Annotated in this window: 26 protein-coding genes (2 of these 26 only partly in view); 19 read left to right on the forward strand and 7 right to left on the reverse strand. The window is 68.2% G+C overall.

Annotated elements, in window-relative coordinates:
- The 6 genes from BLV92_RS29520 to BLV92_RS29545 form a co-directional block, all read left to right on the forward strand.
- On the forward strand, positions 1–10,155 hold the 3' portion of the coding sequence (locus tag BLV92_RS29520; protein WP_208862152.1) for a non-ribosomal peptide synthase/polyketide synthase. 8,085 nt of this gene lie to the left of the window's left edge; the window shows 10,155 of its 18,240 coding nt (coding positions 8,086–18,240); its start codon lies off the left edge, out of view; its stop codon occupies positions 10,153–10,155.
- Between the two features lie 32 nt (positions 10,156–10,187).
- A complete protein-coding gene (locus tag BLV92_RS29525) occupies positions 10,188–13,382 on the forward strand; it encodes a non-ribosomal peptide synthetase (protein WP_167627164.1) in 3,195 nt (1,064 codons plus the stop codon).
- 123 nt (positions 13,383–13,505) lie between these two features.
- Complete coding sequence (locus tag BLV92_RS29530; protein ID WP_167627165.1) at positions 13,506–28,370, forward strand: non-ribosomal peptide synthase/polyketide synthase; 14,865 nt, start codon at positions 13,506–13,508, stop codon at positions 28,368–28,370.
- A gap of 227 nt (positions 28,371–28,597) precedes the next feature.
- Positions 28,598–30,814, forward strand: coding sequence for a TonB-dependent siderophore receptor (locus BLV92_RS29535; protein WP_166676613.1), 2,217 nt, complete (start codon positions 28,598–28,600; stop codon positions 30,812–30,814).
- Positions 30,815–30,863: 49 nt separating this feature from the next.
- A complete protein-coding gene (locus tag BLV92_RS29540) occupies positions 30,864–31,691 on the forward strand; it encodes an ABC transporter ATP-binding protein (protein ID WP_373681870.1) in 828 nt (275 codons plus the stop codon).
- An 89-nt stretch (positions 31,692–31,780) separates the two neighbouring features.
- Positions 31,781–33,511, forward strand: a complete 1,731-nt coding sequence (locus BLV92_RS29545) for a cyclic peptide export ABC transporter (protein ID WP_090552555.1) — start codon at positions 31,781–31,783, stop codon at positions 33,509–33,511.
- A 137-nt stretch (positions 33,512–33,648) separates the two neighbouring features.
- Here the strand turns inward: BLV92_RS29545 and katG are convergent, their stop codons facing one another.
- The gene (katG, locus tag BLV92_RS29550) at positions 33,649–35,844 is read right to left on the reverse strand and encodes a catalase/peroxidase HPI (RefSeq protein WP_090552557.1); all 2,196 of its coding nucleotides are present in this window, start codon (positions 35,842–35,844) and stop codon (positions 33,649–33,651) included.
- A gap of 409 nt (positions 35,845–36,253) precedes the next feature.
- Positions 36,254–38,023 carry a methyl-accepting chemotaxis protein gene (locus tag BLV92_RS32990; protein WP_090552558.1) on the reverse strand — a complete coding sequence of 590 codons (1,770 nt, stop codon included), beginning with the start codon at positions 38,021–38,023 and terminating at the stop codon, positions 36,254–36,256.
- A 617-nt stretch (positions 38,024–38,640) separates the two neighbouring features.
- On the opposite strand from BLV92_RS32990, the gene BLV92_RS29560 reads away from it, so the two are divergent.
- The 5 genes from BLV92_RS29560 (at position 38,641) to siaD (ending at position 44,557) form a co-directional block, all read left to right on the forward strand.
- Positions 38,641–40,722 (forward strand): EAL domain-containing protein, encoded by a 2,082-nt coding sequence (locus BLV92_RS29560; protein WP_090552561.1) that lies wholly within the window; start codon positions 38,641–38,643, stop codon positions 40,720–40,722.
- Positions 40,723–40,868: 146 nt separating this feature from the next.
- Positions 40,869–42,809: a SpoIIE family protein phosphatase gene (locus BLV92_RS29565; protein WP_090552563.1), complete on the forward strand. Its 1,941-nt coding sequence runs from the start codon at positions 40,869–40,871 to the stop codon at positions 42,807–42,809.
- Positions 42,810–42,822: 13 nt separating this feature from the next.
- Positions 42,823–43,365: a biofilm regulation protein kinase SiaB gene (gene siaB / locus BLV92_RS29570; protein ID WP_090552566.1), complete on the forward strand. Its 543-nt coding sequence runs from the start codon at positions 42,823–42,825 to the stop codon at positions 43,363–43,365.
- A gap of 14 nt (positions 43,366–43,379) precedes the next feature.
- Complete coding sequence (siaC, locus tag BLV92_RS29575) at positions 43,380–43,772, forward strand: biofilm regulation phosphoprotein SiaC (protein WP_090552568.1); 393 nt, start codon at positions 43,380–43,382, stop codon at positions 43,770–43,772.
- On the forward strand, positions 43,769–44,557 hold the full coding sequence (gene siaD / locus BLV92_RS29580) for a biofilm regulation diguanylate cyclase SiaD (RefSeq protein WP_090552571.1): 789 nt from the start codon (positions 43,769–43,771) through the stop codon (positions 44,555–44,557). Before siaC ends, siaD begins: the two co-directional genes overlap by 4 nt.
- Positions 44,558–44,635: 78 nt before the next feature.
- Here siaD and BLV92_RS29585 read toward each other — a convergent pair whose 3' ends face one another.
- From BLV92_RS29585 to BLV92_RS29605, 5 genes are all read right to left on the reverse strand, one after another.
- Positions 44,636–46,036 (reverse strand): DHA2 family efflux MFS transporter permease subunit, encoded by a 1,401-nt coding sequence (locus BLV92_RS29585; RefSeq protein WP_090552574.1) that lies wholly within the window; start codon positions 46,034–46,036, stop codon positions 44,636–44,638.
- 12 nt (positions 46,037–46,048) lie between these two features.
- A complete protein-coding gene (locus BLV92_RS29590; protein ID WP_090552577.1) occupies positions 46,049–46,612 on the reverse strand; it encodes an isochorismatase family protein in 564 nt (187 codons plus the stop codon).
- A gap of 89 nt (positions 46,613–46,701) precedes the next feature.
- Positions 46,702–47,145: a MarR family winged helix-turn-helix transcriptional regulator gene (locus tag BLV92_RS29595; protein ID WP_090552580.1), complete on the reverse strand. Its 444-nt coding sequence runs from the start codon at positions 47,143–47,145 to the stop codon at positions 46,702–46,704.
- 219 nt (positions 47,146–47,364) lie between these two features.
- On the reverse strand, positions 47,365–48,228 hold the full coding sequence (locus tag BLV92_RS29600; protein WP_090552583.1) for an AraC family transcriptional regulator: 864 nt from the start codon (positions 48,226–48,228) through the stop codon (positions 47,365–47,367).
- Positions 48,229–48,263: 35 nt separating this feature from the next.
- Complete coding sequence (locus BLV92_RS29605; RefSeq protein WP_090552586.1) at positions 48,264–48,899, reverse strand: YbhB/YbcL family Raf kinase inhibitor-like protein; 636 nt, start codon at positions 48,897–48,899, stop codon at positions 48,264–48,266.
- Positions 48,900–49,235: 336 nt separating this feature from the next.
- Here BLV92_RS29605 and BLV92_RS31895 point away from each other — a divergent pair, with 336 nt between their 5' ends.
- The 8 genes from BLV92_RS31895 to BLV92_RS29640 all read left to right on the forward strand — a co-directional run.
- Positions 49,236–49,487, forward strand: coding sequence for a hypothetical protein (locus BLV92_RS31895; protein ID WP_143040753.1), 252 nt, complete (start codon positions 49,236–49,238; stop codon positions 49,485–49,487).
- A 32-nt stretch (positions 49,488–49,519) separates the two neighbouring features.
- A complete protein-coding gene (locus BLV92_RS29610) occupies positions 49,520–49,819 on the forward strand; it encodes an ArsR/SmtB family transcription factor (RefSeq protein ID WP_090553163.1) in 300 nt (99 codons plus the stop codon).
- Between the two features lie 12 nt (positions 49,820–49,831).
- Positions 49,832–51,184: a pyridoxal phosphate-dependent decarboxylase family protein gene (locus BLV92_RS29615; protein WP_090552588.1), complete on the forward strand. Its 1,353-nt coding sequence runs from the start codon at positions 49,832–49,834 to the stop codon at positions 51,182–51,184.
- A gap of 353 nt (positions 51,185–51,537) precedes the next feature.
- A complete protein-coding gene (locus tag BLV92_RS29620; protein WP_090552591.1) occupies positions 51,538–52,800 on the forward strand; it encodes an acyl-CoA dehydrogenase family protein in 1,263 nt (420 codons plus the stop codon).
- Entirely contained in the window at positions 52,797–54,209 is a 1,413-nt protein-coding gene (locus BLV92_RS29625) for an LLM class flavin-dependent oxidoreductase (protein ID WP_090552593.1), read from the forward strand. The genes BLV92_RS29620 and BLV92_RS29625 overlap by 4 nt, the downstream gene beginning before the upstream one ends.
- Before the next feature lie 181 nt (positions 54,210–54,390).
- Positions 54,391–55,821, forward strand: a complete 1,431-nt coding sequence (locus tag BLV92_RS29630; RefSeq protein ID WP_090552596.1) for an MFS transporter — start codon at positions 54,391–54,393, stop codon at positions 55,819–55,821.
- The gene (locus BLV92_RS29635; protein ID WP_090552598.1) at positions 55,818–57,308 is read left to right on the forward strand and encodes a sugar ABC transporter ATP-binding protein; all 1,491 of its coding nucleotides are present in this window, start codon (positions 55,818–55,820) and stop codon (positions 57,306–57,308) included. The genes BLV92_RS29630 and BLV92_RS29635 overlap by 4 nt, the downstream gene beginning before the upstream one ends.
- A gap of 21 nt (positions 57,309–57,329) precedes the next feature.
- Positions 57,330–57,671, forward strand: the 5' portion of a protein-coding gene (locus tag BLV92_RS29640) for an ABC transporter permease (RefSeq protein WP_090552601.1). Its footprint extends 699 nt past the window's final position; 342 of the gene's 1,041 nt are visible here — the first part of the coding sequence; its start codon is at positions 57,330–57,332; its stop codon lies off the right edge, out of view.

The raw sequence follows: 57,671 nt of genomic DNA on the forward strand, positions 1-57,671 counted from the left end.
CCGGCCGCGTCGGTACACGCGCTGACGTCCGCCGCGCGCCGCGCGCACGTGACGCTGAACACGCTGCTGCAAGGCGCATGGGCGATCCTGCTCGCGCGCTACAGCGGCCGTCGTCAGGTCGCGTTCGGCGTGACGGTGTCCGGGCGGCCCCCCGAGTTGCCCGGCATCGAAACGATGATCGGACTGTTCATCAACAGCCTGCCGGTGTGGGTGGACGTGCGCAACGATGCGCCGCTCGACGCGTGGCTCGGCCGCCTGCAACAGTACAACGCGGAGCTTAGGCTGCGCGAGCACACGCCGCTCGACGCGCTGAAGCGCCATCTCGGCGGCGCGGGCGCGGAGCCGTTCGACAGCCTGCTGATCTTCGAGAACTATCCGGTCGAAACCGGGCTGCGCCGCTTCGGCGACCGGCTGACGCTCGGCGCGTGGCAGTCGTTCGAGCGCACGCATTACCCGCTGTCGCTGACGATCACGGCGGACGGCGAATCGATCCGGCTGGCGTGGATCGCGGACCCGGCGCACGTCGATGCGGCGACGCTCGAACGCATCGCGAATGCCTATGTGCGGATCGCGTCCGCGCTGGCCGGCGGCGACACCGCCCGCGTGGGCGACGTCGGCGTGCCGAGCGAGCCGTCGCGGCCGGTGCCGCTCGAATCGCATCATGGGCTCCCGCTGCTCGCGCGTTTTGCTGCCGAAGCCCGCCGCCGCCCCGCCGCGCGCGCGGTGTCGTGCGACGGCCGGCATCTGACCTATGACGGACTCGACCGTCTGTCGAACCGGATCGCCAACGTGTTGCTGCGCGCCGGCGTGCCGCGCGAGGCGCGTGTCGCGCTGTGCACCGCGCGTTCGGCCGACATGGTGGGCGGGCTGCTCGGCGTCCTGAAGGCCGGCGCGGCCTACGTGCCGCTCGATCCCGCGTATCCGGCCGCGCGGCTGAGCGACATGCTCGACGATTCGCGCGTCGAATGGATCGTCACCGATGCGCGAAACGCCGCATCCGGTCATCCGTGCTTCGAAGGGCGAAGGATCGTCGTGATCGAGGCCGTGCGCGACGCAGCCGACGGCGCGGACGAAGCGCCGGACGTCGCGATCGAATCCGCGCAACTGGCGTACGTGATCTATACGTCCGGCTCGACCGGGCGGCCGAAGGGCGTCGGCATCAGTCACGACGCGCTCGGCCGGTTTCTCGCGGGCGTCGGCGCGCGCATCGGCTTGCGACCCGGCGACCGGATGCTGGCCGCGACGACGTTGTCGTTCGACATCGCGGGACTGGAGCTTTATCTGCCGCTCGTGTGCGGCGCGCAGGTCGAGATCGCGCCGCGCGACGTCGTGCAGGACGGCCACCGTTTCGCGCGCTGGGTCGAGCGCGCGGACGGCACGGTGTTGCAGGCGACGCCGAGCGGCTGGCGCAACCTGCTCGAAGGCGGCTGGGCCGGCCAGCGCGGGATGACCGCGCTGTGCGGCGGCGAGGCGCTGCCGCGCGATCTCGCCGATGCGCTGCTCGCGCGCGGCGTGACGCTGTGGAACCTGTACGGCCCGACCGAAACGACGATCTGGTCCACCGTGGGCCTGATTCGCGCGGGCGAGCCGGTGACGCTCGGCGAGCCGCTGCACGACACCGTGCTGCGCGTGTTGGGCGCGGATGGCGCGGAGGCGCCGCCGGGCGGGATGGGCGAGTTGTGCATCGGCGGCGCGATGCTCGCGCGCGGGTACGTCGGGCGTCCCGCGCTGACCGCGGAGCGTTTCGTTCCCGATCCGCATGGCGACGGCGCGCGGCTGTACCGCACCGGCGACCTCGTGCGCCGGCACGCGGACGGTTCGCTCGCGTATCTCGGCCGCGCCGATCAGCAGGTGAAACTGCACGGCTACCGGATCGAGCCGGGCGAGGTCGAAGCGGTGCTGCGCCGGATGCCGGGCGTGCGCGACGCGGTGGTGGTCGTGCGCGGCCATGCGATCGACGCGCGGCTGACCGGTTACGTCGCCGTCGGACCCGACGCAGGCGACGCGGCGATGACCGCCGACACGCTGCGTGCGTTCGCGTCCGCGCGGCTGCCGGCGCATATGGTGCCGGGCGCATGGGGCTTGCTCGATGCGCTGCCGCTGACGCCGAACGGCAAGGTCGATCGCCGTCGCCTGCCGGACCCGGATGCCGCCGCCGCGACGTGGGAAGCGCCGCGCGGCGAAGCGGAGACGACACTGGCGGCGTTGTGGTCTCAGGTGCTCGGCGTAGAGCGCGTCGGCCGCCGCGATGACTTCTTCGCGCTCGGCGGCCATTCGCTGCTGGCGGTGCGGATGACGTCGCGGGTGCGGCAGGCGCTGGCGCGCGACGTCACGTTGCAGACGGTCTTCCGCCATCCGTCGCTCGCGGCGTTTGCCGACGCGGTGCGCGCGCTTGCGCCGATCGACGGCGAAGCCGCTGGGTCGACGACGACGCGCGAGGCTCCGCGCGACGATCGCGGTTATCCGCTGTCGCACGCGCAGGAGCGGTTGTGGTTCCTGTGGAAACTCGCGCCGCAGAGCGCCGCGTACCACATGGCGGGCGCGCTGCGCTTGACCGGACCGCTCGACCGCGCCGCGCTCAAACACGCGCTCGACACGCTGGTCGAGCGCCATGCGAGCCTGCGCACGCGCTTCGCGAGCGACGACGGCGTCGCCACGCAAGCCATCGTCGCCGCTGCGGCGTATGGCTGGTCCGAACACGATCTCGGTGGAATCGGCCTCGGAATCGGGGAAGCGGCGCGCGATGCGCGGCTGCAAACGCTGCTGGAAGCCGCCGCGTCCGAGCCGTTCGATCTCGAACGCGGCCCGGTGTTTCGCGCGTCGCTGGTCGAACTGACGCCGGACGCACACGTGCTCCAGTTCGCGATGCATCACATCGTGTCGGACGGCTGGTCGCAGACCATCCTGCTGCGCGAGTTCGGCGAGCTTTACGCGGCGGCGGTCGAAGCGAGGCCGCCGCAACTGCCGCCGCTGCCTCGCCAGTATGCGGAGTACGCACGCGATGAACGCGAGCGTGCGGACGACGCGCGTATTGCATCGGACCTCGACTGGTGGCGCGAGCAACTCGGCGCCACGCATCCGGTGCTCGTTTTGCCGTCCACGCGCAAGGCCGCCGATGAGCGCCACGAGCGCAGCGATCGCGGCGGCCGGCAGCTGGCCGAACTGACGCCCGCGCAATGGGACCGCGTGAAGGCGCTCGCGAACCGCCATCACGCGACGCCGTTCATGGTGCTGCTCGCCGCGTATGCGTTGCTGCTGCAACGGCTCGGCGGGCAGGACGACGTGCGGATCGGCTTCCCGGTCGCGGGCCGCGATCGCGCGGACGTCGAGCGCGTGGTCGGTTTTTTCGTGAACACGCTGGTCGCGCGGGTCCGGGTGTCGCCCCGGCAGCCGTTCGCCGCGCTGCTTGCAGGCGTGCGCGACACCGTGATCGACGCGCAGTCGCACGGCAACGTGCCGTTCGCGACGCTGATCGACGCGCTTCAGCCGACACGCAGCCTCGGTCAGACGCCGCTGTTCCAGGCAATGTTCAACTTCGAGCCGGGTCTGGACGCGTCCGCGCTGCGGTTGCCGGGCCTGACGGTCGAGCCGGTCGAGACGGACCGCGCGTTCGCGCAGTTCGACCTGTCGCTGCACGTGCGCGAGCACGCGGACGGCGCGCGGCTGTCGATGGTCTATGCGAGCGATCGGTTCGACGCCGCGACCGTCGAACGCTGGCTCGGCTACTACGTGCGCGTGCTCGAAACGGCGGTGGACGACGCGCCGCGCGCGACCGGCAACGTCGCGCTGCTGTCCGGCGACGAGCATGCGAGTCATGTCGCGCTGGGCCGCTGCGATGCGGATTACGGCACGCCGGAACCCGTGCATCGGCTGATCGCGAAGCAGGCGCGGACGCGGCCGCACGCGCAGGCCGTGGTCTATCGCGACAGCGTGTTGACGTACGCCGAACTCGACGCCGCGGCGAACCGCGTCGCGCACCGGCTCGCGGCGCTCGGCGTCGGGCCGGACGTGTGCGTCGGCATCGCGGCGGAGCGTTCGACGGAGATGGTCGTCGGGCTGCTCGGCATCCTGAAGGCCGGCGGCGCGTATGTGCCGCTCGATCCGGACTATCCGCGCGAGCGCCTGTCGTACATGCTGGACGACAGCGGCGTCCGGCTGCTGCTCACGCAGTCGCGGCTTCGTTCGCGGCTGCCGGTGCCGGCCGGCGTCGACGTGCTGGAACTGGACGCCGCCGATCTGTCCGGCGAGCCGCCGACCGATCCCGGCGTGACGGTGCACGGCGACAATCTTGCATACGTGATCTACACGTCCGGTTCGACCGGCAAGCCGAAGGGCGCGGCGAACCGGCATGACGCGCTGTACAACCGGCTTGCGTGGATGCAGTCCGCGTATCGCCTCGACGATACCGACACCGTGTTGCAGAAGACGCCGTTCAGCTTCGACGTGTCGGTGTGGGAGTTCTTCTGGCCGCTGATGGTCGGCGCGCGGCTCGCGATGGCCGAGCCGGGCGCGCATCGCGAGCCGCGCCGGCTGGTCGAACTGATCGGCCGGCATCGCGTGACGACGCTGCATTTCGTGCCGTCGATGCTGCAGGCGTTCGTCGAGCACGAAGGCGCAGGCGCGTGCGACGGGCTCAAGCGGGTGATCTGCAGCGGCGAGGCATTGCCGGCGGAACTGGCGAACCGCGCGCAACGTACGCTGCCGCGCGCCGCGCTCTACAACCTGTACGGGCCGACCGAGGCCGCGATCGACGTCACGCACTGGACCTGCCGCGCCGGCGACGACAGCGTGCCGATCGGCCGCCCGATCGGCAACGTGACGACCTATGTGCTGGACGGCGCGATGAACGTCGTGCCGCCGGGCGCCGCGGGCGAACTGTATCTCGGCGGCGCGGGCCTCGCGCGCGGTTATCTGCATCGTGCGGTATTGACCGCCGAACGGTTCGTGCCGGACCCGTTCGACACCGAAGGCGGCCGGCTGTACCGCACCGGCGACCTCGCGCGGTGGAACGGCGAAGGCGCGCTCGAATACCTCGGGCGGATCGATCATCAGGTGAAGGTGCGGGGCTTTCGCATCGAGCCTGGCGAGATCGAAGCGCAACTGCTCGCGCAGGCCGGCGTGCGCGACGCGGTCGTGACCGCGCATGCGGGACCGGGCGGCACGCGGCTGGTCGCGTACGTGACGGCTCAGGCAGGCGGCACGCTCGCCGCGCAGCCGCTGCGCGAGAGGCTTGCCGTGGTGCTGCCGGACTACATGGTGCCGGGAGCGATCGTCGTGCTCGATGCGCTGCCGCTGAATCCGAACGGCAAGGTGGACCGTCGCGCGCTGCCGGCGCCGGACGCCGTGGCGCGCGAATACGAAGCGCCGGCCGGCGACGTCGAGACCGCGCTCGCGCGGATCTGGCAACAGGTGCTCGGCGTGGAGCAGGTCGGCCGTCACGACAACTTCTTCGAACTGGGTGGCGATTCGATTCTCAGCCTGAAGGTCGTGGAGCGCGCGGCGCGCGCCGGTTTCGCGCTCGCGCCGCGCGACCTGTTCGAGCAGCAGACTGTCGCGGCGCTGGCGGCACGCGTGTCCGTCGTGTCCGTTGCGGGGCAGCCCGGCGTCGAGGCGCGCATCGAGCCGGTGCCGGCGGACCGCAGAGCAACGCTGCCGTTATCCCATGCGCAGCAGCGGCAATGGTTCCTGTGGAATCTTCAGCCGGACAGCAGCGCGTATCACATCGCCGGCGGCCTGCGGGTCCGTGGGCCGCTCGACGCCGATGCGGCGCGCGCGGCGTTCGACGCGATCTGCGCGCGCCACGACGTGCTGCGCACGACGTTCGGTCAGACGGAGAACGGACTGCCGGCGCAGACCGTCCATGCGTCGATGCCGGTGGACTGGCGTGTCGCTCGCGTGGACGCGGCCGATGCGCAGACCGTCGCGCAGGCGTTCGCGGCCGGGCCGTTCGATCTCGCGAGCGGTCCGCTGATGCGGGTCGCGCTGCTCGAACTCGCGGACGACGAACATCTGCTCGTGCTCGTGATGCATCACATCGTGTCCGACGCATGGTCGATCGAACTGATCGTCGATGAGTTCGTTGCGCACTACGCGGCCGTTCAGGAGAGTCGTGCGGTGAATGCCGAGCCGTTGCCGCTGCAATACGGCGACTATGCCGCGTGGCAGCGCGCGCGGCTCGACGGCGGCGAAGCGGCGCGGCAGCTCGCGTACTGGCGCGGGTTACTCGGCGGCGAGCATCCGGTGCTGGCGCTTCCCGCGGATGGACCGCGCCGGCCGCTGGCCGAACGGCGCGCGGCCCGGCACGAAATCGCGCTGCCGGCCGCGCTGACCGATGCGGTGCGCGCTCAAGCGCGCGCGCGCAATACGACGCCGTTCGTCGTGTTCCTTGCCGCGCTGCACGCGCTGCTGCATCGCTACACCGGGCAGCGGCGGGTGCGCACCGGCGTGCCGGTCGCGAACCGGCATCATCCGGACACGCAGCGGCTGATCGGCTTTTTCGTGAACACGCAGGTGTTGCAGGCGGATATCGAGCCGGCGACGACGCTCGCCCAACTGATGCGCGAGCTGGGCGAGCGCGCGGCGGATGCGCAGACGCATCAGGACCTGCCGTTCGACGTGCTGGTCGATGCGCTCGGCGTCGAGCGCAGTTTGACCCACACGCCGCTGTTCCAGGTGATGTACAACCACGTGCGGCGCGAATGGCGGTCGCTGCGCGCGATTCGCGGATTGGACGTCGAGCCTTATGTCGTCGCGGGCGGCACCGCGCAGTTCGAACTGATGCTGGAGACGCGCGAAGAGGCCGATGGGGCGCTGGTCGCGAGTCTGCGTTATGCGCGCGATCTGTTTCATGAAGAGACGATTGCGCGGATGGGGCGGCACTATCGGGCGTTGCTGGAGGCGGTGGTTTGTGATCCGGCGACGGCGATCGGTGAAGTCGGGTTGCTCGATGACGGCGAGCGGGGAACGTTGCTGGAGTGGGGTTCGGCTTGTTCGGTTGATGAGGCGACGCTGCCGCTGCACGGGCAGATCGCGCGGCAGGCGGCGCGGCGGGCCGATGCGGTGGCGGTTGTTTGCGAAGGCCATGCGCTGGGCTATGGCGAACTGAATGCGCGCGCTAACCGGCTTGCGCATCGGTTGATCGCGCTCGGCGTTGGACCGGAAGTGCGCGTCGGGCTCGCGATGGAGCGGTCGCTGGAACTGGTTGTCGGCTTGCTGGCGATACTGAAGGCAGGCGGCGCGTATGTGCCGCTCGACCCTTCCTATCCGCAGGACCGGCTGGCGTACATGATCCGGGACAGCGGGATTGCGTTGCTGCTGGCGCAGTCGTCGGTGGTTGAGCGGTTGCCTTCGTCGTCGAATGTGCAGACGTTGCTCGTCGATGCGCTGGACGTGGCGGATGAACCGGCAACGGACCCGGTTGTAGCCGTGCACGAATCGAACCTTGCGTATGTGATCTACACGTCAGGCTCGACCGGACGGCCGAAGGGCGCTCAACTGACGCATCGCAACGTCGCGCGGCTGCTGACCTCGACGCAGCACGGGTTCGATTTCAACGAGAACGACGTATGGACGCTGTTCCACTCGTATGCGTTCGACTTCTCGGTGTGGGAGATATTCGGCGCGCTATGCCATGGCGGCCGTCTTGTAGTCGTGCCGTATCTGGTGAGTCGTTCGCCGGAAGAGTTCGTCGAACTGCTGCATCGAGAACAGGTGACGGTGCTGAACCAGACACCCTCCGCGTTCCGGCAATTGATGGCGGTGCCTGGGCTGTACGACGGAAAAAACCTGTCACTGAGATTGGTGATCTTCGGCGGCGAAGCACTGGAGCCACAGACGCTGCGGCCATGGTTCGATCACTTCGGCGATGCGAAGCCGCGTCTGGTGAACATGTACGGGATCACCGAGACGACGGTGCACGTGACGTACCGGCCGATAACGCAGGCGGACCTGAACGGCCAACGCAGCCCGGTCGGTGAGCGTATCCAGGATCTCGGCGTGTATGTGCTGGATGCGCAGATGAACCTGTCGCCGGTTGGTGTGGAAGGGGAACTGTACGTATCGGGCGAAGGACTGGCGCGAGGATATCTGAACCGTGCGGGCCTGACGGCGGAGCGGTTCGTGCCGAATCCGTTCGCCGAGGACGGTAGCCGGCTGTATCGCACGGGTGACCTGGCGCGTTGGAACGCGCAAGGCGAACTCGAATACGCGGGCCGTCTGGATCATCAGGTGAAGGTGCGGGGTTTCCGTATCGAACTGGGGGAAATCGAGGCGCAGTTGCTGAAGCAGTCAGGCGTATCGGAAGCGGTGGTGCTCACGCAGGAGAGCGCATCGGGCACGCGGTTAATAGGCTACGTGACGGCGCACAACGATGCTCTACTGGATGGCCAGAGCTTACGCAGCCAACTCGCGCAGACGTTGCCAGACTACATGGTGCCATCGGTGGTGATGGTGCTGGATTCGCTGCCATTGACCCCGAACGGCAAACTCGACCGCCGCGCATTGCCGGAGCCGGAACATGCGGTTGCCGAAGCCCATATCGAAGCGCGCAACGACGTTGAACGCACGCTGCTGTCGATCTGGCATGGCGTGCTGGGGCGCACCGATCATGGCGTCACGGAAAACTTCTTCGAACTCGGCGGCGACTCGATCCTGAGCTTGCAGATCGTCGCGCGAGCGCGTCAGGCCGGGTTGAAGCTGGGCGCGCGCCAGGTGTTCGAGCATCCGACCGTGGAAGGACTGGCGCGTGTGGCTCGGGCTGCACACGGCGAAACCCGGCGCGCGGAGATTCGCACGCCGCTGCCGCTGACGCCGATCCAGCAGATGTTCTTCGAACGTTTCCCGCACGGCGAATCGCACTGGAACCAGACGGTGCTTTTGAGCGTAACCGGCGCGCTGGACGTGGCGGCACTCGAACAGGTGTTAGCCGCGCAGGTCGACGCACACGATGCATTGCGCCTGCGCTTCAGTCGCGATGAAGAAGGGCGGTGGCATCAGCAGGTGACGGAGCGCGAGACGCAACCGGTGCTGGCGTTGTTCGACCTGCGCGGCCACGCGGACTGGAAGGCCGAACTGGAAGCACAGTGCGCACGTCTGCAAGGCGGCCTCGATATCGAACGGGGTCCACTGATCCGGGCAGGTTACTTCACGCTGGAGAACGAAGCGCGATTGCTGCTGACCGTGCATCACCTGGCGGTCGATGGCGTGTCGTGGCGTGTGCTGCTCGAAGAGCTTCGACAGGGAATCGAGCGGGCGGCGCGGGGCGAACCCGTGAACTGGCTCGCCAGCACGCCGTGGAGCGCGTGGGTGGAATCGCAGGCGCAGTACGCGCAGCGCGACGCAGTAAAGCAGGAGGCGAAGTGGTGGCGGGAGTCACTGCAAGCAGCATCGGTTGCATGGACTGAAGCGCATGAAAAAATGACCGGAAAAACCGAACCCGTCCTGCTGAAACTGGACCCCATCCGCACCCGCGAACTGCTGCAAGACGTGCCGGGCACGTCGCGCATGAGCGTGGAGGAAGTGCTGCTGGCATCGTTGGCCCGAACGCTGGGCGAGTCGTATGGCCCGAACGGCGTACTGATCTCGCTGGAAGGCCACGGCCGCGAGATTCCTGACGACGCACTCGCAACCGAACTGGACCTGAGCCGCACGGTGGGCTGGTTCACGACGCGTTATCCGGTGTGGCTGAAAAGAAGCGACGACACGGGCGCGATCCTGCGCGAAACGAAGTCGCGAATCCGCGCGGTGCCGCATCGCGGGCTGCACTTCGGCCTGCTGCGAGAGGAGTTGAAGGATCTGCCGCAGCCGCAGGTGAGTTTCAACTACCTGGGCCAGTTCGACCAGAGCATCGGCGGCGACAACCGGTTCGCATTCGCCGGAGAGCCGCACGGCGAATCAATGGCGCACACCGGCGAATCGCCCTACGTGCTGGACCTGAACGCGCTAGTGGCAGGCGGGGAACTGACGCTCGCATGGGACTACGACGCGACGAGACTCGACGCGGAGCAGGTCGAACACCTGGTAGTGCGCTTCGACAAAAACCTGTCCGCGCTTGTCGCCCATTGCCTGAACGCGGCCCCAACCGTCACCGCAACCGACTTCGACATCGACATCAGCCAGCAGGAACTCGACCAGTTCCTCGAACAGTTATCCGATTGATGAAATCTCCGACATTCGCAAACGAGGCCGACATGCCGACGCAGAACATGCGGGACAAGCGCAACGTCGAGGCGATCTGCTATCTGACCGCGCTCCAGGAAGGGATGCTGTCGTACGGCCTCGCCGGCGGGCGCGATCCGTATTACACGCAGAAGGTTTTCGAGCTGGACGGCGCGCTCGACGAGCGCCTGTTCTGGCGCGCGTGGCAGACGGTCGTCGCGCGTCATCCGGTGTTGCGCACCGACGTGCGCTGGAAAGAACTCGACCGTCCCGTGCAGGTCGTGTATCGCGATGCGCCGCTCGATCCGGTCGTCGAGGACTGGCGCGAGTCGAATGGACCGGCAGGCGCGGAAACACAGACGGAACGGCTCGCGCGCGAATGGCAGGCGGTGCGCGACGCGGGTTATCGTTTCGACCGCAGCGCGGACCTGGACGTCCGGCTGATCCGCATCGCCGACTCGCGTCGCTGGTTCGTCTGGCGGTTCCATCATCTCCAGCTCGACGGCTGGAGTTTCGCGATGGTGCTGGGCGACGTGCTGCGCGCATACGATGCGCTCGTTGCGGGGCAGGCGCCGGTTTTCGACCCTGCGCCCGGTTTCCAGCAGTACGTGAAGTGGCTGACGACGCAGAGCGCCGACGACGACTGGTGGCGCACGCACCTGGCGGGCTTCGACGCGCCGACCGCGTTGCCGTCGAACGTCGGCGGCGGATCGCAGCCGGGCAGCGGCTTCGCGGAGCGCAGCGTGCGCGTGCCGCGCGGGCGGACCACCGCGCTCGCACAGTTCGCGCGTGCGCATCGCCTGACCGTGAGCACGCTGCTGCAAGGCGCGTGGGCGTGGGTGCTTGCCGCGCATGCCGGCACGCGCGACGTCGTGTTCGGCGTGACGGTGTCCGGCCGGCCGGCGGAACTGGATGGCGTCGAGCGGATCGCGGGGCTCTTCATCAACACGCTGCCCTGCCGGGTGACAGTCGATGGCGCGGACGGTCTTGTCGACTGGCTGCGCTCGCTTCAGCAGGCCACGCTGGAGATCGGCCGCCGCGCGCATCACCCGCTCGCGACGATCCGGCGGCAAACGAGCCTGTCCGCCGAGCAGCCGCTGTTCGACACCGCGCTCGTGTTCGAGAATTTTCCGGTGGACCGGTTCGCGATGGCGGACTCGTCGCTGTCGATCGCGTCGCTTGCCGAAGGGCGCAGGCTGACCGAGGACGGCTACGCGCACACGACGGGCCGCAATCACTATCCGGTCAGCCTGATCGTCGTGCCGGGCGACGAACTCGAAGTCGCCGTCGCATACGACACCAGCCGGATCGATCACCCGACCGCCGGGCTGCTGCTGGACCAGGTAATCGACGTGCTTGGGCGTTTCGTCGATCCGGCGGTCGAACGGGTGGCCGATCTCGCGCCGCGCGTCGCGGCGGAGCCGCCGGTCACGCCGTCGTTCGAACCCGTGCCCGAACGCGTGCGGCGATACGCCGATACGCGCGGCGACGCGTGCGCGATCCGCGATGAAAACGACACGCTGACGTGGGCCGAACTGTGGACGCAATCCGGCCGGCTTGCGCGCGCGCTTCGGGAGCGGGGCGTTCGCGCGCAGGATCGCGTCGCTGTCTGCCTGCCGCGCTCGGCGGCGCTCGTCGTCGCGCTGCTCGCGACATGGCGCGTGCGCGCCGTGTATGTGCCGCTCGATCCGAACGCGCCGGCCGAACGCCTCGCCTGGCAGATCGCGGATTGCGGCGCTCGCTGCGCGATTGCCGACGCCGACGCCGACGCGCCGTGGCGTCCGCAGCAAGTCGCGCTGGCGCACCCGGACGCGCGCTTCGACGGAGCGCCGCTCGACGACGACACGCCCTACACCGACGGTTACGCATACCTGATCTACACGTCCGGCTCGACCGGCCGTCCGAAGGGCGTCGCGGTTAGTCATGCGGCGGTGTCCGCGTATCTCGACGGCGTCACGCGCTGCGTGCCGGACGACGTCCGCAGCATCGCATGCGTGTCGACGCCCGCGGCGGACCTCGGCTACACGGCGCTGTTCGGCGCGCTGTGGAACGGCTGGACGCTGCACCTGATCGGCGACGAGCGCGCGCTCGATCCGGACCGCTTCGCCGACTACATGCGCCGTCATGCGGTCGATGCGCTGAAGATCGTGCCGGGCCATTTCGGCGGGCTGATGCAGGCGGCGGCCGCTGCCGACGCGATCCCCGCGCGCTGCCTGATCCTCGGCGGCGAGGCGACGCCGCGTGCGCTCGCGTTGCGGGTCGCGTCGCTGAAGCCGTCGTGCCGGATCGTCAACCACTACGGTCCGACCGAGACGACGATCGGCGCGGTGGCCGGCGAGATCGACGCCACGGAACAGGGCGGCGCGCCCGCGCTGGGCCGTCCGCTGCGGCACGCGAGCCTGCACGTGCTGAACGCGGACGGCGACCCGGCGCCGGCCGGCGCGGTCGGCGAGATCCACATCGGCGGGGCCGGGGTCGCGGCCGGCTACTGGGCGCGTCCGTCGCTGACGGCCGCGCGGTTCGTGCCGGACCCGTGGTCGGTTAATGGCGCGCGCCTGTATCGCACCGGCGACCTCGGCCGCCGTCTGCCCGGCGGCGCGATCCAGTTCGTCGGACGCGCGGACGATCAGGTGAAGATTCGCGGCTTCCGCATCGAGCCGCAGGAGATCGCCGGCGTGCTGCGCACGCTGGCCGGCGTGCGCGATGCCGCGGTGCTCGCGCTTCGCAAGGACGACCGCGAAGCGACGCTGGCCGCATGGGCATGCGGAACCGGCCTCGACGCCGACGCGTTGCGCACCGCGTTGCGCGAGCGCCTGCCGGGCCACATGGTGCCGTCGTCGGTGCAGGTCGTCGACGCGCTGCCGCTGACGCCGAACGGCAAACTCGACCGCGCGGCGCTCGCGCAGTCGCTGGAGCACGCGGCCGGACCCGCCGCGCCTGCCGCCCCGCGCACGCCGACCGAGGCGACGCTGCTCGCGGTCTGGCAACAGGTGCTGCAACGCGCGGACATCGGCGTGCACGACGCGTTCCTCGACGTCGGCGGCGACTCGATCCTGAGCCTGCAGATCATCGCGAAGGCGCGCCGCGCCGGCCTGAAGATCAGCCCGAAGGACATGCTCGCGTTTCCGAGCGTCGCGCGTCTCGCGGAGCACGTCGACCAGCAGGCGAAACCCGAACAGCAGGCCGTGGCGGCCACGCTGCAACGGCTGATCGAAGCGGTGAAATAACGCGAACTGACGCGCCGCGCCGCGCCGGCGAGGCGCTCATCCGGCATGCCGGCCCGCCGCCGCGCCGCGCGCGGGCCGAACGACGCCGCGCCGTCCGGCGCGGGCGTCCTGACGAGACAGACGATGGAAAACATTGCGGAAAAAGACGAGCTGCTGAAGATCTCCGAACACTATGCGGAACTGCCCGCGGACAAGCGCGCGCAGTTCCGCGCGCTCGTCAGGCAGAACGGCATCGACGTCGGCCAGTTGCCGATCGTGCCGCTGCCGCGCGAGACGGACCTGTTTCCGCTGTCCATTGCGCAGGAGCGGCTGTGGTTCCTGTGGAAGCTCGACCCCGAAAGCGCGGGTTACGTGGTGCCGCGTTCGGTGCGGGTGCGCGGGCCGCTCGCGCGCGACGCGCTGCGCGGCGTGCTGAGCGAACTGGTCGTGCGTCATCCGGCGCTGCGCACATTGTTCGTCGACGTCGATGGCGATGCGCGCCAGCGCGTGCGCGACGAGCCGGTGTACGGCTGGGTCGAGAAGGATCTGTCTGCACTGCCGAAGCCGGAGCGCGAGGCCGCCGCGAGCCATGCGCTGCAAGGCATCGCCGGCGCGCCGTTCGACCTCGAACGCGGGCCGCTCTTCCGGGCCGCGCTGCTGAAGCTCGGTGACGACGACCACGTGTTCCATCTGTCGATGCATCACATCGTGACCGACGGCTGGTCGATGTCGGTGCTGGTGAAGGAACTGCTCGACCTGTACCACGCGCGCGCGACCGGCCGCGGCGCGACGCTGCCCGACGCGGCGATCAGCTATGCGGACTACGCTGGCTGGCAGCGCGAATGGCTCGACGACGCGGCGCTCGACGCGCAGATCGGCTACTGGCGCGCGCTGCTCGGCGACGTGGACGCGTATCCGCCGCTGCCGTTCGACCGCGCCCCCGGCGCGGCGCGCGACGGCGTTGGCGGCAATGTGGCGACGACGCTCGACGCGGCCGTCGCGCAGCGGCTGCGGGAACTCGCGCGGCGCGCGGGCGCGACGCTGCCGATGGTGCTGATGGCCGCGCTCGACGTGCTGCTGTACCGCTATACCGGGCAGGCCGACGTGCGCGTCGGCATGCCGGTGTCCGGGCGCGAGTCGCCCGACGTCGCACCACTGGTCGGCTTCTTCGTGAACACCCTGGTGATCCGCGCGGACGTGTCGCCGGCCGCGACGTTCGGCGCGCTCGTCGCGCAGGTGCGCGAGCGGATGCTCGAAGCGCAGAACCACCAGAACGTGCCGTTCTCGCGGCTCGTCGATGCGTTGCAGCCGGTGCGCCGCACCGGCGAGACGCCGCTCTTCAACGTCACGTTCAACCATCAGCGCGGCGTCGACGTGCCGGATGCGCCGGTCGCCGGGCTGCGGATCGAGCCGTTCGACGCGGCCGACGGCGTCGCGCAGTTCGACCTCGGGCTGGACATCGTCGAAACGCGCGACGCGCTGCACGTGACCTTCAGCTATGCGCGCGACGTGTTCGACGCCGCGACCGTCGAGCGTCTGTGCGCGCACTACGTCGGCCTGCTCGACGACGTTTCGCGCGCGCCGGGCATGACGATCGACGCACTCGACCTGCTTGGCGAACGCGAGCGGCAGACGTTGCTCGCGAGGGGACGCGGACCGGAGCAGGACGCCGCGCCGGCCGTCGTGCACGAGCGGATCGCCGCGCGGGCGCATGAGCGTGGTGACGCGACCGCGCTGATCTGCGACGGCGAGGCACTGGACTACCGCGCACTGAACGCGCGCGCGAACCGGCTCGCGCACCGGCTGACGAAACTCGGCGTCGGGCCGGACGTGCGGGTCGGGCTGGCCGTCGAGCGTTCGGTTGATCTGGCGGTCGCGCTGCTCGCGATCCTGAAGGCGGGCGGCGCGTATGTGCCGCTCGACCCGTCGTATCCGCATGAGCGGCTCGCGTACATGATCGCGGACAGCGGCGTCGCGCTGCTGCTCACGCAGTCGCGCGCGGCAGGCCGCCTGCCGGCGTCGCCCGGCGTGCATGTGCTGGCGATCGACGAAGAGGACGTATCAGGCGAACCTTCGGCCGATCCGCGCGTGAAGGCGCAACGGGCGAATCTCGCGTATGTGATCTACACGTCGGGCTCGACCGGCCGCCCGAAGGGCGTCGCGATGGCGCACGACGCGTTCGCGCGGCACGTGCAGGTATCGACCGGCTTCTTCGGCATCGGAAGCGACGACCGCGTGCTGCAATTCTCGACCGCGAACTTCGACGGCTTCGTCGAGCAACTGTTTCCGGCGCTGTGCGTCGGCGCGACGGTGGTGATGCGCGGGCCGGCGCTGTGGGACAGCGGGCGGTTCCGCGACGAGGTGCGGCGTCACGGCATCACGGTCGCGGATCTGACGACCGCGTACTGGCAGATGCTGGTTCAGGACTTCGCCGCGCTGCCCGACGCGGACCTCGGGCCGCTGCGCCGGGTCCACGCGGGCGGCGAGGCGATGTCCGCGTCCGCGCTGCGCAAGTGGCGCGGGCTGTACGCGGGCAAGATCGGCCTGCGCAACACGTATGGGCCGACCGAGGCGGCGGTGACGGTCAGCGCGTTCGATTGCGACCGCGTGCCGGCCGACGAACCCGGCGCGATGAGCGCGGTGCCGCTCGGCGATCCGCTCGGCGGGCGCTGCCTGTACGTGCTCGACGCGTCGCTGCGCGTCGTGCCGCCCGGCGTGACCGGCGAGCTTTATATCGGCGGCGATCTGCTCGCGCGCGGTTATCTGAACCGGCCGGGATTGACGGCCGAGCGGTTCGTGCCGGACCCATGGAGCGCGACAGGCGGCCGGCTGTACCGCACCGGCGACCTGGTGCGCTGGAACGCGAACGGGCAGCTCGATTACCTCGGCCGCGTCGATCATCAGGTGAAGGTGCGCGGGTTCCGCATCGAGCCGGCCGAGATCGACGCGCAACTGCTCGCGTGCGACGGCGTGCGCGAGGCGGTCGTGATCCCGCGCGACAGCGGCGAAGGCACGCGGCTGATCGCCTATGTGACGCCGCACCACGGCCATACGCTGGACACCGCCGCGTTGCGCGCGCGCCTCGCCACGACGCTGCCGGATTACATGGTGCCGTCCGCGCTGGTCGTGCTGGATGCGCTGCCGCTGAACCCGAACGGCAAGCTCGACCGCCACGCGCTGCCGGCGCCGACGTTCGGGACGCGTGCCTGCGAGGCCCCGCTCGGCGCGACGGAAACCGTGCTCGCGGACGTGTGGCGCGACGTGCTCGGCGTCGAACGCGTCGGGCGGCACGACAACTTCTTCGAACTCGGCGGCGATTCGATCCTGAGCCTGAAGGCGGTGGCGCGCAGCGTGCGCGCCGGGATTGCGATCACGCCGCGCCAGTTGTTCGAGCATCAGACCGTCGCCCAACTCGCGGGTGCGATCGCGCCGGCCGATGCGGAGGAGGCCGCGGCCGCGCCGCTCGTGCGCGTGCCGGGGGACGGCGCGCTGCCGCTGTCGTACGCGCAGCAGCGGCTGTGGTTCCTGTGGAACCTTCAGCCGGATAGCAGCGCGTATCACGTCGGCGGCGGGCTGCGGCTCGCCGGGGCGCTCGACGTCGATGCGCTGCGCGCGAGCCTCGATGCGGTCGTGCTGCGCCAGGCGTCGCTGCGCACGACGTTCGATGCCGATAGCGACGGCAACGTCTCGCAGCGGATCGCGGCGCAGCCCGATTACGACTACCGGTTCGTCGATCTGTCCGGCGCTGCCGATGCGGAGGCCGATGCGGCGACGCTCGCCGCGCGGGTGCGCGCGAAGCCGTTCGATCTTGTGGCCGGCCCGTTGCTGCGGGTCGCGGTGATCCGGCTGAACGCGTCCGGGCACATCCTCGTGATGGTGATGCATCACATCGTTACCGACGGCTGGTCGGTGGACGTGCTGCTGCGCGAACTCGTCGCGCACTACCGCGCGCGGCTCGACGGCGAAGCGGCCGCTGTCGCGGCGCTGCCGGTGCAATACGCGGATTACGCGGTGTGGCAGCGCCGGTATCTGGACGGCGGCGCGCGCGAACGGCAGCTTGCCTACTGGCGCGAGCAACTGGGCGGCGAGCAGCCGGTGCTGCTGCTGCCGGCCGATCGTCCGCGCCATGCGCTCGCGGATTCACAGGCAGCCTGTCATCAGGTCGCGCTGGACGCGGGGCTGGCGGACGCCATTCGAGGAATGGCCCGCGCGCGCGGCGCGACGCCGTTCATGGTGCTGCTGAGCGCGTTTTACGTGACGCTGCATCGCCATACCGGGCAGCACGACATCCGCGTCGGCGTGCCGATCGCGAACCGGGAGCGCGTCGAGGTCGAAGGGCTGATCGGGTTCTTCGCGAACACGCAGGTGTTGAGGGCGGATCTGCACGGCGTCGCCGATCTCGGCGCGCTGCTCGACCAGGTGAAGACGCGCGCGCTCGATGCGCAGGCGCATCAGGATCTGCCGTTCGACGTGCTCGTCGATGCGCTCGGCGTCGAGCGCAGCCTGACTCACACGCCGCTGTTTCAGGTGATGTTCAACTATCAGAAGGAGGACTATCGGGTTCTGGACGAACTGCCGGGGCTTCGCGTGAGCGGGTACGACGCGGGGCCTGGCGCGGCGCAGTTCGAACTGACGCTGAATGTGATCGAGGATGGCGACGGCGATATCACGCTCAGCTTTGTTTATGCGGCAGGGTTGTTCGACGCGGGGACCATCGAGCGGTTCGGGCGGCATTATCGGGCGGTGCTGGAGGCGGTGGTTCGCGATCCGGCGACGGCGATCGGTGAAGTCGGGTTGCTCGATGATGGCGAGCGGGGAACGTTGCTGGAGTGGGGTTCGGCTTGTTCGGTTGATGAGGCGACGCTGCCGCTGCACGGGCAGATCGCGCGGCAGGCGGCGCGGCGGCCCGATGCGGTAGCGGTTGTTTGCGAAGGCCATGCGCTGAGTTATGGCGAACTGAATGCGCGCGCTAACCGGCTCGCGCATCGGTTGATCGCGCTCGGCGTCGGACCGGAAGTGCGCGTCGGGCTTGCGATGGAGCGGTCGCTGGAACTGGTTGTCGGCTTGCTGGCGATATTGAAGGCAGGCGGCGCGTATGTGCCGCTCGATCCTTCCTATCCGCAGGACCGGCTGGCGTACATGATCGGGGACAGCGGGATTGCGTTGCTGCTGGCGCAGTCGGCGGTGGTTGAGCGGTTGCCGTCATCGTGCGATGTGCGGACGCTGCTGATCGATGCGCTGGACGTGTCTGCGGAACCGGCGACGGACCCGGTTGTAACCGTGCACGAATCGAACCTCGCGTATGTGATCTACACGTCAGGCTCGACCGGACGGCCGAAGGGTGCGCAACTCACGCATCGCAACGTCGCGCGGCTGCTGACCTCGACGCAGCACGGGTTCGATTTCAACGAGAACGACGTATGGACGCTGTTCCACTCGTATGCGTTCGACTTCTCGGTGTGGGAGATATTCGGCGCGTTATGCCATGGCGGCCGTCTTGTAGTCGTGCCGTATCTGGTGAGCCGTTCTCCGGAAGAGTTCGTCGAACTGCTGAATCGAGAACAGGTGACGGTGCTGAACCAGACACCCTCCGCGTTCCGGCAGTTGATGGCGGTGCCTGGGCTGTACGACGGAAGGGACCTGTCGCTGAGGCTGGTGATCTTCGGTGGCGAAGCACTGGAGCCGCAAACGCTGCGGCCATGGTTCGACCACTTCGGCGATGCGAAGCCGCGTCTGGTGAACATGTACGGGATCACCGAGACGACGGTGCACGTGACGTACCGGCCGATAACACAGGCGGACCTGAACGGCCAACGCAGCCCGGTCGGTGAGCGTATCCAGGATCTCGGCGTGTACGTGCTGGATGCGCAGATGAACCTGTCGCCGGTCGGTGTGGAAGGCGAACTGTACGTATCGGGCGAAGGGCTGTCGCGGGGATACCTGAACCGTGCGGGCCTGACGGCGGAGCGGTTCGTGCCGAATCCGTTCGTCCAGGACGGCAGCCGGCTGTACCGCACGGGCGACCTGGCGCGTTGGAACGCGCAAGGCGAACTCGAATACGCAGGCCGTCTGGATCATCAGGTGAAGGTGCGGGGTTTCCGTATCGAACTGGGGGAAATCGAGGCGCAGTTGCTGAAGCAGGCGGGCGTATCGGAAGCGGTGGTGCTCACGCAGGAGAGCGCATCGGGTACGCGGCTGGTGGGCTACGTGACGGCGCGCAACGATGCGCCACTGGACGGCCAGAGCTTACGCAGCCGACTCGCGCAGACGTTGCCGGACTACATGGTGCCATCGGTGGTGATGGTGCTGGAGTCGCTGCCATTGACCCCGAACGGCAAACTCGACCGCCGCGCATTGCCGGAGCCGGAAAACACCCCATCGCGGGAACACGACCACGAAGCCCCGCAAGGCGAAACCGAAACGACGCTCGCGCAAATCTGGCAGCACGTATTGGGCGTCCCTCGCGTAGGCCGCCACGACAACTTCTTCGAACTCGGCGGCGATTCGATCCTGAGTTTGCAGATCGTCGCGCGCGCGCGGCAGTCGGGCCTGAAACTGACGGCCCGCCAGATGTTCGAGCAACAGACGGTCGCGCAGCTTGCGACCGTCGCGCAGCCGCTGGACGTTCATCAGGCCCGCAACGAACCGATCGAAGGCGAAGCGCCGCTGTTGCCGATTCAATCGTGGTTCTTCGAGCACGAGATTCCGAACCGTCACCACTGGAACCAGGCCGTGCTGCTGACGAGCCGCGACGCGCTGGACGTTCCGTCGCTGGAGCGCTCGCTGGTCGAGGTGGTGAATCATCATGCGTCGCTGCGGCTGCGTTACGTGCAGCACGCGCCGGGACAGTGGACGCAGACCTACGCGACCGACGCCGCCGCCAGCGACCTCCTGTGGGTCCGCCATGCGGCGGGCCTCGACGAGATGCAGACATTGTGCGACGACGCGCAACGCAGCCTCGATCTCGCGCGCGGCCCGCTGTTGCGGGCGCTGCTGCTGCGTCTGCCGGACGGTTCCGAACGCCTGCTGCTCGCGGCTCACCATCTGGTCGTGGACGGCGTGTCGTGGCGCATCCTGCTGGACGATCTGCGGACCGCGTATGGTCAGGCGCGAGCGGGCGACGCGATCCAGTTGCCGCATTCGACCGACTCGTACCGCCAGTGGGCATCCCGGCTCGCGGCACACGCGCAGGGCGACACGGTGCGCGCGGAACTGCCGTACTGGCTGTCGGTGCTCGACACGCCGTCGCAACTGCCCGACGTGCGCGCCGCAGGTGCGGCCACGCTGCGCCACGAGCGCCGGACCGGGCTGACGCTGACCCGCGAGGCGACGTCGCGGCTGCTGCACGATGCGCCGGCGGCGTTCCGCACTCAGGTGAACGATCTGCTGCTGACCGCGCTCGGCCGCGCGCTGTGCCGGTGGACCGGCGAGTCGAGCATCCGGATCGACGTCGAGGGCCACGGCCGTGAGGATCTCTTCGACGGCATCGACGTGAGCCGCACCGTCGGCTGGTTCACGAGCCTGTACCCGGTGCGGCTCGAACCGCTCGGTGATCCGGGCGACGCGCTGCTGCGCGTGAAGGAATCGCTGCGCGCGGCGCCGCAGCGCGGCCTCGGTTACGGGCTGCTGCGTTATGCCGGCGCGGGGGTGGATCGTCGGGCGTTGTCGGCCGCGCCGCGCTCCAGCGTCGTGTTCAACTATCTCGGGCAGTTCGATGGGAGCTTCGACGAAGCGGCCGCATGGCGACCCGCGCGCGAAACGCCGGGCGCGACGCGCGACGCGGACAGCCCGCTCGAACACGAACTGTCGGTGAACGGCCAGGTGTACGGCGGCGAACTGAAGCTGACGCTCGGCTACAGCGCGGAGCGTCATCGGGAGGCCGCGATCGACGCGCTGGTCCGGTCGTTCCGCGACGAACTGGAACAGTTGATCGCGCATTGCACGAGCGGCGCGGCGGGCGTCAGCCCGAGCGATTTTCCGCTGGCCGCGCTCGCGCAGCCGCAACTCGACGCGCTGCGTGTGCCGGCGGCCGCGATCGAGGATCTGTATCCGCTGTCGCCGATGCAGCAGGGGATGCTGTTCCATACGCTCTACGAGCCGCACGGCGGCGCGTACCTGACGCAGTTGAGCATCGGAATCGAAGGGCTCGACGTCGAGCGGTTCCGCCGCGCGTGGCAGACCGTGACCGCGCGTCACGAAATCCTGCGGACCGGCTTCGTGCCGTGCGGCGACCGCTGGATGCAGTGCGTCGTGAAGTCGGTCGAGGCGCCGTTCGCCGCGTTCGACTGGCGCGGGCGCGACGACCAGGACGCCGCGCTGCGCGAACTCGCGGCGGCCGAGGTTGCGCGCGGTTTCGACCTGCAAACCGCGCCGCTGCACCGGCTGGTTCTCGTGCGCACCGGCGGGCGCAGGCACCATTTTGTCTGGACGCACCATCACATGCTGCTCGACGGCTGGAGCGTGTCGCAACTGCTCGGCGAAGTGCTGCGCGCGTATGAAGGCAAGCCGTTGCCGCCTTCGGGCGGACGCTATCGCGACTACATCGCGTGGCGGCTGTCGCGCGACGTGCGCGACGACGAAGCCTGGTGGCGCGCACAGCTTGCGCGCCTGGATGCGCCGACGCGGCTCGCGGGCGCGCCGGACCCCGCGCGCGGCGAAAGCGGACAGGGCGACTGCACGGTGACGCTGGACGCCGCGCTCGCGGACGCGCTGTCGGCGTTCGCGAAACGCGAGCGCGTCACGCTGAACACGGTCGTGCAGGGCGCGTGGGCGCTGCTGCTGTCGCGCTGCACCGGACAGCGGGTCGTCACGTTCGGCGCGACGGTGGCCGGACGGCCGGAGGACGTGCCGGGCGCGCAGCGGATGATGGGGCTGTTCATCAACACGGTGCCGGTGATCGTCGGCGCGCGCGCGGATCGGCGGGTCGGCGACTGGCTGCGCGACTTGCAGGCGCAGAACGTCGAGATGCGCGAGCACGAGTTCACGCCGCTGCACGACATCCAGCAGTGGGCCGGCGCGGGCGGCGGCCTGTTCGACAGCATCGTCGTGTTCGAGAACTACCCGGTCGATTCCGCGCTGAAGGACGCCGCGCCGGACGGCCTCGCGTTCGACGAGGCGAGCGGCCGCGAGCAGACGAACTATCCGTTGACCGTCGTGGTCACGCAGGCGGGCGGGCTTTCGCTTCAGTATGGCTTCGACCGGCGGTTTTTCGATGCGGAGACGGTGGAGCGGATCGCCGGGTGGACGGTGGGGGTTCTGAAGGCGTTGGTCGATCGTGCGGAGCGGGCGGTTGGTGAGATTGCGCTGGGTGATGACGGCGAGCGGGGGCTGTTGCTGGGGTGGGGTTCGGCTTGTTCGGTTGATGAGGCGGTGCTGCCACTGCATGAGCAGATCGCACGGCAGGCGGCGCGGCGGGCCGATGCGGTGGCGGTTGTTTGCGAAGGCCATGCGCTGAGTTATGGCGAACTGAATGCGCGCGCTAACCGGCTCGCGCATCGGTTGATCGCGCTCGGCGTTGGCCCGGAAGTGCGCGTCGGGCTCGCGATGGAGCGGTCGCTGGAACTGGTTGTCGGCTTGCTGGCGATACTGAAGGCAGGCGGCGCGTATGTGCCGCTCGATCCTTCCTATCCGCTGGACCGGCTGGCGTACATGATCGGGGACAGCGGGATTGCGTTGCTGCTGGCGCAGTCGTCGGTGGTTGAGCGGTTGCCGTCATCGTCCGAGGTGCGGACGCTGCTGATCGATACGCTGGACGTGTCGATGGAACTGGCAACCGATCCTTTAGTACCGGTGCACGAATCGAACCTTGCGTATGTGATCTACACGTCAGGCTCGACCGGGCGGCCGAAGGGCGCTCAACTCACGCATCGCAACGTCGCGCGGCTGCTGACCTCGACGCAGCACTGGTTCGATTTCAACGAGAACGACGTGTGGACGCTGTTCCACTCGTATGCGTTCGACTTCTCTGTGTGGGAGATATTCGGCGCGCTGTGCCATGGCGGTCGTCTTGTAGTCGTGCCGTATCTGGTGAGCCGTTCTCCGGAAGAATTCGCGGAGTTGCTGCATCGCGAGCGTGTGACGGTGCTGAACCAGACGCCCTCCGCGTTCCGGCAGTTGATGGCGGTGCCTGGGCTGTACGACGGAAAAAACCTGTCACTGAGACTGGTGATCTTCGGCGGCGAAGCACTGGAGCCGCAAACGCTGCGGCCATGGTTCGACCACTTCGGGGATGAGAAGCCGCGTCTGGTGAACATGTACGGGATCACCGAGACGACGGTGCACGTGACGTACCGGCCGATAACGCAGGCGGACCTGAACGGCCAACGCAGCCCGGTCGGTGAGCGTATCCAGGATCTCGGCGTGTATGTGCTGGATGCGCAGATGAACCTGTCGCCGGTCGGCGTCGAGGGGGAACTGTACGTGTCGGGTGAGGGCTTGTCGCGAGGATATCTGAACCGTGCGGGCCTGACGGCGGAGCGGTTCGTGCCGAATCCGTTCGCCGAGGACGGCAGCCGGCTGTATCGCACGGGCGACCTGGCGCGTTGGAACGCACAAGGCGAACTCGAATACGCGGGCCGTCTGGATCATCAGGTGAAGGTGCGGGGTTTCCGTATCGAACTGGGGGAAATCGAGGCGCAGTTGCTGAACCAGCCGGGCGTATCGGAAGCGGTGGTGCTCACGCAGGAGAGCGCATCGGGCACGCGGTTAATAGGCTACGTGACGGCGCGCAACGATGCTCTACTGGATGGCCAGAGCTTACGCAGCCAACTCGCGCAGACGTTGCCGGACTACATGGTGCCATCGGTGGTGATGGTGCTGGATTCGCTGCCATTGACCCCGAACGGCAAACTCGACCGCCGCGCGTTGCCGGAGCCAGAAAACACTCGATCGCAGGGACACGACCACGAAGCCCCGCAAGGCGAAACCGAAACGACGCTCGCGCAAATCTGGCAGCACGTATTGGGCGTCCCTCGCGTAAGCCGCCACGACAACTTCTTCGAACTCGGCGGCCACTCGCTTTCCGCGATCCAGGTGGCGTCGAAGTTCACCGAACGATCCGGCGTGCCGCTGGCACTGAAGACGCTGTTCGAACACCCCAGGCTCGACCGTCTTGCGGCCGCGCTGCGCGACAGCCACGCGCAAACCGACCACCCGATCCGGCCGCGCGCCCCGGACGTCGCGAGAATCCCGCTCTCCGACGGCCAGGAGCGTCTGTGGTTCCTGTGGAAGCTCGATACCCGAAGCGCCGCCTACAACATGGTCGGCGCGCTGCGTTTCGACGGCGTCCTCGATGTCGATGCGATGCGCCGCGCGCTCGATCACCTCGTCGACCGGCACGAAGTGCTCCGCACCCGCTTCGACGAACAGGACGGCGTGCCGTCGCAGGTCGTCGGCGACCGCCAGTATGGCTGGGCCGAACACGACCTCGACCCCGCCCGCGATGACCCGCTTCGTCCGCTATTGCGCGCGCTGTCGCTCGAACCGTTCGATCTCGAACGCGGACCGTTGCTGCGCGTCGCGCTGATCCGGCTGTCCGCGTCCGCGCACGTCGTGCATTTCTCGATGCATCACATCGTGTCGGACGCGTGGTCGCTCGACATCCTGACCGCCGGCTTCGTGCGCGCGTACACGGCGATCGTCAACGGCGCGGCGCCGGCCGACGGCGATCCGCCGCTGCCAATCCAGTACGGCGACTATGCGCTGTGGCAGCGCGAACGGCTCGACGCGCGGCGCGTGCAGCACCTCGTCGCGTACTGGCGCGAGCGGCTCGGCGACGAGCATCCGACGCTGGAGTTGCCGGCCGCGCGCCGCCGCACCGGCCTGCGCGGCGCGGAAGGCGGACGCGTCGAGCGGCGTCTGTCGGCTGCGCAGACGGGCGCGCTGCGCCAACTGTGCGAACGCCAGCAGGTGACGCCGTTCATCGCGCTGCTCGCCGCGTGGCATCTGCTGCTCGCGCGCTACAGCGGGCAGCGGGACATCCGCGTCGGCGTGCCGGCGGCCGGCCGCGACCGCGCGGAGACCGAAGGGCTGATCGGCTTCTTCGTGAATACGCTCGTGATTCGCGCGACGCTCGACGGCGCCGCGCGCTTCGACGCGCTGCTGGACGAAGTCCGCCGCCACGTGCTCGAAGCACACGAGCATCAGGACCTGCCGTTCGCGCGGCTCGTCGATGCGTTGCAGCCCGCGCGCAGCGTCAGCCATACGCCGCTGTTCCAGACGATGCTGAACTATCTGCGGCCGGCGCGCGCGCAGACGCCGCTTCCCGGGCTCGCGGTGTCGCCGCTGCGCGACGACGCGCAGACCGCGCGCTTCGACCTCGTGCTGACCGCGATCGACGACGACGCGCTCACCGTGTCGCTGACGTATGCGCTCGACATCTTCGACGCGCCCGACGTCGAACGGATGCTCGCGCATTACGTCGAGATCCTCGATCAAGTCGCGTCGCGCCCGGCGATGCGCGTGGGCGAAGTCGTTCTTTCTGTCGATGCGGGCCATCGCACCGTGCCGGTCGAGCATCCATTCGTGCCGGTGATCGAACGGATCGCCGCGCAGGCGCGGCTGCGGCCGGATGCGCCGGCGCTGCATTGCGAAGGCGAGCGGCTCGATTATCGCGAACTGGACGCATGGGCGAACCGCATCGCGCGGCGTCTCGCGCGGCTGGGCGTCGGGCCGGACCAGCGTTGCGGCATCTGCATGCGCCGCTCGGCCGGACTCGTCGCGGCGCTGCTCGGCGTGATGAAGTCGGGCGCGGCGTTCGTGCCGCTCGATCCCGATTATCCGGCCGACCGCCTCGCGTACATGATGGACGACGCGGGCGTGAGCCGCGTCATCGTCGACGACGACACGACAACGCGGATGGCGGCGCTGCTGTCGGGCCGCAAGACCGTTCCGGTCGCGTCGCTCGAAGCGGAATCGCCCGAGCCGTTCGCGGCGTTTGTCCATCCGGATCAACTGGCCTACGTGATCTACACGTCGGGCTCGACCGGACTGCCGAAAGGCGTCGCGATCAGCCAGCGCGCGTTGAGCCTGCACATGGACGATTTCCTCGCGACCTACGGCATCGACGCGACCGACAAGCAGTTGCAGTCGTCGACGATCAACTTCGACGTCGCGCTGCACGAGATGCTGCCGGCGCTGATGCGCGGCGGCCAGGTCGAGATGCGCGGCTCGCAGCCGTGGGATCTGGAGACGATGAGCCGCCATCTCGCCGACGCGCGCGTGACGTTCTCGCGGATTCCGACCGCGTACTGGCAGCAATGGCTGCGTGAGCCGCCGGGCGCGGACCGGCTCGCGTCGCTGCGGCAGATCACGGTCGGCGGCGAGGGGCTGCCCGGCGACGCGCTCCGGCAATGGCGCGCGGGGCCGCTCGCGCACATCCGGCTCGACAACCTGTACGGGCCGACCGAGACGACGGTCGCGTGTCTGTACCGCGAGACGACGCACGGCGACGCCGCGCATCCGGTCGCGCCGATCGGCAGGCCGTATCCGTCGCGCAGCGCGTACGTGATGGACGGCGAAGGCAACGAGGCGCCAACCGGCGGCTTCGGCGAACTGTGCATCGGCGGCGGCACGCTCGCGCGCGGTTATCTGAACCGGCCCGCGCAGACCGCGGAGAAGTTCATTCCCGATCCGTTCGCGAACGACGGCGCGCGCCTGTACCGGACCGGCGATCTGTGCCGCCGCCGGCCTGACGGGACGATCGAATTCCTCGGCCGGATCGATCAGCAGATCAAGCTGCGCGGGTTCCGCATCGAACCAGGCGAAGTGGAGGCGGCGCTGCGCCAGGTCGACGGCGTGACGGATGCCGTCGCGGAACTCAAGGGCAGCGGCGACGCGAAGCAGCTGGTCGGCTACGTCGTCGGCCCGGTTGCGGCGGCCGACGTGCGGCGCGCGCTCGAAGCGCGGCTGCCGGGCTACATGGTGCCGGGCGTGTTCGTCGTGCTCGACAGGCTGCCGGTGACGCAGAACGGCAAGATCGATCGCAAGGCACTGCCGGAACCCGACACGCGCGGCCGCGCAGCCGTCGCCGCGCCGCGGACCCCGACCGAGGCGCGGCTCGTCGAGTTGTGGAAGGACGTGCTCGGCCGTTCCGACATCGGCATCGACGACAACTTCTTCGACATCGGCGGCGATTCGCTGCGCGCGCTGCGCATCGTCGCGATCGCCCGCAGAACGGGGGCGGAGAACCTCACGCTCGGCGCGCTGTTCGGCAACCCGACGGTGGCGTCGCTCGCGCACTGGATGGACAGCGGCGGCCCCGCGCACGCGGCGAACGTCGTGCCGCTGAACGGCGCGACGGCGGCGCGCAACCTGTTCGTCGTCCATCCCGCGTATGGCCTCGTCGCCGAGTACCGCACGCTGGCGACCGGACTGGAGCAGGTGGCGAACGTCTACGGCATCGAAGCGCCGCTGCTGACCGAGCCGCACTGGTGGGCCGCGACGTTCCGCGAAACGGCGATCGACTATGCGGATCGCATACGCCGCGTGCAGTCCGACGGTCCGTACCGGCTGCTCGGCTGGTCGACTGGCGCGACGATGGCGGCCGAGATCGCGGCCGTGCTCGAAGCGCAAGGCGAGACGGTCGATTTCCTCGGCATCGTGGACCGCGAAGCGCCGGTGCGCGGCGCGGCGGCGGGCGCCGCGGAGCCGGCGCGCTACGACGACGGCTTGCGCGGCTATCAGGCGGAGGACTTCATCGCGGACGTGCGGCAACGGCCGGAACGCTGGGGCGGTCTCGTGCCGGACGGACCGGACGGCGACGCGCTGCTCGCGAAAGTCGCCGCCGTCGTGCGGCACCGGAAGTTCGTCGAAGCGACCAGCGATCCGCAGCGGATCGCGGCCGACGTCGCGTTCTGGTGGACGTCGCCGGAACTCGAAAACGAAGCCGGCGCATGGGCGGCATTCACCGACGGCTCGGTGTCGGTGTCGTTTTTGCCCGACACGAATCACGTGAGAATCATTCACGACACGAGGTTTGTCGAGTCCGTTCGCAACGCGCTTCAGCGTTGAGATTAGCCGCTATATGCAGATGATTTCGTGCAACGGCTTATCCATAATCGCGCTTGACAAAACTTTCCTAAATGGGAATTATTCGCAATCGCATAAATCTTTTTAAGAGAAAAAAGGCGGGCGTCATGTGGGGTAAATCGTCGGGGTTTTGCACAGACAGGGGAACCAGAAAAATGAGCGGTCACAGGTCGGGTCGAGTGGGGGAACGTAAGCGGATGGCGGGTCACATGCAACGGCGCAGGCCAGTGGCGATCGCCGTGTCGAATCTGCTGTCGGTGGCGGCGGTCGCGGGCGGCTTCGCGTTGAGCGGCAGCGCGTCGGCGGCCGACGCGCTCGTTGCGCAGGCGCCGGATGCGGCGTCGGGCGTGCCGGCAACGGGTGCGCCGGCCGCCGACCGGACGCTCCCCGCCGTGACGGTGACGGGAACGCGCGCGGAAGCGCCGAACGGTCCCGGCACCGGTTACGTCGCGCACAACAGCGTCGCCGCGACCAAGACCGACACGCCCATTCTCGAAACCCCGCAGTCGATCTCGGTCATCACGCGCGACCAGATGGACGACTATGGCGTGACCACCAGCGTGAACGAGGCGTTCCGCTACACGGCCGGCGTCGTCACGGACATCAACGGCGCGGACACGAAGCTCGACTCGACGACCAACGTGCGCGGCGTGGGCCGCACCGAATACCTGAACGGCCTGCCGCTCGTGATCGGCACGTTCGTCGCGCCGGCGTTCGACCCTTACATGCTCGACCGGATCGAGGTCGTGAAGGGGCCGGCGTCGGTGCTGTACGGTCAGCTCGCGCCCGGCGGCATCATCAACTACGTGACGAAGCAGCCGACCGACACGCCGCTGCACGAAGTGTTCATGCAGGTCGGCAACTGGGGGCACGTGGGCGGCGGCTTCGACTTCAGCGGCCCGCTCGACGCGGACCATCGCTGGCTGTACCGGTTGACGGCCGTGGGCGTCGACACCGGCACCCAGGTGGACCACACCAAGGACAACCGCGTCGAGATCGCGCCGTCGATCACGTGGCGGCCCGATTCGGCGACGAAGCTGACGCTGATGGCCGACTATCGCCGCGACCCGAACATGGGCTTCTGGAACAAGCTGCCGGCGCAGGGCACGCTGCTGCCGAACCCGGCCGGGCAGATCCCGTACAACTTCTATTCGGGCGACCTCGGCTTCAACACGACCGAAAGCAATCAGGCGTCGGTCGGCTACCAGTTCGAGCACGCGTTCAACGACAACGTGACGGTCCGCCAGAACGCCCGCTTCATGCATACGGGCTTCGTGTTCCATAGCGTGCAGGGCGACAGTCTCGACGGCACCACCCTGGTTCGCGACAAGTTCCTCGACGAGAGCTGGGAAAACAGCTTCACGCTCGACAATCAGGCGCAGGTCAAGTTCGATACCGGCCCGGTGAAGCACACGGTGCTCGTCGGCCTCGATTTCCAGCACACGGTCGCGCGCGACACCGAGGCCGACGCGTACGTGCAGTCGCAGGACATTTTCAATCCGAACTATTCGATGGCGTTGCCGCCCTATACGCCGGGCGACTACTACATTCGCAACAGCCAGTCGCTGAACCAGATCGGCGTCTATGCGCAGGACCAGATCAACTTCGGCCACTGGTATGCGACGCTCGGCGCGCGGCGCGACTACGTCAGCTCGACGACCGACGACTTCCTCGGCATGACGTCCACTTCGCAGTCGAACCATTCGTTCACGTGGCGCGGCGGCCTGCTGTACCGGTTCGACAGCGGCATTGCGCCGTATTTCAGCTATTCGACGTCGTTCCAGCCGACGATCGGCACCAACGCCTACGGCCAGCCGTTCGTGCCGACCACGGGCAAGCAGTATGAGGTCGGCGTCAAGTTCGAGCCGCGCAACGTGAACATGATGGTCACGGCGTCGCTGTTCGACATCCGGCAGCAGAACGTGCTGACGCAGGACCCGAGCAATCCGAACAACAGCATCCAGACCGGCGAGGTGCGCTCGCGCGGCGCGGAACTGGAAGCGCACGCGAACCTCACCGAGGACTTCGGCATCATCGCGGCGTACACGTACACGCACGCGGTCGTGACGAAATCGAACAACGGCGACGTCGGCAACCGCATCTTCGCGATTCCGCTGAACGCGATCGCGGTGTGGGGCGAGTACGACTTCCACCGCGGGCCGCTCGCGGGCCTCGGCGCCGGCCTTGGCGTGCGCTTCACGAGCGCGACCTTCGACCAGTCCAACACGCTGCGGGTGCCGTCGTTCACGCTGCTCGACGCGGCGGTTCACTACAATCTGGGACGGGTCGATCCGCGTCTGAAGGGCATGACTGTCGGCGTCACCGCGCACAATCTGCTGAACAGGCGCTACGTGCAGTCGTGCGTGAACGGCTGCTACTATGGCCTGGAGCGGTCGGTGATCGCGACCGCCAAGCTGGACTGGTGATCCGAATGCGACCGATGACGGACCGGGCCACGAGGGTAGCGAGGTGTCCATAGCCAGTATCGAGACGGTCCGGCCGGCCGCGCAGGCAAGCGCGGGCGGCCCGGCTCCGGTGATCGACGTGCGTTCGGCCGGCTTCGTCGCCGACGGCCGGGTCGTGCTGCACGCGGTCTCGATGCAGGCCGGCCGCGGCCAGATGATCGGCCTGATCGGGCATAACGGCTCGGGAAAAAGCTCGCTCATCAAGCTGCTCGCGCGGCAGCAGGCGCCCGGCTCCGGCGAGATCCTGCTGCACGGGCGGCCGCTGTCCGCGTGGGGCGCGCGCGAGTTCGCGCAGCAGGTCGCGTATCTGCCGCAATACACGCCGCAGAACCTCGACATGACGGTCAGCGAACTCGTCGCGCTCGGCCGTTATCCGTGGCATGGCGCGCTCGGGCGCTTCGGCCCCGACGATCGCGCGCGGGTGCAGGACGCGATGCGGCTGACCGACGTCGAGCGGTTCGCGGACCACATGGTCGATACGCTGTCCGGCGGCGAGCGCCAGCGCGCATGGGTGGCCGCGCTGATCGCGCAGGATGCGGGCTGCCTGCTGCTCGACGAGCCGACTTCGGCGCTCGACATCGCGCATCAGGTGAGCGTGCTGCAACTGCTGCGCGACCTGACCGACAGCGAGCAGTTGACCGTCGTCGTGATCCTGCACGATGTGAATCTCGCGGCGCGCTTCTGCGACCAGATGATCGCGCTGCACGACGGCCGCGTGCTGGCGGCCGGTTGTCCGGACGCGCTGATGCGCGAGGACGTGCTCGAATCGATCTACGGCATACCGATGGGGGTGTTTCGCCATCCGGAGAGCGGCGCGCTGATCAGCTTCGCGCGCTAGGCGGCACACGCTGCGCGAGCGCGCGACGCAGCCGGACTTCATGCGCCGCGCGGCCGGCCGGCACGCCCCTCGAACTGAAGGACACGCAAATGATGAATGACTCGGATTCGGTAGCGGGCGGCGGCAGCTTTGCGAAAGCGGTGTTCCGGCTGCTGCGGCCATACTGGGTGATCGTTCTCGTCGCGACCGCGATGGGCGGCGTGAGCGGCCTGTGCACCGCATGGCTGCTCGCGGTGATCAACGACGGACTGCACGCGCCGGGCGGCATCACCGGGCGCATGGTCGGCACGTTCGTGCTGCTGTGCGTCGTGACGCTGTCGGGCAACGCCATCGCGGGCATCGCGAACAGCGTCACCGGCCAGAAGATCATCGCCGCGCTGCGCAAGGACATTGCGTCGCGCATCGTCTGCGCGCCGATCCCCGAACTGGAGCGTTACCGGATCCACCGGCTGCTTGCGACGCTGAACAGCGACATCGACACGGTCAGCGCGTTTACGTTCGGCTTTCCGAGTTATGCGGTGGCGCTCGCGGTGGCCATCGGCTGCATCGGCTATATGTTGATCCTGTCGCCGGTGCTGTTCGTGATCGCCGCGATCGCGATCGTGCTCGGCGCGCTGGTGAACCAGTACGCGTCGGGCCAGTGGGCGCGCCACTACGAGGGCGTGCGCACCGCGCAGGACGATCTGCAGAAGCAGTACCGCGCGATCACCGAGGGCGCGAAGGAACTGCGGATCAACCGCGAGCGGCGGCTGCGGGTGTACGGCGTTCAGTTGACCGACGCGGCCGACCGCATCTCGGATCTGAAGATCAAGGCGATGCGGCTCTTCTACGGCGCGGGCGCGGTGGGCTCGACGCTGTTCTTCGTCGTGATCGGCGTGATCCTGCTGATGCAGCATCAACTCGGTGTCGATTCGCGCGTGGTCAGCGGCTTCGTGATCGTGCTGCTGTACGTGCGCGGACCGGTGGAGCAACTGGCCGGCGTGCTGCCGACGCTGTCACAGGCGCGCATCTCGTTCCGGCGTATCGCGGAGCTGTCCGCGCAGTTCCAGACCCGCGAGGCGCGGCTGCTGACCGCCGTGCTGACCGATGGCGAGCGGCGCGATGCGCGGCAGCCGGACAGCATCGAACTGCGCTCGGTCGTCTACGCGTTTCCGAAGGTGTCGGATGCGCCGCCGTTCACGCTCGGGCCGATCGACCTGAAGATCGAGCGCGGCGAAACGCTGTTCATCATCGGCGAGAACGGGTCGGGCAAGACCACGCTCATCAAGATCCTGCTCGGTCTGTATGCGCCGCAAGGCGGCCAGTTGATGCTCGATGGCGAGCCGGTGGGACCGGACGGCCTCGACGATTACCGGCAACTGTTTTCCGCGGTGTTTTCCGATTACCACCTGTTCGACGACATCGTCGCGAGCGACCCCGCGCTGATCGTGCAGGCCGCCGCTTATCTGGAACAGTTCGAGATCGCGCACAAGGTCAGGATCGAGAACGGCGTGTTCTCGACGATCGACCTGTCGACCGGGCAGCGCAAGCGGCTCGCGCTCGTGCATGCGCTGCTGGAGCAGCGCCCGATCATGATGTTCGACGAATGGGCCGCCGATCAGGACCCGACGTTCCGCCGGATCTTCTACACGGAGTTCCTGCCGGAACTGAAGCGGCAGGGCAAGACGCTGATCGTGGTGTCGCACGACGACCGTTATTTTGGTGGCGCGGACAAGATCATCCGCATCCGCGACGGCAAGATCGTGCAGCAGGGCGACGGCGCGTCGTTTGCGTATGTGCATGTGAAGGCGGGGGAGGATCTGCAGAAGCTCGGCAGCTAGTTGCAACAAACGGCTCGACCGGAGCAGGCGTCTTTCACGCAGGCGGCATGTGGCGGTCCCGCACAAAAAACGACGGCCGGTCTCAAGACCGGCCGTCGTCGTTTCGACACCGGCGCGTCACGCGCCGGCGATCCCCATCACTTCAGATCGAAGCGATCGAGGTTCATCACCTTGTTCCACGCGGCGACGAAGTCCGTGACGAACTTCTGCTGCGCGTCCTCGCTGCCATAGACCTCGGACAGCGCGCGCAACTGCGCGTGCGAACCGAACACCAGATCGACGCGCGTGCCGGTCCATTTCAGTTCGCCGGTCGCGCGGTCGCGGCCCTCGAACAGTTCGGCTTCCTCCGACACCGGCTTCCATTCGGTGCCCATGTCGAGCAGGTTGACGAAGAAGTCGTTCGTCAACGCGCCCGGCCGCTTCGTAAAGACGCCGTGCGCGGTCTGCCCGACGTTCGCGCCGAGCACGCGCAGGCCGCCGACGAGCACCGCCATTTCCGGCGCGGTCAGCGTCAGCAGTTGCGCCTTGTCCACCAGCAGCGCCTCGGGGCGGATCGAGAACGGGCGCTTCTGATAGTTGCGGAAGCCGTCGGCCGCCGGTTCGAGCACGGCCATCGAATGCACGTCGGTCTGCTCCTGCGACGCGTCCATGCGGCCCGGCGCGAACGGCACCGTCACCGCGTGGCCGGCGTCCTTCGCCGCCTTCTCGACCGCCGCGCCGCCGGCGAGCACGATCAGGTCCGCAAGCGACACCTTTTTGCCGCCGGCGGCCGAGCCGTTGAAGTCGGCCTGGATGCGGCCGAGCGTTTCCAGCACCTTCGCGAGCTGCTCGGGCTGGTTCGCGTCCCAGTCCTTCTGCGGCGCGAGGCGGATGCGCGCGCCGTTCGCGCCGCCGCGCTTGTCGGAGCCGCGGAACGTCGCCGCCGACGCCCACGCGGTCGACACCAGTTGCGGCACCGACAGCCCGGACGCGAGCACCGTTTCCTTCAGCGCGGCGATGTCCGCGTCGTCGATCAGCGGATGGTCGTTCGCCGGAATCGGGTCTTGCCACAGCAATTCCTCGGCCGGCACTTCCGGGCCGAGATAACGCGCGCGCGGACCCATGTCGCGATGCGTGAGCTTGAACCACGCGCGCGCGAACGCGTCCGCGAACGCATCCGGGTTCTCGAAGAAGCGCCGCGAAATCTTTTCGTACGCCGGGTCGGCCCGCAGCGCGAGGTCGGTGGTCAGCATCGACGGCGCGCGGCGCTTCGTCGGATCGTGCGGGTCCGGAACGGTGTTCGCGCCGGCGTCGCCCTTCGGCTTCCATTGATGCGCGCCGGCCGGGCTTTTCGTCAGTTCCCATTCGTAGCCGAACAGGTTCCAGAAGAAGTTGTTGCTCCATTTCGTCGGCGTGCTGGTCCAGATCACTTCGAGGCCGCTCGTGATCGCGTCGCCGCCGACGCCCGTGCCGTAGCTGCTCTTCCAGCCGAGACCCTGCTGCTCCAGCGGCGCGGCTTCGGGTTCCGGGCCGACATTCGACGCCGGGCCGGCGCCGTGCGTCTTGCCGAACGTATGGCCGCCCGCGATCAGCGCGACGGTTTCCTCGTCGTCCATTGCCATGCGGCCGAACGTGTCGCGGATGTCACGCGCGGCGGCGAGCGGGTCCGGATTGCCGTCCGGGCCTTCCGGGTTCACGTAGATCAGGCCCATCTGCACGGCCGCGAGCGGGTTTTCGAGGTTGCGGTCGCCGGAGTAGCGGCTGTTCGGGTTGTCGCTCAACGCGAGCCACGCGGTTTCGCGGCCCCAGTACACGTCCTCGTCCGGTTCCCATACGTCCTCGCGGCCGCCCGCGAAGCCGAACGTCTTGAAGCCCATCGATTCCAGCGCGACGTTGCCGGTCAGGATGATGAGGTCGGCCCACGAAATCTTGCGGCCGTATTTCTGCTTGACCGGCCAGATCAGCCGGCGCGCCTTGTCGAGGCTCACGTTGTCGGGCCAGCTGTTGAGCGGCGCGAAACGCTGCTGGCCCGAGCCGGCGCCGCCGCGGCCGTCGCCGGTGCGGTAGGTGCCGGCGCTGTGCCACGCCATGCGGATGAAGAACGGGCCGTAGTGGCCGAAGTCGGCCGGCCACCATGCCTGCGATACGGTCATCAGCGCGCGCAGATCCTGCTTCACCGCTTCGAGGTCGAGGCTGCGGAATTCGTCCGCATAGTTGAAGCCTTCGCCCATCGGGTCCGACAGCGGCGAGTGCTGGTGCAGGATGTTCAGGTTGAGCTGATTGGGCCACCAGTCGCGGTTCGTCGTGCCGCCGCCGGCGGTGTGTTTGAACGGGCACTGCGCTTGAGTCGACATGTTAATTCTCCTTTAATCATCTGCCGCCGGGGACAGCGGACGCCAGGTGTCTCCGGACTTTCGCCCGGAAAGCAGACCTGTTTGACAGTTGCAGAACAGAAAAACCGACAGGCCAAGGGGACGCCACCTGACCCACAGTGGCTTTTTTTCGGCACATTATGTCCTGCCCGGCGCGTTAATGCTTTGAGCCCTACCAATCCGGCGGGCGGTACGCGTGGGACGATTGAATTCTTTGGAAAAAACCGGATGCAACGCGCTCCGGAAACCGTCCGCACGACTCGCCAGGAGGATTCAACTTACCCGAGTCCGGTTGCGGAAACAATCATGGGGGGGCCGGCTCGCGCGGATAGTCGCCGGTGTCGGCGGCCCGCGCCGGATACTGGCCGCAGGCCGGCTTTCGGGCGAGCGGTCAGAACGTCTCCCAGTCGTCCGATCCGCTGCCGGCGCTCGATGCGGCCCGCGCTTTCGGCGGCATGGCGTTGGCGACGCCCGGCGGCGCGGAGGCGGGTTTCGTCGTCCTGAGAACCGGCGTGCGTTTCGGCGCCGCAAGACGCCTGGGCTCGCTGCGCGACGGCAGCGTGGTTCTCGCCGCGGACTGCGCCGCTGCGGACGCGAACGCGGACACCCGGAACACGTTGACCGCGTCCTTCAGCTTCGCCGCCTGCTCCTGCAACGACTGCGCGGCGGCGGCGGCTTCCTCGACCTGCGCCGCGTTCTGCTGCGTGGTTTCGTCCATCTGCACGATCGCCTGATTCACCTGCTCGATGCCGCGGCTCTGTTCCTCGGACGCCGACGCGATCTCGCCCATCAGGTCCGACACCTGCGCGATCGCCTGCCGGACTTCGCCCATCGTCGCGCCCGCGCCCTCGGCCTGCCGCGAGCCTTCCTCGACGAGCCGCACCGACGACTCGATCAGCGTCTTGATCTCTCCCGCGGCCGCCGACGAGCGTTGCGCGAGGCTGCGGACCTCGCCCGCGACCACCGCGAACCCGCGTCCCTGTTCGCCGGCGCGCGCGGCCTCGACTGCCGCGTTCAGCGCGAGGATGTTGGTCTGGAAGGCGATGCCCTCGATCAGCCCGTTGATCTCCGAAATCTTGCCGGAGCTTTCGCGGATCTTGCCGATCGTCGCGACCATCGTCTGCACGGCGTCGTGACCGGTGCCGGCTTCGCGCGTCGCGTTCATCGCGAGCTTGTTCGCTTCGCGCGCGTTGTCGGCGTTCTGCTTCACGGTCTCCGTCAGTTGCGCCATGCTCGCGGCCGTCTGTTCGAGCGACGCCGCCTGTTCCTCGGTGCGCGACGACAGGTCGATGTTGCCCGCCGCGATTTCCGACGCGCCCGTCGTGACGCTCTCGGTGCCCGCGCGCACGCCGGTCACCACCGAGGACAGGCTGTCGCGCATCGTCTTCAGCGCATCGAGCAGCGCGCCGGTTTCGTCGCGCGAGGTCGAATCGATCGCGACGGTCAGGTCGCCGGACGCGACCGCGTGCGCGATCTCCGACGCGCGCGTGATCGGACGGATCACGCTGCGCGAGATCGTCCACGCGATGAAGCCGCCGAGGAGCACCGCGAACACGCCGAGCGCGAGCATCAGCGTCGTAAACGAACTGGCGATCGAACGGGCTTCGACCGACAGGTCGCGGCTCATCTTCTCTTCGAGGTCGATCATCGCGTTGATGCTGTCGAGCCAGTCGTTGAACGCGGGGCGCGCTTCGCCCAGCAGCACGCGGTCGGCTTCCGTGAGATCGCCGGACTGCCGCAGCGCGATGACCTTCGCGATCAGCGGCAGCGTGCGCGCCTCGACGCTCTTGATGCGCGCGAGGTCCGCGCGCTCGTCGGCGGTGACGTCGGTGCCGGCCGCGAACATCTGGTCGAGCGGCCGCGCCGACTGCGCGTATTCGTCGGTGAGCTTGCGGATCAGATCCTCCTGCGCCTGGAGGCCGCTGTCGCTGCCTTCGAGCACGACGTCGCGCAGCGCGATCGCGCGGTTGTGGACGCTGCCGCGAAAGTTGATCGCATAACGCTGCTTGACGCCGTTCAGTTCGCTGATCGTCGACAGGCTCTTGTTGATCCGGCCGACCTGGACCGCGCCGACCGCCGTCAACGCGAGCAGCAATACGAGCACCGCGCCAAAACCGATTGCAAGCCGTCCCCCGATTTTTATGCGGGTAATATTAAGCATGAATATTCCATTGAATAGGTTCGACGCAATCCGTGGCGTCACCCGAAAACACGCAATACAGGCATACCCGAAGCTCGACAATCTGGCCTGAGCGCGACTGTGCACCGGTTAACGGAAGCGATTAACTGAAATTGAGTGCCGAATTGAATAATGGGCAATTGATTGATTTCATCGGTTCAATAGGGGGTTCCGCAAACGTTTTTTTCAGATTGTTAATTACTGGGAGCGGCTATTTATCGGGGTAAAACCCGGCGCGGTGCGGCTGATAGGGCTGTCAGATCGACCTCATCTGTCGTCTGGACGACAATGGCGGATACGCCAGACCGAAGCAGCGACAGGGAAAGGCAATGGATATCCGAATCGAAAATTATGAAGCACCCGCATAACAACTTTCGGGCGGGATAAGTTTCTGGCGCATTCAGGGAATTCGGCGCATTCAGAAGAAAGTGATTTCCGATTTTGTCAAGCCAATACCGTCTTTATATTTTTCGCCGGTGCGCTAAAGAATCCGGCGACCGGGGACGTAAAAGCGCTCATCCTCAACCCGAATCATGAAGGTCCATGTTCCGTTCTGTAATTCTTCAACGAGTCACCCTGATTGCGGCATTCGTTGAATCATGACCTGGCGCACTTCGGGAACTGATGACCGCGACGACGACGCGGACGACACGCTGCACCTCTACGGTCCGGCGTGGCAGCCGGCGCTCGACCGCCTCGCGGCCGAACTGCGGCGCAGCGGCCGCGCGATCGTGGACCGTTTTTATGCGGGGCTCTCGACGCTGCCGCGCTCGCGGCAGTTTCTCGACGTGCTGTCCGCGGATGAACTCGGCAACCTGAAGGCCCATCAGTTGCAGAACCTGCTGATGCTCGCCACGCCCGACCTCACGTTCGAGCGCCATCGCGCGATCGCGCTGCACGTCGGCCGCGTGCACGCGATCGTCGGCCTGCCCGCGGACGAGGTGATTCTCGGCCAGGAGGCGCTGCACGTCGCCGTTCGCCGTCATGTGGACTCCGCCGTGCACGGCGAGGCGCTCGCGCTGCTCGGCCGGCGCCTGATCCGCGACATCGCGTGGCAGATCGAGTCGTATCTGCGGCTGAAGGGGGCGCGCTACGAAACGGTCCAGCAGATCACGCAGCTTGCGTGGGACGTGGGCAGCTACACCGACCTGATCGTCGAAGTCGCGCAGACGCTCGGCGCGCACGACGAGATCGCCGGCTGCTCGTTCGGCCGTCCCGATGGGCACGGCAAGTTCCGCTTCGAGTCGATCGCGGGCGCGAACACCGAGTCGTATTTCGCCGCGCTGGAGCGTTCGGCGGGCGGCCCGATCAATTCGATGGACGCGGGGCCGGTCGGCCGCGCGTGGCGCAGCGCGAAGATCGAGCGCTGCGTGAACTTCTCGACCGATCCTCGCATGAGCCCGTGGCGGCCGGCGGCCCGCGCGGCGGGTTTTCGCAGCAGCGTCGCGATTCCGCTCGCGGAGCCCGGCGGCCGGCCGGTCGCGGTGCTGACGCTGCACAGCGCGCTGCCCGGCGGTTTCGTGTCCGACGATCAGGCGAACTTCCTCGTGCAGTTGCAGATGCTGCTCGTGTCCGCGATCCGGCGCATGGAGAACCAGGACGGCATCACGCGCACGGTCCGCTACGAAACGCGCCGGCGCTGGGCCGAGCTGCTGCGCTCGGACGCGCTCGAAATGCATTACCAGCCGGTCGTCGACCTGAAGAGCGGCCGCGTCACGAAAGTGGAGGCGCTCGCGCGGCTGCGCGACGGCGACCGGCTGCTGACGCCGGCCGTGTTTTTTCCGGCGCTGTCGTCGGACGACTTCCTGGAGCTGTACGCGCGCGGGCTGCGGCAGGCGCTCGCGCAGCGCGCCGGCTGGCTGCGCGCGGGTTTCGACGTCGGCGTGTCGGTGAACCTGCCGTCCGGCGCGTTCGGCGACGACCGTTATTTCGACGCGACGCAGCGCGCGTTGAGCGAATACGCATGCCCGTCGCCCGGCCTGACGCTCGAAGTGCTCGAAACCGACGAGATCGCGTCGGGCGCGAACGTGCTCGGCGAACTGGCGCGCTTCAAGGGGCTCGGCATCCGGCTCGCGGAAGACGATCTCGGCTCCGGCCATAGCAGCCTGACGCGGCTGCGCGAGCTGCCGTTCGACGTGATCAAGATCGACCGCAGCATCGTCACGCTGGCCGACGACGACGCGTCGGACGTGCTGCGTTTCGTGTACCAGTTGACCCGGCTCGGCCATTCGCTCGGCAAGCAGGTGATCGTCGAGGGCGTCGAGAATCGCGAACTGCTCGAAGCGATCGCGACGCTCGGCGTCGACGCGGTGCAGGGTTACGTGATCGCGCGGCCGATGCCGGCCGCGGACCTCGAACGATGGATCGCGCAATACCAGCCGCTCAGCCTGCCCGATCATTCCGGCTCGCACAGCCCGCTCGTGCGGCTCGCGCGGCTGCTGCTGTGGGAGGAGCGGCTGTACCTGCATCTCGCGGGGATGGCGTCGCCCGCGCGCGTGGGCGCGGACGAAATGGCGGGACGCCCGCGCCGGGAACCGGCCCTGCCGCCGGAATTGCCGTTCGGCTCGATCGATACGGCGCTCCAGCAGGCGCTCGTCGATGCCGCGCTCGAACACGGAATGATCAGCCCCGAGTACGGCGCGGCGCGGCGGCGTCTGGTCGGCGTGCTGACCCGCCGTTAGCCGTCGCCTCCGGAAACAAACGCCGCTCCGCCGTGATGAACCCAACCGATATTCGATGATTTCCATGGACTGTCGTACCAACGCCGAACCGGCCGGCGCGCCGCGCGCGCGAGACCGGAGCAGCCATCAACACAGGCTGCGCCCCGATGTCGATTCGCGCGCTGCTTGACCGCGGCCTGGTCGCGTGTTGCGGCGTGCTGCTCGCGCTGTTCGTGCTGCTGCTGTCGAACGGATGGCGCGCGTTCGCCGCCGCCGGCGACGCGCTCGCGACGTTCCGCACGTTTCGCAGCGCGCTCGTCGCGATGGAGACGGTGTCGGCCGAACGCGCGCCGACCAACGGCGCGCTCGGCGAGGAATGGCCGGTGCCCGAGCCGAAGCTCGCCGCGTTGCGCGCCGCGCGCCGTGCGAGCGACGACGCGCTCGCGCTGTTGTCCGCGCGGCTCGATGACGAAACCTGCGAGCCGTGCCGCGCGGAACGGCCGGCGATCGACGCGGCGCGCAGCGACCTGCTGCTCGCGCGCGCGAACGCCGACCGGCTGTTGCGGCTGCCGCGCGCGGAGCGTTCGCAACCGGCGCTGGACGACGCGGTCGCGCGGATGGTCGACGTGATTCCGCAGTTGCAGCCGGCGGTGTATGCGGCGGACCGCAGCATCGTCACCAGCGACGCGGGCAGCAGCGACATGACCGACTATCTGCGGCTCGCGAGTCTCGCGGCATTGCTGCGCGAGCAGGCCGGGCTGCTCGGCTCGCGCTTCACCGGCGCGCTCGGCGCGCGTCGGCCGTTGAGCGGGAGCGAGCAGCGCGACATCGCGATGTCGTATGGGCGCATCGGCCAGTTGCGCGAGCTGATCGATTCGCTGACGCGCAGCCGCACCGACGCGAAGATGAACGACGATGCCGTGCTCGCCCGGATGCGCGACCAGTATTTCGGCGCGGGGCTCGCGTATGCCGGTTCGGTCGAGGCGCTCGCGAGCCGCGCGGACGGCGCGCCGCCGTCGACCGCGCAGTTCGCGCAGCGTTACGTGCCGCTGATGCGGCCGATCGTCGATTTCCGCGACGCCATGCTGAACCGCGTCGAGACCGGCCTGCGCAGGCATCGCGACGCGCTGCTGGTGCGGCTCGCCGGCGGCGGCATCGGCCTGGTCGCAGTGGCGATCGCGCTGCTGCTGGGCGCGCGGCGTTTTCGCCGGCGCATCATCGTGCCGCTCGCGGACGCGACGCACGAGATCGTCGCGGTCGCGGCCGGCCGCCCGAGCGCGGATATCGCGCCGCACGCGTACAGCGGCGAGATCCGCGAACTGTTCGACGCGGTCCGCACGCTGAAGGCGAACACGCTCGACCGGATGCGCTCGATCGAATACGCGAGCCTGATCCAGCGCGCGATGCTGCCCGATCCGTCGATCGAGGCCGGCTTCGGCGCGAATCATTTCGTGCTGTGGAAGCCGCGCGACGTGGTCGGCGGCGACTTCTACCTGTGCCGCCGCAACGCGGACGGCGACCTGGTCGGCGTGATCGACTGCGCGGGCCACGGCGTGCCGGGCGCGCTGATGACGATGACCGCCCGCGCGCTGTTCGAGCGCGCGATGGAGGCGACGCCGCTCGACGATCCCGCGGCGATCCTGCGCCGCACCGACGACGGGCTGCGCCGGATGCTGAGCCGCGAGCGGCTCGACAAGGTGCTCGCGGGCAGCATGGACGCCGGCCTCGTGTTCGTCGATCGCGTGCGGCGGCGCATCGTGTTCGCCGGCGCGAAGATTTCGCTGTTCGCGACCGACGGCCGCGACGTGCACGAGCACAAGGGCGCGCGCCGTGCGATCGGCGACCGGCGTCGCGGCGAATACGACAACGTCGAGGTGGCATTGCGGCCGGGCTGGACGTTCTATCTGGGCACGGACGGCCTGTTCGACCAGGCCGGCGGCGACGACGGTTTCGGCTTCGGCGGCACGCGTTTCGCGTCGATGCTGCGCGACCACGCGCATCTGCCGCTGGACGACCAGGCGCGCGTGTTCGAGGCGACGCTCGACGCATACCGGCGCGGCCACCCGCAGCGCGACGACATGACCCTGCTTGCGTTTCGCATTGACTGACGAGGACCCACGGATGGAATCGCTGGACCTGCTGAGCCTGCGCGAACAGTACACGCGGCAACGCATCATGCTGTGCTTCAACGGCCCGATCTCGCGCAGCCTGCTCGAAGAGATCGGCAATGCGCTGCGCGGCTACATGGAAGCCGAGCAGGCGACGCCGAACGAGGCGATGGACGTGTTCGCCGTCTACATCGAGATGACGCAGAACATTCGCCGCTATACGGCGCAACGCGGCTACAACGAGCAGACTGCGACCGCGACGGTCGCGATCGGCCGCGGCGCGGCCGACGGCTACGTCGTTTTCGCGGGCAACGTGGTCGAGCGCGACGACGGCCTGCGGCTGATGCGGACGATCGACGCCATCGGGCGCCTCGACCCGGCCGACCTGAAGGCCGCATACCGCGCGCAGTTGCGGCGGCCGCGCGAGCGCGCGCCGGGCGGCGGCGCGGGACTCGGGCTGCTGGGCATCGCGAGGAAGAGCCGCGTGCCGCTGCAGCCGTCGCTCGCGGACCAACCTGACGGACGCGCATTCTTCAGCCTGCGCGCCGTGATCTGATCGGGCATTACATCATGAGCAACCAACTTGTTATCGGCGGGACGCCGTCCACACCGTCGATCGACGGCGACTGGCAGGCCGGCGTCCTCGCGATGAGCGGCGATTCGTATCCGGAGAACGCGTACGAACTGTTCGACCAGGTGACCGGCTGGATTCGCCGCTTTTTCGCCGCGGAACCGCGCCCCCTCGCGCTCGAATTGCAACTGCTGTATCTGAACACCAGTTCGATCAAGGCGATGATGGAGATCTTCGACCTGTTCGAGGACGCGCATCGCGAAGGGCGCGCGGTGCGCGTCGTCTGGTACTACGACAGCCACAACGAACGCGTGGCCGAACTCGCGGCCGAGTTTCGCGAGGACTGCACGTTCGAATTCGAGATCCTCGCGCGCGACGAGGATCCGCGATGAACGACGAGCTGGACCGGATGGTCGAGCAGTTGCTGGCCGACCCGCAATACGAAGGGCATCCGCTGCGCGCGGCGCTGTCGCTCGTTTATCGGCGCGCGCTCGGCCAGAACGCGCGCAGCGAGCGGATCGCGCAGATCTCCGACGGCTTCCAGGCGATGGCGCGCGACGCGCACTCGACGCTGTCCGGGCGTTACGAGAGCCAGTCGAAGCGGCTCGGCAAGATCCTGCGCATCGCGGACCGCTATCAGGCGCTGATGCGCGATCGCAACGCGCTGTTGCAGGAAGCGTCGATGCTCGATCCGCTGACCGGCATTCCGAACCGCCGGCAACTGATGGTCCGGCTGAACGAGGAGAGCGCGCGCTCGGCCCGCACCGGGCGTCCGTTCGTGATAGCGATGCTCGATGCGGACTACTTCAAGCAGATCAACGACCGCTGGGGACACGACGTCGGCGACCGCGTGCTGATGGAACTGGGGCACGCGATGCTCGCTTCGAAGCGGCAATACGATCTGTGCGGACGGTGGGGCGGCGAGGAATTTCTGCTGGTGCTGCCGGATACGACGCTCGACGGCGCGGGTACGGTGGTCGAGCGGATGCACCGGAACATCGCGGAAGTCAGGGTTCCGGTCGGGGATCGCGACGAGACGATCGGCGTGACGGTCAGTATCGGTGCAGCCGTGTCTATGGCCGGCGAAACTTATGCGCAGACGCTCGGGCGCGCGGACGCGGCGCTGCGCCGGGCGAAGCAGGAAGGGCGGAACCGGACGGTGTTCGACGGACGGTAAGGGGCGTGCGCGCGGTTCGCCTCGCGCGTTCTTCTTGATGCGATGCCGGCGGGCGCAAGCGGCTTCACTCTCAGCCCGTCAACCCCGCGCGCGGCGCGGCAGGCCCGCGGCCGCCAGCACCGTGAGCGCATGCAGCGCGGCAAGCAGCAGGAACGCGAAAACCCACGCATGCGGCTCGCCGCTGCCGCCATGCGTCTCCAGCATCCACGCAAGAAACAGCGCGCAGAGCGTGGTCAGCGTCGGGCCGCCGAGCCGCTGGACGATGTTGAGCGTCGTGGTGGCCATCGGCAGATCGCGTCGCTCGATCGACGCATACGCGACGGAGATCGCCGGCAGTCCCACCGCGCCCTGTCCCATCCCGCGAACGAACAGCGCCGGAACGAGCACGAACAGATCGAGCCCGCGCCCCGCCAGCCACGCGAGCGCCAGCGTCGCGCACAACGCGAGCGCCGCTCCGCCGGTCGCCACCGCGCGCGCGCCGAAACGCCCGGTCAACAAGCCGAGCGACGGAAACGTCAGCATCATCCCGAGGCCGAGCGGCGCGAGCAGCCATCCCATCATCGCGGGCGACTGGCCGCACGCTTCGATCAGGAACAGCGGAATCAGCATCTGCCCCGCGAACATCACGCCGTTCGACAGAAACTGCGCAACCGACGCCACGGCGAAGGTCCTGCTGCGAAACTGGCCGAGATCGATCAGCGCGTGTTCGGCCTTGCGTTTTTCCACGCGCAGGAACCCGACGAGCAGCACGAATCCCGCCGCCATCGCGACAAGTCCCGTGTGCCGACCGATCCGCTCCGCGCCGAACAGCACCAGCGCGAGTCCCGGCGACAGCAGCAACAGGCCCAGCCAGTCGAGTTCGCGCTGCTTGCGCTCCTCGCGGTCGTCGGGCAGGAAACGCAGCGCCAGCACGAGCGCGAGCAGGCCGACCGGCAGATTCACGAGGAACAGCCAGCGCCACGACGTGTAATGCAGGATCGCGCCGGCGATCACCGGGCCGAGCAGCGGCCCGAGCAGAATCGGAAACGCCGCATAACCGGCGATGCGCGTGAACTGGTCTCCCGCCGCGCGTTTCATCATCATCTGCGCCATCGGCGCGAGCAGGCCGCCGCTCACGCCTTGCAGGATGCGAAAGCCGATCAGCGAGTTGGCCGACCACGCGAGGCCGCAGAGCGCCGAACTGATCGTGAACACCGAAAAGCACCACAAATACAGGGCTTTTCCGCCGATGCGATCGACCAGCCAGCCGTTCAGCGGCAGCACGAACGTCAGCGCGAGCAGATAGCCGCTCGTGACCCACTGAATGACCGGAAGCGTCGAATGCAGATCCTGCGCGAGACTCGACAGCGACACGTTGACGATCGTCGCATCCAGCTGCGCGAGCAACGACCCGAGCACCGCGACGGCCGATATCTTCCAGACCGAAGGATCGAGTGCTGCCGCGGTGCGCGGCCGGGTTGGCCGGTTGTCCCTGTCCATGCGTCGTGCCGCTCAGACGCTGTGTGAGTCGAGCAGCGCGACGATTTCCTGCGTCGTGCCGGTTTCGCCGAGACGCGGAAAGATGCGCGACACGCTGTTGATATGCGCCGCTTCGCTCAGGTCGGTCATCGCGTCGATGGCGAGCGTCACGTTGAACCCGAGCGCGTAGGCTTCGCGCGCGGTCGATTCGACGCCCATGCTGGTCGCGACGCCGGCCAGCACGATCTGGGTGACGCCAGCCGACTTCAGCCGCGATTCGAGACCGGTGCCGAGGAACGCGCCCCACGTGTATTTGGTGACCCGATGATCCTGCGGCTGCGGGTCCAGTTCGGGCAGCAGGTCCATCCAGTCGTCGGGGAGCGGCATCGACGCCTGCGACTGCTCCGTGCGCCCCGGCGCGCGTCCGCCGGCGTTGACCAGCACGACCGGCAGTCCCCGTTGACGAAACGCCGACGCCAGCTCAGCCGCCTTCGCGGTGACGGCGGCGATCGGATGAACGGCGGGAAGTCCCGCAATGCCTTTCTGCAGATCGACGACGATCAGGGCGGTGTGCGGGTCGAGGGTGGTCACGCTCATGATGGGTCATCCTGATCGGGGTGGGGAGAGAGACGGGCGAACGTCCGCTGCGCTTCGGTGCAACGGCGTGATGCGAGTTGCGCGGGGCTTCAGGAATCGCCGAGCCGCTTGATGATCGGGATGGCCGCCGCGAGCGCGTCGATCTCCGCCTGATCGAGGCCCGCCAGCGCATCGACGAGCCATTCGCGTTTGGCCGCCGTTCGCCGCTTGCGCTCTTCGAGGCCCTTCGGCGTCGGCACGAACAGGATCTGGCGGCCGTCGGTCGGATGCGGCTGACGCTCGACGCAGCCCGCTTCTTCGAGGATCGCCAGGATCGCCTTCATCGACTGCGGTTTCATCGATTCCGCGCGGGCGAGGTCGGCCGTCGTCAGCGGGCCTTCGCGCGCGAGGCGCGCGAGCACGCTCGCCTGCGACAGATTCAGTTCGCCCGGATGGGCCTCCGAACGAAGCCGGCGCAGCAACTGGCCGATCGCCAGCGTGAGGTCGGCGACGACGGATTCGAGCGCGGGAGTGGAGATGCGGGCACGGGTCATGGGGCGGAGCTTAGAGCACGACAGTTTAACTTGCAAGTTAAACTGTTTAAATTGCTCGCCGGCGAAACTCGTGCGCGGATAGACGAAGCGGACACCGCAGGAACCCCGATTCCTCATAGCGACGCGTTTTGCGCTCAGGCGCAGGTCGGTTGATCGGGAACGCCATGACCGGAGCGCGACCGCCGCCAACCGGCGTACGTTCCCGGGCACGGTGCAACGCTAGCGGACGTCCGAGGGCAACGCGCCGAACCGCTCACGGAACCGCTCCGTGAACCGCGCGCGGGATCGATAACCGCAGGCGTCGGCAATCCGCGGGATCGGCCAGCGCGTGGTCTGCATCAGCATCATCGCGTGGTGCATCCTCACGTCGATCAGCAGCGCCTCGAAACCGACGCGCTCGTCGGCGAGGCGCCGCCTGAGCGTCGATTCGCTCATCGCCAGTTCGCGGCCGGCGTCGCGGGCGGTCCACGGCCGCGCGGGGTCTTCGCTGAACAGCACGCGCAGCCGTTCCGCTGCGCCTTGCTGCGACGGACGGGCCAGCAGACAGTGGCGTTCCGATAACGCCAGCAGCAGGTCCATCAGCCGATGATGCAGGCGTTCGTCGCTGAGCCGCGGGTCCTCGATGCTTTCGACGCAGTGCCTGAGCGTGTTCGACAGGTCGTCGTCGAGCGGCACGAGGGCGGGTTTCGCGAGCGGCGGTATCGACGCGAGTGCCGGATACGCGTGATAGAACGCGCTCACGAGCGCCGGCGATAGCGACAGGAAAATCGAACGGAAGCGGTTTTCCTGGCCGCCGGGCAGCTTGGTCAGATCGGCGCGCGCATGCTGGTCCACGACCATCAGCGAAAGGGGCGAGTTCGTCGTCAGCGGTCCGTCGCCGGCATCCAGCGTCAGTTCGCCCGACACGACCAGCAGCAGCGTCGCTTCGAAGAACCTGAAACCGCGCGTCTGCTGCGGCCGCGCAAGGCAAGGCTGCGCGAGTCCGCACAACGCGCGGCGCGGCAGCGGCGCGCCGGACGGGAGCGCCGATCCGGCGGCGTCCGGTTGCGTCGTGCCTCGATGCAACGACTGCAAGTGGGCCATAACGGAACTCGCGCCTGCCATGATGCCGCCGCCGGTTATGCGACCGCCACAGCCGGATTGAGGCTGTAGATGCCGGTGATGCGGGCCTCGCCGAGCACCTGTGCGCAAGCCAGCGCGGCGCGGACGTTCGCGCCGGTCAGCGGGCCGTCCACTTCGAGCGTCGGCGTTGCCAGCGCGTAGACCGCGAACACGTAGCGGTGCGCGATGGCGTCGTTCCACGGCGGGCAGGGGCCGTCGTAGCCGTAGTATTCGCCGTTCATCTGCGCGTCGCCGGCGAACCATCCGGTGTAGTCGTTGATGCCATGACGCAGGCCGCCCTCGACGGCCGGACCCGGCTTGCCGCGCGGCGTCACGCTCGCGGAGTGGCTGCCGGCCGCGATTTCGGCGACGTGCGCCGGAATGTCGAGCAGCAGCCAGTGGAAGAAGTCGACGCGCGGCAGCGACGCCGCCACTTCGCGGCCTTCCTGGTTGACGTCGTCGCCGCGGCTCGGCACGTCCGGATCGTGGCAGACGAGCACGAACGACTGCGTGCCGGCCGGCGCGTCGCGCCATGCGAGATGCGGATTGCGGTTGGACGACAACGCGACGTGCGTTGCGGCGTCCGGCACGGCGAACGCGAATTCGCCGGGGATGGGCTTGCCGTCGTCGAAGCTCTGGCTGGTCAGTTGCATGGCTGGGTGTGGTCCCTGAAATGGAATGGAGGGGAAGCTCGCTGCCGCGTTGCGCGCGGTCTGCGATGCGACCCGTCGGCATTCTATGCAGGTGAACGGCGGGGATATTATCAAATCCGGTCATTTTGAAGCGATATCCTTTCAATGTGACTGGGTTAGGTCTGCTGCCACGCGGAAGCGGTGAGGTTCGAGGCTACTGTCCGTTGCGGGCTGAGTGCGGTTATCACCGGCGCTTCATGAAGGGCGGTCGATGAAGCCTGTATTCGTCCGCGAGCCGGGTTCTCGGCGCTTCGTCGATGACGCCATGGAGTTGCCTGCCGCCGGAGCGAGGCGGTCGTGCAATCAGGCGCGGCGAAAAAGATCGTCGATGTTCATGCGCACTTCATCGTATGGCGGCCCGACAGCGCGAAGCGCGATGCCATCGACGTCTTTCGGCGCGGGCTGCGTGGCGAAGTTGAATCTGGCGAAGGTGTGAGGGGCAAGTCGTCATTGGTGTTGCCCGAGACGACGTGCATCGTCCATCGACACCACGCGTTTTCCATCCCGCCCGCTTTCCCGCTACCCCGTTGCCAACGTTTCGTCATTTAGCTAACATGCGAAACGTCAACGGGGGAGAGTTCATGAACGACGTTACCCGCATCAGCGCACTCGCCAACGAAAGCCGGCTCGCCGTGATGCGATGGCTCAAGGAGCCGAGAAAGCATTTCCCTCATCAGCCGCACGGCGATGTCGATGAACTGGGCGTGTGCTGTACGTTCATCACCGAGAAGCTGCGCATTGCGCCGGCCACCACCACCCGGCACATGCGCATCCTGGCCGACGCGGGACTCGTGCGCGCCACCCGCATCGGGAAATTCACTTATTACAAGCGGATAGACGCCGAGCTGAAAAAGCTCAGTCGCGATCTTTCGCAGCTTTGAGGGGTGTCGCCAGTGGATGAACATGCACTCATCGCGGACGCGGACCGGCGCGCCCACGCGTATCTGACGTCGATCGGCAAACGGCGCGTCTTCCCGGACGCCGCCACGTTGAGCGGCCTGTCCGCGTTCGACGAACCGTTTCCGGAGCAGGGCAAACCGCCTTCCGACGTTCTGCGGTTGCTGGACGAATCCGGCTCTCCCGCGACGGCCGCGTCGAACGATCCTCGCTACTTCGGCTTTGTCATTGGTGCGGCGCTGCCGGCCGCGGCGGCGGCCGAGCGGTTGATGCTCGCATGGGACCAGTGTGCGTCCTCTTTCGACAACTCGCCGGTCGCGGCGACCGTCGAACGCATCGCCGCGCGCTGGGTTCTGGATGCGCTCGATCTGCCGCGTGAAAGCGCCGTCGGGTTCGGCACCAGCGCAACGGCATGCACGCTCGTCGCCATCGCGGCCGCGCGGCGCGCGTTGCTGGCCCGCAAGGGTTGGGACTACGACGAAGACGGCTTGATCGGCGCACCGGAAGTCAAGGTGGTGATTTCGGAACTGGCCCATATCACCGTCAAGAAGGCGCTGCGCGTTCTCGGTTTCGGCATGAAGCGGATCGTCGCCGCGCCGGTGGACGCCCATGCGCGCATCGATCCGGATCGCCTGCCGGCGCTCGACGACATGACGATCCTGTGTCTGCAGGCGGGCGAGGTCAACACCGGCGAATTCGATCCGTTCCCGACGCTGATTCCGCGCGCCAGGGCGGCGGGTGCATGGGTGCATGTGGACGGCGCGTTCGGCTTGTGGGCGCGAGCTTCATCGAAGGCCCCGTTGACGGACGGCATAGACGCCGCCGATAGCTGGACCACCGACGGCCACAAGTGGCTCAACACGCCGTACGACGGCGCGATGACCATTTGCCGGGAGGCAGCGGCGCTTGCGTCCGCGATGAACAGCGACGCGGCTTATTCCGCTGCGTCGCAGGATGCGCAGAAGAACCTCAACCTGGAGTTTTCGCGGCGGCCGCGCGGCATTCCCATCTGGGCGGCGCTGCGCGCGCTCGGCCGTACCGGCATCGCGGCGATGGTCGAGCGTCATTGCGCGCAGGCATCGCGTATCGCAGACGGATTGCGGGCAGGCGGTTATCAGGTGCTGAATCGTGTCGTCCTCAACCAGGTTCTCGTGCGCGCCGATACCGACGAGCAGACCGTCGCCATTCGTCAGGCCGCGCAGGCATCGGGGGACGTGTGGTTCGGTCCGACCGTGTGGCAAGGCCGCCCCGCGTTCCGGATCAGCGTTTCGTCGTGGCGCACCGGCGACGAGCATGTGGAGCAGCTCATCGAACTGCTGTGCCGGTTGCGTGGAACTCACGCTGCATAGATCGCGCTGATCCGTCTGTCGCCGCATCGGTTCGTGAAACGGATGCGGTATCGGATAGTCAGGATCGCAGATCACGTCATTTCGGGCATCGCCGGAAATCATGCGGTTTGTGCGCACTTCCGGCGTAACTGCATCGAAACGGCTGCGTCGTTGGCCACGGTCGTTCGCGTGGCTCACGTGACCTTCACCGAACCCACAAAACCTCATTAGCAACTGAAGATTCAGTGGTAGCCGCTGCGAGCCGGACCTTGTTTAATAGGTTCGATGCGGCGCGCTCTTCGCGCGCCGCGCTTCCCATCCGGCCCGCGCGCAACGCAGACCGACGCGCCGCGGGCTTCGCCACGGACCTGCTGATGACTTCGTTGCTGAACGACACCGACCGGACTACCCACTCGACGGGCGCCGACTACGAAACACTCGCCGCCCGCTTTCGCCCCCTCTTCGAACGGATCGCCGCGGGCGCGGCCGAGCGCGACCGCACGCGCACATTGCCTCGCGATGCGATCGACGCGCTGAAAGCGGCCGGCTTCGGCGCGCTGCGGGTGCCGGTATCGCACGGCGGCTTCGGCGCGTCGATCCCGCAGCTGTTCCGGTTGATCGTCGAACTGGCCGCCGCCGATTCGAATCTGCCGCAGGCGCTGCGCTCGCATTTCGCATTCGTCGAGGACCGGCTCAACGCAGCGTCCGACGCCGTGCAGAAAACCTGGTTCGACCGCTTCGTCAGCGGCCAGATCGTCGGCGGTGCGTGGACCGAGGTCGGCAACGCGATCGGCGACGTGCGCACGCGCGTGTCGAAGCAGGGCGACGGCTGGGTGATCGACGGCGCGAAATACTACAGCACCGGCGGCCTGTTCGCGGACTGGCTCGACGTCTATGCGCGGCGCGCCGACGATGACGGCGACGTGATCGCGGTCGTCAACCGGCATCAGCCGGGCGTGCAGCTCGACGACGACTGGGACGGTTTCGGCCAGGTCGGCACCGCGAGCGGCACGACGCGCTTCCAGCACGCGAGCGTCGACGCGCAGAACGTGATCGACTTCGCGCGCCGCTTTCGCTACCAGACCGCGTTCTATCAGCTTTTCCACGTCGCGACGCTGGCGGGCATCGCGCAGGCGGTGAAGCGCGACGCGGCCGAACTGGTCCGCGCGCGCACGCGCATCTACAGCCACGGCAACGCGTCGCGCTCCGGCGACGACGCGCAGATCCAGCAGGTGGTCGGCGAAATCGCAGCGTGGGCCTATGCGGCCGAAGCGATCGCGCTGCGCGCGGCCGAGCCGTTGCAGCGCGCGTATGACGCGCATCGAGGCGGCGACGAGCAGGCCGAATACGCGGCGAACCTCGACGCCGAAATCGAATCCGCGCAGAGCCAACTGGTGGTGTCGGACCTCGCGCTGCGCGCGTCCACGCATCTGTTCGACGCGCTCGGCGCATCGGCGACGAGCACCGCAAAAGCATTGGACCGTCACTGGCGCAACGCGCGTACGGTGTCGTCGCACAATCCGCTCGTGTACAAGGCGAGGATCGTCGGCGACTGGGCGATCAACGGCGCCGAGCCGCCTTACGTATGGAAGATCGGGGACGGCCAGCAAAACCCCGTGAGCGGGGCGCGCGCATGAGCCGGCCGATCCGTTTCAACGCGTTCGAGATGAACTGCGTCGGGCATCAGTCGCCGGGGCTGTGGGCGCATCCGCGCGACCGTTCGTGGCAGTACAAGGACCTCGACTACTGGACCGATCTCGCGAAGCTGCTGGAAAAGGGCATCTTCGACGGGATCTTCATCGCGGACGTGATCGGCTATTACGACGTCTACAAGGGCAGCAACTATCACGCGCTGCACCAGGCCGCGCAGATTCCGGTGAACGATCCGCTGCAAGTCGCGGCGCCGATCGCGATGGTGACGGAGCATCTGGGCATCGGCATCACGGCGTCCACGTCGTTCGAGCATCCGTACACGTTCGCGCGGCGGCTTTCGACCGCGGATCATCACACGAAGGGGCGGGTCGGCTGGAACATCGTCACGTCGTATCTGGAGAGCGGCGCGAAGAACATCGGGCAGGGCGGGTTGCGCGATCACAGCAATCGCTACGAGGTCGCGGCCGAGTACGTGGAGGTGCTGTACAAGCTGTTCGAGGGGAGCTGGGAGGACGGGGCGGTCGTGCGCGACCGGCAGCAGCGCGTGTTCACGCACCCGGAGAAAGTGCACGAGATCGGCCACCAGGGGCGCTTCTTCGACGTGCCCGGTTATCACCTGTGCGAGCCGTCGCCGCAGCGCACGCCGGTGCTGTATCAGGCCGGCGCGTCGGGGCCGGGCAAGACGTTCGCCGCGCAGCATGCGGAGTGCGTGTTCGTCGCCGCGCCGACGCAGTCGGTGCTGAAGCAGTACGTCGCCGACGTGCGCCGGCAGGCTTCGGAAGCCGGCCGCGATCCCGCCAGGCTGCTGATCTACAACCTCGTCACCGTGATCGTCGACGAGACCGACGCGAAGGCGCACGCGAAATTCGAAGAGTACCAACGCTACGTGTCGTACGACGGCTCGCTCGTGTTCATGTCCGGCTGGACCGGCATCGACTTCGGGCAGTACGCGCCGACGGATCTGGTGCGGCGCGTCGAGACGAACGCGATCGTGTCGGCTGTCGAACATCTCGCGGGCGGCGACCGCTCGTGGACGATCGAGGAACTGGCGACGTGGGGCGGCATCGGCGGCATGGGGCCGGTGTTCGTCGGCTCCGCGTCGACGGTCGCGGACATCCTTCAGCAATGGGTCGAAGCGACCGGCGTGGACGGCTTCAATCTCGCGTATGCGATCGCGCACGAGACGTTCGAGGACGTCGTGCATTACCTCGTGCCGGAGTTGCAGCGGCGCGGCGTTTATCCGACGTCGTATCGCGAAGGCACGCTGCGCGAGAAACTGTTCGGAGCCGGCGCGCGGCTGCCCGGCGATCATCCGGCGGCGCGCTATCGCGACATCGAGCGCGTGAAGCGGGAAGAAGCGGCGCAACGGGAAGAGGCGGTTACAGCCCGCTGATCCGTGCGTCGGCTCGAACCCCAGGCACGCTGCGGCGTGCCTGTCTGCGCTTGTCGCGCCGCATCGCGCGACGCGTGTGCGGCCCATATATCGTAAGCACAACTCGTTCGTTGCCTGAAGTCCGGCCGATTCGTATAAACGCTTGACGTCCCGTCTTGATCCTTAAAAAAGGAGGTCAGCGTTGAGCACCCTCGAACTCGACATCGCAGCGCCCGTTTCCACGCCGATCCGTTCGGCCAGCGACGTATCGCGCCTCATCAACGCCGGCGGTTCCGCGACGAGCCATGCGCGCGTGATCGTGCTGCTCGCGCTCGGCGGCGTGTTTCTCGACGCGTACGACCTGACCACGCTGTCCTACGGCATCCAGGACGTGACGCGCGAGTTCGGCCTCACGCCTTCGCTGACCGGCCTCGTCAGCTCGGCCATCGTGATCGGCACGATACTCGGCAGCGTGGTCGGCGGCTGGCTGACCGACAGGATCGGCCGCTACCAGGTGTTCATGGCCGACATGCTGTTCTTCGTCGTCGCGGCAATCGCGGCGGGCCTCGCGCCGAACGTGTGGGTGCTGATCGCCGCGCGCTTCGTGATGGGGCTCGGCGTCGGCATCGACCTGCCGGTCGCGATGGCGTTCCTTGCGGAATTCTCGAAGTTCAGCGGACGCGGCAACAAGGCGTCGCGGCTCGCCGCGTGGTGCCCGATGTGGTACGCGGCTTCGTCGGTGTGCTTCCTGATCGTGTTCGGGCTGTATTTCCTGCTGCCCGAGGCGCATGCGGGCTGGTTGTGGCGCGCGTCGCTGATCTTCGGCGCGGTGCCGGCGCTGGTCATCATTCTCGTGCGCAAGCGCTTCATGAACGAGTCGCCGCTGTGGGCCGCGAACCAGGGCGATCTGAAGAACGCGGTGCGCATCCTGCGCGAATCGTACGGCATTCACGCGCACGAAGCGCCGGACGCGGGCGAGCCGGTACAGAAGCAACCGCCGGCGAGTCTGCGCGTGCTGTTCCAGAAGCCGTATCGCGAACGCACGATCGTCGCCAGCGTGATGAACCTGTGCATTCCGTTCGAATACACCGCCATCGCGTTTTTCCTGCCGTCGATCCTGTCGCAGTTTCTCGGCGCGGGCGTGTTCGAGACGATCGCCGCGTCGCTCGCGCTGAACCTGTTGTTCGCGCTGACCGGCGGCCTGCTCGGGATGCGGCTCGCGTATCGCCATCCGTCGCGACACGTCGCGATCGCGGGTTTCGCGCTGCAATTCGTGGCGCTCGTCGCGCTCGCGCTGGTCGGCCATCCGCAGGCGGCGCTCGGCATCGGCTTTGCGCTGCTGATGCTCGGCACGTGGCTGTTCGCCGAAGGCTTCGGTCCCGGCGCGCAGATGATGATCTATCCGGCGCTGTCGTACCCGACGTCGATTCGCGGCACCGGGGTCGGCTTCGGCCGTTCGCTGACCGGCATCGGCAGCGCGCTCGCGCTGTTCGTGCTGCCGATCCTGCAGGCGCGCTTCGGCACCGACATGTTCTGGATCGTCGCGGTGACAGCCGCCACGCCGATCGTGTTCCTGCTGGCGATCCGCTACGAGCCGACCGCGCGCGACATCGACGACGAGGCCGCCGCTTGAGCACCGCGCCGGTCGTCCTCGACGCGCGTGCGCTGTCGAAACGCTTCGGCCCGACGCGCGCGCTGGACCGCTTCGACCTGTCGATCCGCGCCGGCGAGGTCGTCGCGCTGATGGGCGCGAACGGCGCGGGAAAATCGACGGTCGTGAAGATTCTGAGCGGCGTGCTGCGCGCGGACAGCGGGACGTTGACGCTACGCGGCCGCCCGTACCAGCCGGATTCCGCGCAGCGCGCGAAGGCGCTGGGCGTCGCGACGATGCATCAGGCGGTCGCCGACGCGGTGGTGCCGACGCTGTCGATCGCGGAGAACCTGCTGCTCGATCGCACGAGCAGCCCGAGCCGCGCGGGCGGCCGCTGGTTCGCCACGCCGTCGGCCCGGCTGCGCGACGCGCGGGCAATCGCGGCGCACGTCGGGCTGACGGGCGACCTCGCCGCGCCGCTCGCGGAACAGTCGGTCGCGACGAAGCAACTGGTCACGCTGGCGCGCGCGCTCGACACCGATCCGGCGCTGCTGATCCTCGACGAACCGACCGCGAGCCTGTCCGCCGCGGAGGCGCATACGCTGTTCGCGGCGCTCGACGCATTGCGCGCGCGCGGCGTCGGCATCCTGCTGGTGTCGCATCGGCCAGGCGATCTGCGGCGGATGGCCGATCGCGCGGTCGTGCTGCGCGACGGGCGGCATGTCGCGGACTTCGACGCGCCGCTCGACGGCGACGCGGCATTGCACGCGATGATCGGCCGTCCACTGCCGGCGCGGTCAACACCGGCAGCGGCAGGCGGCGTGCTCGATCAACCGGTCGAGCCGTCGCGATCCGGTTTTCGCGCGCGCGGCTTGAAGCTCTTTCCCGACGCGCCGCCGCTCGACTTCCACGCGGCGCGCGGCGAGATCGTCGCGATCGCGGGACCGGTCGGCGGCGGCAAGTCGCGGCTCGCGCGGACGATCTTCGGGATCGAGCCGCCGGCCGGCGGTGCGATGACGCTCGACGGCGAGCCGTGGCGCGCGCGCAGCGCGGCCGACGCGATCGACGCCGGCGTCTTCATGCTCGGCGAGGATCGCTGGGCGACGTCGCTGTTTCCGGACAGCGTGCCGTTCGCGTCGATCGAAGGCACGTTGAGTTTTCCGTTCCTGGCGCGCTGGTTTCGCGGCGGCCGCATCGTGCGTTCGCGCGAACGGGCGCGCGCGCAGGCGGCGATCCGCAGCATGACCGTGCGCTGCAACGGCCCGGCCGACCGCGTCGCGAACCTGTCGGGCGGCAACCAGCAGAAGGTCGCGCTTGCGCGCTGGCACCTGGAGCCCGCGCGGATGCTGTTGCTCGACGAGCCGTTTCAGGGCGTCGACGTCGGCGCGCGCGCGGAGATCGTCGAAGTGCTGCGGCGCGGCGCGGCGGACCGCGTGACGCTCGTGTTCGTCAGCGACGTGGAAGAGGCGTTCGAGGTCGCGGACCGCGTGCTGCACTTCGATCGCCTGCGCATCGAGACCCTTGACTAAGCCATTTCGGGAACCTGAACGATGAAGATCACCGCCGGACAAAACGCGTCCGCGCCATCCGTTTTTCTGCCGCGCGCGCGGCTGCGCACCGCGCTCGAACGAGGCGGCATCGTCGTGCTGCTGGTCGCGCTCGGCGTGCTGTTCACGTGGCGCGAGCCGGCGTTTCTCAGCGTGGACAACCTGTTCAGCATCCTGCAGGCCGCGGCGATCGTCGCGCTGCTCGCGATCGGCGTCTCGATCACGCTCGCCGTCGGCGGCTTCGACCTGTCGGTCGGCAGCACGGCCGCCACGGCGCAGATGGCCGCGAGCTACGTGCTGGTCGTCTGGCAGGGCGGCGCGCTCGCGGCGTTCGCCGCGTGTCTC

Origin of the sequence: Paraburkholderia caballeronis, assembly GCF_900104845.1 — a bacterium.
GTDB classification, from domain to species: Bacteria; Pseudomonadota; Gammaproteobacteria; order Burkholderiales; family Burkholderiaceae; genus Paraburkholderia; species Paraburkholderia caballeronis.

Coding starts and splice junctions, on each gene's coding strand:
- BLV92_RS29600 (WP_090552583.1), bottom strand. CDS start 48,228: ATGGCCCACTTGCAGTCGTTGCATCGAGGCACGACGCAACCGGACGCC.
- siaC (WP_090552568.1), top strand. CDS start 43,380: ATGAGCAACCAACTTGTTATCGGCGGGACGCCGTCCACACCGTCGATC.
- BLV92_RS29590 (WP_090552577.1), bottom strand. CDS start 46,612: ATGAGCGTGACCACCCTCGACCCGCACACCGCCCTGATCGTCGTCGAT.
- BLV92_RS29585 (WP_090552574.1), bottom strand. CDS start 46,036: ATGGACAGGGACAACCGGCCAACCCGGCCGCGCACCGCGGCAGCACTC.
- BLV92_RS29565 (WP_090552563.1), top strand. CDS start 40,869: ATGTCGATTCGCGCGCTGCTTGACCGCGGCCTGGTCGCGTGTTGCGGC.
- BLV92_RS29535 (WP_166676613.1), top strand. CDS start 28,598: ATGCAACGGCGCAGGCCAGTGGCGATCGCCGTGTCGAATCTGCTGTCG.
- BLV92_RS29625 (WP_090552593.1), top strand. CDS start 52,797: ATGAGCCGGCCGATCCGTTTCAACGCGTTCGAGATGAACTGCGTCGGG.
- BLV92_RS29560 (WP_090552561.1), top strand. CDS start 38,641: ATGACCTGGCGCACTTCGGGAACTGATGACCGCGACGACGACGCGGAC.
- BLV92_RS29530 (WP_167627165.1), top strand. CDS start 13,506: ATGGAAAACATTGCGGAAAAAGACGAGCTGCTGAAGATCTCCGAACAC.
- BLV92_RS29545 (WP_090552555.1), top strand. CDS start 31,781: ATGATGAATGACTCGGATTCGGTAGCGGGCGGCGGCAGCTTTGCGAAA.
- BLV92_RS29610 (WP_090553163.1), top strand. CDS start 49,520: ATGAACGACGTTACCCGCATCAGCGCACTCGCCAACGAAAGCCGGCTC.
- BLV92_RS32990 (WP_090552558.1), bottom strand. CDS start 38,023: ATGCTTAATATTACCCGCATAAAAATCGGGGGACGGCTTGCAATCGGT.
- BLV92_RS29605 (WP_090552586.1), bottom strand. CDS start 48,899: ATGCAACTGACCAGCCAGAGCTTCGACGACGGCAAGCCCATCCCCGGC.
- BLV92_RS29620 (WP_090552591.1), top strand. CDS start 51,538: ATGACTTCGTTGCTGAACGACACCGACCGGACTACCCACTCGACGGGC.
- BLV92_RS29525 (WP_167627164.1), top strand. CDS start 10,188: ATGCCGACGCAGAACATGCGGGACAAGCGCAACGTCGAGGCGATCTGC.
- BLV92_RS29595 (WP_090552580.1), bottom strand. CDS start 47,145: ATGACCCGTGCCCGCATCTCCACTCCCGCGCTCGAATCCGTCGTCGCC.
- katG (WP_090552557.1), bottom strand. CDS start 35,844: ATGTCGACTCAAGCGCAGTGCCCGTTCAAACACACCGCCGGCGGCGGC.
- siaD (WP_090552571.1), top strand. CDS start 43,769: ATGAACGACGAGCTGGACCGGATGGTCGAGCAGTTGCTGGCCGACCCG.
- siaB (WP_090552566.1), top strand. CDS start 42,823: ATGGAATCGCTGGACCTGCTGAGCCTGCGCGAACAGTACACGCGGCAA.